Raw genomic sequence first — 56,566 nt, forward strand, 5'->3', positions numbered from 1 at the left:
TGCGCGATCTGGAGCTTGGTGCGCTCGCCGTTGATCACCGCACTGTCCTCGCTCCAGTCAAACTGAAAGGCGTCGCCTGGTGCGAACGTCAATGGCACGAACGTGCCCCGTCCTGAAGTCTGAGATCGTTCCTGTTGTTCCTGTCGCCATCGTCGCGCGAAAGCGGCAACACGGTCGTAAGAGCCCGTGTAGCCTAGAGCGCAGAGATCCTGGTGCAGCTGCAATAGCGAGCGTCGCTGCTTGCGTGTGCGGTTGGCCTCGGCCTTGAGCCATGCCGAGAGCTTCTCCGCATAGCCGTCTAGAACGGTAGGCCCAGCCGCACGGCTGTAGGTTGGTTCAATGGTGCCCGAGCGCAGATAGCGTCGCACCGTGTTGCGCGATATGCCAAGTCGCTTGGCAATCTCTCGTAAAGAGACATGATCACGCAAGTGCCAACGGCGAATAATGCTGAGAAGAGCCACGTCGATCACTCCTGTCTCCTGCACGGGTACCGAGCAGGATAGTGTTCACGAGGTGGGTCAGAATTAGATGCAAATCAAACGTAAAAGTGGGTCAACTCTGCCTGCAAATCAACACGGAGACGACCGCCTGCACCCAAAAGGACTTCCCACTGCCAGATTCGGCATACACGAGGCCGTTTGCATTACCGGGTGTAGCCAGCGGGTCTATCATCGCGGCTTCGCCACGTCGTGTTAGAACTAGGGTTCCTGACGAGGTCCGACTCCCCGTTCCGTCGCCATAGATCGGCAAAAATCGCACGGCTTGCGGAACTGACATGGAGCGCAGGCGGAAGGAACGGTGCAACCCGCCTTCACTCCCATTCAATGGGAGGGCCTGCTCGAATACGGTGCGCAGGATTCGCTTGTCCTCTCGGATATCGAACTTCTTTCCTTTACCGCCGATCGCACGGTAGTAAGTGCACAAGCTTTCGCTGTACGAGCGAAGTCGGTCCTTGCTCTTCGAATAGATGACAAGCGCCATGGACACTTGCACGCCAATTTCACCGCGGCCGTTCAACGCGTGGACGAGCGTGTCGATACGCTTTTTCTTATAGCCAATAACGGGCCAGAGCTTGATCGTCGGCCCGTACGCCTGGTTGTTGATCACCGTCGACATCAAGCCGACCTTACGCTTAAGCGCCTGCTGATCGGGGTAAAGCATGACGAAGGACAGGTAGAAGGGCTCCTGGATCTGATTGGTGAGCCCCTTGGCGTCGCCTATCACCTCATTCATGATCCATGAGTGCGCACGCTGGGGGAAGTTGTTCACGCTGAGCACCTTGGCGAAATGCTGCCCGTCATTGAACGATATCGACGCGTGATCTTGGGAATAGTCGACCGAGAACGAGTTGGGAAGAATCTGCTCGTTGAGTGGACGTTCTTCGTCCAACGGGGCCACACAATCATCGTCTGAAGCCCAGGGGTTGTGGACCTTCTTAACGATTCGCCGATACCCCGCCTCGTCGAGCAGACGAAAATGAAAGCCCGCGGTCTTCAGGCGGTCAAACAGCCCTGTGACGTGCTCGGTCGCGGGTGCGAGATCGTCGGCCGCGACGTCAGCCGCGGTCACTGGCACTTTAATTCCCACAAAAAGCCGTTTTTTGTGGACCCGAACTCCATTCGTCGGAATGAGCGGCTGCGTGGTCCCTGACGCTATGTATTCGGCATGCTCGCGAGCCATCGAGGCCAATATGCCGCCAGCACCGGCCTTCCCTGAGAGATAGCCCTCCACAATGGCATCGATGTCGGGATCGGCGAGGATACCCCAATGAATGATGGACCCCGCGGGAAGGTTCGCAGACAAGGATACTGAAAGGCGCTCAACGAACTGGTTGTCGGTTCCCACCACCGGCGAGGTGACACCCACCGCGCCAATGAAACGCTCCTTCAACCGTTTGGATTCGAAGTAGAGGATATTGGAGGAGTCATCCCACGCAGTGACCGTGATGTTCTCGGCGGGATGGTTTTTCTTGAGCTTGCTCATTATCTGGCGTCCGGGGTGGGGATGATTGCGATCGCGAGGCTGCCGACTAGCGGGCATGCCAAGCTCGGCGAAGGGTGCACAGTAAAACTAAGGCAGCGGGTCCGGGCATCGAGCCGGACGTCGCTGCCTTCCTGCATTTGCTACTTGGTAGAGCAGATAGAGGGATCAGTTCGCCTCTGCGCAGGCACCCCTAGAGGGTGAGGCCGGGAATCCCGGTAGTTACGACGTGCGCGACGACCTCGGGCAACCCGGACGCACGCGCCTTCACGACAGCATCGACGAACGGACCGATAAGGAACGCCACGCCCACGCCGATCGCGGCGGGCTTGAAAGTCATCATGACCGCCGTGGCCACAAGCCCGAACAGGACCGATACGAGGCCAATGGCCAGGCCAAGCGAGCCGTTGTACTCGTCTTCCAGGAAGTCGTTGAATTCGGTCAACGCGTCGCCGCCGCCACCAGCATGTGCTGATGCCAGCGACACAATGGCGATAATGATGAAGGCGGCGACCATGAGCAGCCATTTCGGAGGGTTCTGAATCGCACTCTCGCTGGAACCGGAAGCCATCGGCTTGAGGGAGATTTCCATGTTTTATTCCTTTAGTTTCTATCCTTGGTTGGTGAGATTTTCGTTCGCTACGGGTTGGTGATTTGTGGCATTCCTCCCATGTCCTTAATGCTGTTTTCCCTGGTGCTTGTTGCAGAGGATTCGGCGGGTTCCTGAGATCCGCCGGAGCGCGGCACACGCGGCGAACCGACAGCCTTCGCACCCGCCGGCCGCACCATCTTCGCCGGCGCCAGAATTCCTCGATTAACGAAACCAGCCGCCCCCATAGCCCAGCGGCGGGGCTGGACTTCGGTGAAGACGTACGACGGGTAATGCAGGTCGTCACGTGCGTCGATCCACGGTGCCACCCAAATGCGCATCACCACGGCGGGCTCGCGAACGGGCTTACCGTAGATGTCGCTTCCAGCGCCCGGGCCAGCCCCGGCACCGACGGCCGTGACCAGGTCATAGGAGCCTGCAACCGTAGCTCCTTGCGTCCGCTGCCGATCGCTCTTGCCAGCCGGAAAGCTTCCGATCTGCACATTGCCCGCGACCGCCCCGGATTCAACGTCCTTCATGGTCACCCCGAAGGGCAAATCGCTCTCCCTCAGAGGCATCGGTTGATCGGTCGACTTGATGACGGCCATCGGCGTTTTGCACGTAATTCCGTCTTGCAGCGAATCCGGATTGTTCGGATCCATGCACGTGAACGAAGAGCGGCCGCCCGCGGGATCCAAGATCGACGCGCAACCGCTGAGGGCCACGGTTAACGAACACACCAATAGGAGCTTCTTCATTTCAGTACAAATCCTTTCTTAAGTGCCACGGTCACCTTCCTGCCGGCGTCAACTTCGAGCACCGGCATCATTTGATCTGCCAACTTCAGGTAGTACTCGCTCACGCTCTTGGCGGCGTCGGAGAGGCCTGTTGCAAGCCCGGTCTTTCCGATCGTGCTGGCGTCGACGGACTGAGTCTGGACGCTTCCCGAAGGGTTGAGATCCAAGCCCTGTACGCGGGTCGGCTTTAACGCGTCGCCGAATCCGGACAGCACGCCGGCCATCAACGTCTTTGCGATCAGCTGCCCCTGCTTGGAAACGAGCCGTCCCCGCACACCCACGCGCCCGTCTTCGCCTAGCACAAACCCATCCAGCGGAGCCTCTACGACGCGAGGCTCTTTGGTCGGATCGTCATTGGGAATGATGCAAGCGATACTCTCGGTGCGCAGCTGGGCACGCTCGTCGGAAAGTCCCCCGTAGCCTGCGACCAGCACGCGGCAATCATTCAGCGACTGCGACGTATGTCCATTGGGCATTGACGAAATGCCCTTAACGCGGAGGATTCCGGGTACCGCGTTCACTTTTGCCTTGGCGGACTGGTCCGTCGGAGCGTCCATACCCGTGATGAGGTGCCCTTCAAACACCGTGGTCATCGGGACGTATTCACCAGGAGCCTCGGAATCTGTCCGTGGCTCTTCGGGCTTTGGCGTGACGTTCTCGGTAACCCGGATGCGAATGGCCTTCACCTCCGGACTGGCCGTGGGTGCGGCCATCGGAGCTCCGGAAGGCAAAGAAGAGGCTGGGGCATTCGGAAGCTGATATCCCGCACCCAACTCCCTCTTCCCTTCCAGCGAGTCCAGGCGTGTGCTCAGCTTCTGGACCTCAGAAAGAATGTCCTTGGACACGCCGTCCGCGCCTGGCGCCGATTTGATCTTGTCAATCGCGTCCTCCAAACGACCGAGGATTTGCTTCCGGGCCTCTCGCTCCTGCTTGATCTGGTCTCCAAGATCCTTCAACTGCTTTGATTGCGCCGTAAGGTCGCCAGCGAGCATCTCGACCGTGCGATCCTTCGGCTTTGGCAGCAGCATGTTTGCCGACACCGGGGGCTCGGGATTCTTCGGGACGCGCTTCTTGGGCGCGGGCTTCAGAAGAATGAAGAGCAGCACCACGACGACGATGAAGCTGACGCCGACGATCCCCAGACGAACACCCGAGCCTTGCTCGTTCCACCAGTCCTTCAGACCTTTCTTCTCGCTCATTGCGCTCCTCCCTGCCCCGTGGCGGACTTGTCCGCGACCACGAAGAGATCGGTCTCCGCTCCACCTCCCACGACGGAGGTTGGGAAGAATGCAACCCCGCGAACACCTTCCGCCCAGAAGGAGGGCTCTTGCAACTCCACCGTCCGATCAGCCGGTCCAGATACCCGGTACCGGTATATGTCGTAGTGCGCCCCAGAATGCCGCGACAGGGGCCGGATGCTCACCTCACCGATAGCTGCAACCGCAGAAGGCATGTATCCCTCAGCGTAGCCCTGCAATCGCCCTCCCGACGCAAGTGTCCGCAACGCGTAGACAAGTTGATCGGTGTACACATCAGACTTTGCACGCGCATCGAATCCGGACGTCGATGAACCACCAGCGTTAGACCCGCCGTTCAACTGAAGAGGAATCACCTGGTTGGGTATCGATTTCGGAATGAGGAGAAGCGAGATGACGGGATCCCCCGGCTGGTCGCCCGTGATGTAAATCGCCTGCGCATCAGTCGCACCATTGGCGTGCACGTACACAGACGAGCCGTTGGCCGTGATAACCATCTCCCCAAGTTGAGGCTTTTTGTCTTCCCCGCTCGTAGCGTCGATTACCTTCGCTCGCGCAAAAGGCGTCGCGATGCGGTTCATGTACGTGGCCGAGATGTCGACAGGCACGGTCTCCTCCCCCGTCACAGGGACCACGTTGCTCCGCTGGACGGCTTCGCCAGGCATGGTGCCGACACCAGGCATCGCCTGGCGTTGCACGGGAGTCTGTCCTGGGGGGGGCAACTTGTACTGGTCCACCGCGAAGGCGTTCGACGCGGCGCATGACGCCAGAAGTAGGCTATAAACGACTCGCTTCACTTACTCTCTCCTTGCTCATTGTTCTGACGCCGCTCGTCGCTCATCAGATCTCTGGTTTCGACGCTGCCGCCGGCCGCGCCGAAGCGAACAGCGTCGTCGAACCAAGGATCCTTTGCGGCGTCTTCCGCACGTTGATCCGCCGCGTGCTCAGCCGCCTCGCGCTCCAACGCGCGACGGTTTCTTGATTGCCAATGCTGGCTTTTCTCTTGCTTGCCTGGGTAGTGATCGAACTTGGAGATCTGCGGCCAGCCGTTCTCGATGGCGACTTGAATTTCGTAAACGTACGGAGTTCCTTTCCCGATCGGGCCGGCCGTAGTCGTAGACTGGAGCTCGCCCTTGATGAATACCGTCTTGGTGCGCGCCTCGTAGTCCATTCCGGTCGCAGTGAACGTCACGCTGCCTCCGCGGTCCTTGAACACAGGATCCATCGCAAGCGCGAAGAGTCGGCGCCTGACTTCCGGATAAATCGCCGGCGACGTGATGAGCCCCATCGCGTCTGCCACAAACGTCACGTTCTTGGGGCTCACGTTCCCCGTAAGGGTCGCCGCAGTTAATGCAACGCTGATCAGGTAGTCCTTGGACGCACTATCTGCACTGATCTCTGCCTCTACTGTCATGCGAGGCGGCACCAGGCGAGTCACGACGTCCTTCTTCAGCCAGCCGTACAGCGCTCCCAAGGTGACCACGCTCTCAATCAGAAGAATCACGAGCAGAAACTGGACGCTTCGCTCGGCGCTTCGCCAGGACTTCGTCAGAAAGTTGAGCTTCATGACCACAGCACCCCATGCTTCGCGTTCCGATACAGCTTGTTGATACCCGCCCAACCGGCTGCAAATACGATGTGTGGGATAGCTCCCATCATCTCGTTCTGCTTCCAGCGGCGCATCCGCGCCGTGAACCAAAGTCCGATGGCGGCGCCAACGAACGGCCACATGCCGCGAGCGATGTAGCCGCCCAGGAAGCACAGCATCAAGACCAGGAACTCGTCCATTTCCCATAGAAGAAATGAAGGCATGTCGTCCGTGTGCGCAGGAATATCAATTTCGTCGATCATTGGTTGCACTCCTTGTTGTTCGAAGCAGGAACAATCCTTCCGCCCACGACTTGCGCTCCAGGCACGTGGCATGCGGCAGATCCTGGCGAGACGGCCCCAGGGGATGGTTGTGGTTGACGGGCCGCGGATTCCGCGATGCCGGGATTGCTACGCGGCGTAGCTCCCACCGCCTTAGCTCCGCGCCTAAGTTGAGCCGGACGATCGCCGCTGACCAAGATCTCCACCCGGCGGTTCAGACTCTGATCCGCGAAGCTCACCGGTAGCCTCTTTCCGTACCAGCGCGCTTCGATTGATTTGGCGGGCACACCAGCGACCTCCAGCGCGCGTTTCACCCCCTCCGCTCTGCGCTTCGACAGGGCGAGGTTGTAGGCGTCGGTACCACGCTCGTCCGCATGCCCCACCACCAGATACGAGACGCCCTGCCCTGCAACTTGCGCGGCAACCAGCGCCGCAGCGTTCGTGGACGCCGACTCCGACAAATCAAAATCGAATCGAACGACTTGGCTCAATATGAGTTTCGGATCCTTCCGGTAACTCGTATCGATCCACGTTCCGGGACGGTACGTAGACGGCCCTTGAACCGACCACACCGGTTTGAGCTTCTCTGGTCCCACCCGTTTCGGTGTCGCGACCGCATGCTCAGAGTGCTCAGGGACGGTTACGAGGGCGGACGTCTCGGGCACGATCCACTCGCGCATATCGAACTGACCCTGGCCCTCAGGTGCTGCCGCCACGCTCGACGTCAGAACAAGAGCACTTCCTACCAAGCCAATAAAACGCCGCATTCGGACGCCTCCCACTATTTGCATTGCGTGGTATTTTAGCGACGAATGTTTATATCTCAACCTGTGAATGTTGATTTTTTGGGCGTCGGGCCACGCGCCCCAGGGAGCTAGGAGGAAATGAAAGGAATAGGCTTTTTTGGAAATCGCTTAGGCGGGGCGGCCGACACCCTAGCCTTAGCGGCAATTTCGTCGTCAGTGTTGACCACGTCCCCGTTCTTCAGCGGCCTGCCTACTGTGCCCTCATACGCTCTTGCTGGGCTAGGTGCTGCATGGGTGGCCGGACGCTGCATGCACGGCTTGGCTGGCATGCATCTATTCCGCTCAAAGCTCAATATCCGTTCCAGCGACCTGCTCTCAAACGATGGCATGCTGATCGGGTATACGACTGATCGCGGGCGTGCCGTTCGGCTCCCAGACGAAGCGCTGCCGTACCACGGCATGGTCGCGGGGCGAAGCGGCTATGGAAAAACGACTTTTGCCCGGCTGATGATGCTGCAACAGATCATCCGAGGTGGCGGGTTGCTCATGATCGACGCCAAGCTCGACAGCGACGACATGTCGTGGGTTGCGCAAGTCGCCCGCTGGGCCGGACGATACCAAGACATGCAGTTCATAAACCTCGGAGATCCCGCCAACAGCAACAGCTACAACTCCGTTCTTGAAGGCGACCCGGACGAGGTCGCCGACAGAATATTGACGAGCCTCCCCGCTCCAGAAGTGGCCCCGGCCGCGGAGCACTATCGTCAGTCCGCAAAGCAGGCACTCGGGGCGATCGTCGGAGGAGTCCAGGCGCTTGGACTGGCATACAACTGCATTGATCTCTCCATACTGCTACACAACGAGCGCGCACTATCCGAGCTAGAAGAGCGCCTTCGCTCCGTGCTGCCTCACCATCCTGCAACGAAGAATCTTTCGCTTTGGATTGAGCAGTACCGAGGTGGTTTCGGGAACGACACGGGACCGGCCTCAGCCAGGATCAACATGAAGCGTCTGAAAGAGACCCTAGGCGGCATCGCCGGGCGGTTGCATGCGTTCGGCACTGGGACCTTCGGCGAAGTCGGGTCGTCGTACAGCCCGGACGTACGTCTGTTCGACAGCATGATGTCGAACAAGATTACATACGTCTCTTTGCCAACGATGGGGAAGGACGAATCCGCCCGAAATTTTGCGAAGATGCTCCTGGCAGATCTTCGATCCGCTATCGCGCGGATACAGCAGCTACCGAAGTCGCACCGATCGCGCATCCCATATCTCGCCCTGCTGGACGAGTTCGGCGCCTACGCGCTGATGGCGATGAATCGAGTATTTGAGCAGGCAAGAAGTGCCGGAATTTCGGTGTGGGCGATGTTCCAAAGTATCGCCAACCTCGATGCCGTGTCACCAGATTTTCGCGACATGCTGGAAGAAAACACCGATACAAAGCTGTTCTTCAAGCTCGCGAGCCCGAAGACAACTGAGGAGGCAGCCAAGATGATCGGCAAAGGGACATTCTCCAAGACGACCATCAGCGCCACCAGCCGTGCGTCCGAGTCGACGCCAAAAATCACGCCCGCGCCGGAAGGCGGGCTCAGCACTGATGCGGGATACGCGATCGCAGAGTCAGAGGAGGAGCAGTACCGCGTCACTGAAGATGACCTGAAGAAGGTCGATCGTGGTGAGTGCATCATGCTCTATCAAGGGTGCGAGCTATTCAACCTGCGGATACCAAACATCACGATCTCGAAATGGCTATCGTCCAAGGCAGCTCCTATCCGCGTCAATCGCACCAAACGTAAACAAGTAAAAGGCTGCGACTATTTCAAGAATGCGGACCGGTATCTGACCGCAGCAAAGGCTGCCAGAGCTTGAAGTACGCCCGAACCTCTATCACCGCTATGCACGCTATGGACAACAAAGGTTATGGTCGAACAAATTCAATTTTGGGGCTTGATAGCTCTCGTGATAGTGCTTGGCCTACTTCTGGCGAGCTGGACGAGGGCGATTTTGATCTACCTGTTTACGGATCTGGTATCACCTGGCCTGACGGCGGTGGCGAAGCCAGTTCTACTTTGGATCGCCTACTTGCTCAAGACAATTTGGCTGGACCATTGGGTGATCATCCAGAATTTGCTGAAGCCACACTCCGCGATCTTCCCTTCCCTATCTGCAAGAAGGAAGCACCCAGTCGAGAAGTCATAGCCAAGCTGACGGTCGATGACTTTGAGGAAGGTCCGGAACGATGGGCGCTTCTGGCAATCAAAACGGCCGTACAGCTTCTGTTGAACAGTCGTGCGAAAGATCGGGACATCATGAACGCCGGCCGTTGGCTCCTGGGATTCGATGATGGTCCTCTCTCGTTCGAGAACTGCTGCCGCGTTCACGGGGCCCGACCGGGCGTCGTACAGCTACGTCTGCAATTCGAACTGTGGAAGCGGTGGCACGTATTTTCAGAGCCTATTCAACTTGGTCTATTTTCTTTGCCGGAGGAGGTTGCAGACTCCATTCGCATGCGCGGCGGCCGCGCCGCAGTGAACGTGGCTGAGCGGATATGGCAGCAGCCGGGCATTATGACGTTGGACGCCGTGCGAGATCAGGACGAGTGCGCCGCACTTGAAAGGCTCGATGAGGCTTCTCTCGCATCCCAACAGGGAGACAACTGGTATCTCACCGGACGCAACCCCTCGGCAAAAGGAAGGCGGGACAGCAGCTGGTCCGACCTATTCCCGTGGTGACGACTAGTTGTCGAACGATCGTCAGAGGTGGGCTGCGTGCCCGGCGGACGTGGTGCTACGGCGAGAGCGACGAAGAAAAGGCCCTGTACGGGCCTATTTTATTGAGCGCGAGAACCTCAGGCGGGAATGAGGTAGTCGTTTCGAGAGGCACCGCCGAGTTCGGCGGCGACGAGCCAGCGCGGAGCCCGCCCTCGCCCGGACCAGGTTTCACCAGTGTCAGGGTGGCGATACTTGGGCGCCACCATTCTTTTGCCCGGAGCCGACTTGGACTGTGACTTAATGCCGGCTGCGCGCGCTTCCTTCAGGTCCTTCAGGGTGATCCCGTTTTTTTCGAGTTGGGCCAGAATCTGGCGGATAACCACGGCCCGCTTCTGAGCTCGCAGATCGTCGAGCTGTCGGTTCACCCGCTTGATACGATCCTCCAAGGCGTGTTCGTTTCGCATAATTCTCTCCCTCAGTTCTGTATGTGAATGACAATCTTCTTTGCCGTCAGCGCTCCACTTGGCCGCGGCATCGGCGCTTTCCTTCGGGTGGATTCCGGTTCTCCAGCGAGCACCTCTTCCAGCGCCTTCTTGACCCTAGCGATGTACCACTGTTGGCCTTTCTCATTGGGGGACCCATAGTGGCCGACAGCCTTCCATGTGTTGCCATGGCGTGCAATTTCGTCTGCGTAGATCCACGCGCCAATGTGGATGTTCAAGCATGGCTCCCAAAGGTGCTCACGTGTGATTCCGTAGCGAGGCAGCCGTTTCTCGATCCACCAGCTGTTTATTTGCATCACCCCGACGTCTTCGCTGCCGTCTCGGTTCAAGGTGTCGTTCAAGGCGTTCGCTTTCCACCTTGACTCATGCCACGCTATCGCACGCAACATGATTTCACTGACCCCGTAGCGTTCCGCTGCCTCTCGAAAGCAAAGCGTGCCCTTCGCAATTGGGCTCGACATCGAGGCCGGCGAGACGACCATCAATGACAATAGCAATAGCGAGGCCGCGGTTCTCATGCGTGCCCCATCGCCCGCGACACCAGTCCGCTGCACAGTTGGAGAAACAAGGCTTCGTCGCCTTGCACTCCGTCAGGCGTCAGAACGAACTTCCCGGCGATAGCGACTGTTGGCGTTGCGTCCACGGCGTATGCGATCATCGACCGGGGAAGCTCTGCGACCTCCGACGGCGACAGACTCTCCCAGGCCTCCTCGAACGCCAGCACGCTCCCCCCCGCCGCGTTCACGATGCCACGCCAGGTCTCAGGAGCTCGCGGCGAGCGGCCTTCGCCTTGGATCGCGCGGTAGGCTGCATCTTCGAATCTCGCGACCGCAGACCCCAACGCCTTTTGCGCGGCCAAATACCCTGCGGCTTCATGAATTCCCGTGCCATCGGCAAGCAGAATCGGTACGAACTCATATCGCCAAGGGGCTGGGAGACTCTTGGCCCACTGACGCAGTGGCGTGTGGAATGTGCGGCAAAAGGGGCAGCTAAATGAGAAAAAGATGCGCACCACTCGCTGGTCCGCCTCAACCTCGGCAACCTCTCGGTATGGCATTGGCGGGGTATATGGCTGTCCCTTTCCGTCACCACCCATTGCCATGGAGGGTTGAGCCTTCGCCACCACGTGCAGGGCGCTAGTTGTGGCTAATGCCAGCACGGCGGTAATGCAGGAACGCCTCATCTTGAATTTGCTCATTGCTTAGTAGTCCTTGGTCAATGCACATAGCGAAAAGCGATTGCCGTCGCTCGCCTCGTTTCCACTCTTCGATCACGTGTTGTACTGGTTGTTCTGCCAGGATCCCGTTGTCTATGAAGTATCCGAGGAGGTCCACCGCTTCCTTTGTTCGGCCTAAGCATTCGATGACCTGGAGGCGCGTCGCCGCTCCAGTCGAAATGAGCGCTTCCCACAGTTCAAGGATGCGATGTTCTTCAATGGCCGCGCGAGCCATCGTCTCCACCGCTTGATACGCCTGCGCGGGAGTTATCACACCGGAAGCGATCAATCTCTTGTCGAGCCTCTGCCGCTCAAACGTAGGCCACAGCGCCGGGTTCAGGAGGGACTGAATGGCGCTGAGCGTGGTTTTCCCTTCCCGCGCGAGGCGGACGCCCGCCTCCGCGAGAGTTTCGAATTGAGGTTGATAGCTCGCCGCTTCGTACAGTTCTTTGGCGTCTCCGCCGGCCAGAATCACCCGTCGCACGCGATCATCGATCTGGATAACCTCAAAGATCGGCATCTTGGTTTCCGACATGTCGTGGTCGCTCACAATGACCGGGAACTTGTCGTCCGGGTGATAGGCTCCGACGGCCTTCAACCACGCTTTGCTGGATTCGTTGGGTGCAACCCATTCGACCGTCGCCTCGGCGGGGATGGTCCTGACGAGGCGAGGCGCAATAATGAGTCGCAGCGTCTTCGCAATCAAGTCCCGTGGCATCTTCAGCTCGAGCAAACGCTCAATCACCAGCGCACTCGTATCCGAATGCGTGGTTGTCCAGAGCTGGCACCCGGTGTTCGCGTTACGGCCCAACGCCTCAGCGGTCTCTTCGTCCCGAGTCTCACCGATCATGATGCGGTGGGCACGCTGTCGAAGGAATGCCCTGGCTAGCATGGGATACGTGACCTTTCCCGGCACCAGCTCACATTGGTCTATGCCAGGCGTAGGTATCTCCACAGGTTCTTCTGCCGTCTTGACGTTCTCTCCCCTGTCGCGCAACTCGACCATGTATGCCATGAGCTGCGTCGTTTTGCCGCTTCCCATGGGGCCCGACACCACTACCGTTCCCGCGCGTACCGCGAGTGCCTGGTCGATTACGCGTCGGACTGCTAAGGGCATGTATATGTCACGGTAGGCAAGCCGTTGTGCTTGTTCCCGAGCGAGCCGAAATACGGCTGTTGAGCCGACGATGGTGTGAAGGAAGCTGGCACGGAGACTCAGTTTGAGCCCATCTTCCGGATAGCGAAGATGAATCGCGCCATCCATCGGTATGAACTGTTCGGACAAGTCCATGCTTGCACGTGCGCGAAGCTTTTCCTCGACATGCTTGACAAGATCTCCTTCGTACTCCGGCTCAAGCCAGCTGATTAGACGAACCCCCGAGTCAGCAACTTCAACCGGGCGCATGGCGCCATGGACGAAGCGAAGTTGAATGTCGGTCATGCCCTCCAATGCCGCTCGACGAAAGAGTTCGTTCAGGAAGTCGGCGGCCGGCTTGTCTTCCGGGCCCATGTAGATAAATTGATCGCGCTGACGGCCGAGTCTACTCATCGCTTCGTCCGCCTTATAGGAAGTTCTTGCACGTAAGACTGGGCCCGTAGAGCACGGCGCTTGCGTAGGTTTGCGCGCCGGAATCCACCTTTATGCTCAGCTCCAGGAGCGATAGACGAAGCTCGGTGTGCTCCGGTCCAGCAAACAGGTTGCTGGCGATAAAGCGCGTCGCGTCCATCGTCAGCCGAATCGGTAGTGCTAGCCGGTCCATCCGCTCGCACGGCTCGGTCGCCACCAGCGAGTAGCCCAGCCAAGCGATTGTCCCGAGGAATACGGCGGTGCCGAAAAACGCCTTGAATAGCATGACATCTCCATTGTCTATGCTTCGATTATATTTATGGCGCTTTTTATTTCATACCTAACAATGTGTACTTTTTGGTTTGTGGTTGGCTTTTTTGCGTCCTATGTGTCTGCATGCCTGTGAGGCAGCCTGTCGAAGCCTTTCCGCGCACGCTGCCCGCGGGATTCAACGGCAGAATCTAGGGGCGGCGCACCGTGGTAATCGTGAAACTTCGTCGCCATCCCCTTGTAAGCCAGCAGCACCTTTGCCAGCTTTCCGCCTCTATGCTTCAGGATATGGAGCTCTGCACAACCCGGATACGGAGTATCCGGGTCATCTTGCTCGGGTCTGTATATCCCCATCACAACGTCAGCATCCGCCTCGATGGACCCTGAGTCCTTAAAGTCGGCGAGCAGTGGACGTTTGTTGGTTCTTCGATCGATTTCGCGGTTCAACTGGGACAGGAGCAAGATAGATATGCCAAGCTCCTTTGCGAGGCTCTTGAGACCGCGCGTGATAGTTTCAATCTGGCTGTGGCGCTTCTCTTCAGTCCCGACCATAAGCTGGAGGTAATCGACGATCAAGACGCGCAGGCCTGATTTGCGCTTCAAAGTTCTCGCCTTGGACGCTACATCGAGAAGCGTCAAGCCTGAGGTTTCGTCGATGAACAGCGTGGCTGTGGCCGCAAGTTGTCCCGCTGTGACGAGTCTCGCCCAGAAGTCACTTTGCACTGCTTCTGGATTGTCCGCCTGGAGCGCATCGATCGAAATATCGGACCATTGAGCCAAGGTACGCCCGGTGAGCTCCTCTTCGGGCATTTCTTGCGACAGATACGCCGTCGGGACTTGCTCGGCAGCCAGGTGACTTCCAACCGTGCCGGCCAATGCCGATTTCCCCATTGCCGGGCGACCGCCCAGGACGTACAACCGCCCCGGCAACAGTCCGCCGTGCAGCGCCTTGTCCAGATCGGTCAGCCCTGTAGAGACGACGTCTCGGGCTATGCCTCCCGAAATTCTCTGGTCCAGCTGTTCAATGAAGCGTGCCGCTGCGGCAGCGATGGGCACAGCGTCCCGCTTGACCGTTTGCTCCCCCAGACCGCCGATCAATTTCTGTGCATGGTCGAGGAGTTGGTGAACGTTCCGGCCAGCTGGTTCGGATACAGAAGCTTGGATCTCCGACGTCACGAAGATCAGCTGTCGGAGCAGGGCCTGTTCGACCACAATCTCGGCGTACCGAATTGCGTTTGTGGCGCTGGCGCACTCCGCGGCAAGCGAGTTGAGATAGGGTAGCCCGCCGGCGCGGGGTGCTTCGTTGCGCTCGCACAAGAGATCGTGCACGGTGATCACGTCAGCCAATTGCCCCCGACAAATCAGGGAAGCGATTGCACTGAAGATCAGGGCATTGCCATGGGCGCCAAAGTGCGAAGCGCCAATCCTCACCGGCGCGATGCGGTCGAAGGTGTCATTGTTAACAAGCAGGGCTCCGAGCAAAGCTCGCTCCGCCGTGCCAGCCCGAGCGTGCAGTGGGCTATCACCCTCCGGAATTGTGCGGCGCATTTCTTCTGGAACTACTCGAACGAAACAAACTTGCCGCCGTTCTCACGCAGCCGCGACGCAATACGATCGCCGACGGCACGCAAAAAAGTGGCTTTTCTAAGGTGAGTGGTGATGACTGTGGGCTTTACCTCTTCGAAGCGGCGTTCGATGAGTTCAAAGATCGCATGTCGACCCGCCTCATCCCAGGGGTGCGAGAGCAGCCCATCCAACACGAGTAGGTCGGGGTTGGCTAGCTCGGCGAGGGCATCCTCCCCGTACTCGACGACGGCAGCGATAGCCCGACGGGCGCGTATAAGCCGGCCGGTGCTACCGCTTGCGATAACCGCAAACAGCATCGCCGTCGCCAGGTGCGTTTTGCCCTTCTGAGGCCCCCCCAACACCATGGAAACGCCGTCGTAGCGCGCGACGTTGAAATGCTTGCTGTAACTCTCGCAAGCCAGTTTTCTCGCTTTATGTTCTTCGCTGTACGCGTGAAAGGTATCGAAGGTGCAAGACTTGTACCTTGTGGGTACGTGCGCCTTCGCCAGCACCTCGTCGCCGGATAGGCATGGAAGCGGCTCTGCATCGTGCTTCTGGCCACTTTCACCCTGAAACAACAGGCGCCGCAGCTCGTTAGACAACATCACTTGATCTCCTTTGCTGACCCGCTGCTTTATTGCAGAAGGTGACAAAGTTTCGTAATTATTTCTTACTATGTGTGTAACTTCGTGCCTAAACATTGCCGTCGTAACAAATTTGGCGCCGTTTTGTAAAATCTACTCGCGGTGATAGTGGTTTTCGACGCACTTCCGAAATCCGTCGGGGGAGATGAGAAAGTCCAGACTGGCGACGAATGGTGGTCGTCCCGGATCTGACGGTGGCGCCTGCCCCGTCAAGAAATCGGACTCGCTGCATATCTCGAAGAATGTGTGCCATGCGTCCAGGCCCTGCTGCATTGTGTGATAGCCAAACGGAGGCACGTCCAGCCTCGCAGCCTGCTTCCAGCGTGCTGCGAGGAGCTTTCGGCGACTGTCATCAAGCACTTTGATCCTGGGGTTGAGGGGCATTCGGTCGTGATAAATCTCTACGAGCCGCTCGTGGGGGCACGGCGGCAGTCCCTCAACCTGCGCAGATTCCAAGCCATCGCCCGGACGAGAGCCAGAACCTAGCGCTAACCCGCCAATAACCCGCTGGGTTTCGTCCGGGTTTCCCGTATCGGGTCTTCCGTCGCCTCCAGGTAGCTCCTGAGGCGGCACCGACTTTCGCGGACGGCCACCCTTTTTCCCGTTCTCGCGGGACTGCTGTCGCCGCTTATTGCCCGCGGCGATCTCTTCCTCGCAGCGCTTATGCCACCACCCGCTTTCCGTCTGAACGAAAAACTCCCTCAGCACCACACCCACGGCCTTGCGCTCGTCGTCACTCCGCGCGAGCAGTTTGCGGCAGAGGTCGGCCTCGTCTAAAGGCAGCGCCTTCTCGATGGTGTAGTAGTGGTCAAGCAAACGGCGGTACGCCCCTTCTTCCAAAAGAGTCAGGTGCCGCGTGTCCTTGACGTGGTCGCCGATGTTATGGGGGTAGAAGTGCATCGCAGTCTTGTCCGGTCAGACATTGAGCGGCACGGATTGCAGAAGATGGCATTTCATGGGCGAGCACGCAGCGCGTCGAGTAGCGCGGCTCGTCGCTCCGCGCCGGCGAACTCAGCCGGGTTTTGAATGTATCGGACGATGAGCGCGTCACGCTCTGAGATGAGGCCTTCCTGAATGAGCCCCTCCAAAGAAACGCGACTCTCGCTATTTATCTCCACTAAAATGCCTCGCCGAAGAGGCATCGCCGTGTCCCCCTTTAACCAAAGGCTGGATTGGGGCGGGGTTACCTCAGCAAGCCGCGCCAGCGCTGCGACTATGCCAGCCGTCCGCCCGCCGATAGCGACGGAAGAGTTGATTCGGTCGGCTTCGACTATTGTTGCTCTTGTCGAGGTCGCGAGCTTATTGGAAGTAGCCATGGGCGCGAATTCGGTTAAGTAAAGGTTTGCGAATATTAAGCGATACTTTATGGAAGGTAAACCCCGATGACACAAAAGACAAAGAGGCCTGAAGGCTCCACGTCTCCGCAGCTGTCACAGATGCAGCGCGACTTTGTCGCAAAGCTGGATTTTCAGATGCAGTCGAATGGCGTCTCAGCCGCCGCATTAGCCGAACGGCTAGGCGTCAGCACGCCTGCCGTCTACGGATGGAGAAACAATGGCCGGTTCGACCGCGAACATGCGGTGGCTCTAGCCCAAGTCTTTGGTACCTCCATCGCTTATTGGCTCTCTCCCGAGATTCCCGTCGCCGCCCCTACTGACCTTTCGGCCCTCGCGGGATCGGACGCAGAGACCATCGACATTCCTTTCCTTGGAGCGCGGCTGAATTACGGAGCTATGTTGCCGCCAACGGCATGCGCAATCCGACACCTGCGGGTTAGCCGGGCCTGGCTCAACGGTCGCCTTCCTCTGGACGCGAACCTAACTAATGTGGGGTTTGTGTACATAGAAGGGGCGTTCATGGAACCTACGTTCCGTCAGGGCGATATCGCGTTCGTGCAAAGCGATGTGAAGGAAATCAATGCGGACGGCCTGTATCTCATCCGGCAGGGAGAGCAGGTTGACCTTCGCTTCGTCCAACGTCTTCCAGGCGGGGGGCTTCGGCTATCTACCGAGAGCACAAAGGTCGCCCCGATCGATGTGCCAGTTCAGGACCTTGATGATTTCGTTCAGGTGGTCGCACGCGTTCCTTTCACCTGGGCCGAGCGACTCGTATGACCTCCGAAATTTAATCAACACTTGACACTTAATAAAGCACCACTTATCTTTATGCCAACCTACTAGCCGGGTCGACGCCACACGTCGCCGCGTCGGAGGCGACGAACTCGCCTCTCTTACCTCGGGCAGAAGCAAAGGACGGCATATGGATGCGCGCGAGATCGACACCAACGAATTCGCTCAGGAACCGAGCGAGCAACTTCTAGAATTGCCTGCGGTCATCAAGGCCACGGGCATCAAAAAGACCAAGATTTACGAGGGAATCAAGGACGGGACGTTCCCGGCGCCTGCGAAGGTGGGGCGCGCATCGCGATGGCCCGCATCGGAGGTCCAGGCGTGGGTCCGCAAACAAAAGAATGCCCGCACCACCGCCGCCCCCAGGGAACGACCCCTCAGCTACAACCGGAGTGTGCAGCACGCATAGTCCCGGCGTCTGGATGCGCGCATCAGCGGATCAGTAGGCACCCAGTATTTTCGAAGCCAGCCGACGTAGCTGCACCATTCTTCGAACAGCACAAAAAGCCGAGCACTATGCTCGGCTTTTTTTCGTCGAATTCCTTCTCCCTGCCCTTTCGCGCCCATCTCCAGCAACAAGCGAAACGCTTCGCCGCGCGAGTCTCCTAGGTGGCACAACGTCGCGCCTGGAGCGCGTCTGAATTGCGGCTCCACTCAACTTTGGCTTTGTTGTCCCATATGTTGTCCCATAAGCCAAGCAAAGAAAAAGGGTTAGCTCAACAACATTGAGCTAACCCTTTGATTTTATTGGTCGGGGCGGTGGGATTCGAACTCACGACCCTCTGCTCCCAAAGCAGATGCGCTACCAGGCTGCGCTACGCCCCGAAGGGTGGAGACTATACCAGAAACTGGTGTCTGGCGTCCGCGGCGCCCGACCCTGCGGTCAGCCGAAGCGGCCCGTGATGTAGTCCTCGGTTTCCTTGCGCGAGGGCTTAACAAAAATCTGGTCGGTCTGACCGAATTCCATCAGTTCGCCCAGGTACATATACGCCGTGTAGTCCGAGCAACGCGCGGCCTGCTGCATGTTGTGCGTCACGATCACGACGGTGTAGTCGTTCTTCAGTTCGGCGATGAGCTCTTCGATCTTGGCGGTGGAGATGGGATCCAGCGCCGAGCACGGCTCGTCGAGCAGCAGGACTTCGGGCTTGATCGCGACGCCGCGAGCGATGCACAGGCGCTGCTGCTGGCCGCCGGACAGACTGTTGCCGCTTTGGTGCAGCTTGTCCTTCACTTCGTTCCACAGCGCCGCCTTGCTCAGCGCCCATTCCACGCGCTCGTCCATCTCGCCCTTGGACAGGCGTTCGAACAGACGCACGCCGAAGGCGATGTTGTCGTAGATGCTCATGGGGAACGGCGTGGGCTTCTGGAAGACCATGCCGACCTTGGCGCGGATCAGCGAGATGTCGGTCTTGGCCGTCAGCAGGTTTTCGCCATCCAGAAGGATTTCGCCCTCGGCGCGCTGGCCGGGGTAGAGCTCGAACATGCGGTTGAACGTGCGCAGCAGGGTCGATTTGCCGCAGCCCGACGGGCCGATAAAGGCGGTGACCTTCTTCTCCTGAATTGACATGTTCACGTTGCGAATCGCGTGGAACTTGCCGTAGTAGAAGTTCAGGTCCTTGACCTCGAGCTTGTTCTTGACTGCGGTAGCGGTGTTTTCCATTGCATTTCCCTTGGCTCCGGCGCGGCTGGCGCGCCGGGATAGCGATCTTTACTTGCGGAACAAGTTGCGGGCGATGATGTTGATGCCCAACACCAGCAGCGTGATCAGCGTCGCGCCGGCCCAGGCCAGGTTGTTCCAGTCCTTGAAGGGGCTGGCGGCGTATTGGTAGATGACGACCGGCAGGTTGGCCATCGGCCCGTTCATGTTCAGCGACATGAACTGGTTCGACAGCGCGGTGAACAGCAGCGGCGCGGTTTCGCCGGAGATGCGGGCGATGGCGAGCAGCACGCCGGTGATGATGCCGGACTTGGCGGCGCGATAGCACACCATGGTGATCATGCGCCACTTCGGGCAGCCCAGGGCAGCGGTGGCTTCGCGCAGGCTGTTGGGCACCAGCAGCAGCATGTTGTCGGTGGTGCGGACCACGACGGGAATCACCAGGATGGACAGCGCCACCGCGCCGGCCCAACCGGAATAATGCCCCACCTGCGCCACATACACGGCGTAGATGAACAGACCGATGATGATCGACGGCGCGGACAGCAGCACGTCGTTCAGGAATCGCGTGGCGGGCGCCAGCCAGCCGCGCTGGCCGTATTCAGCCAGGTAGGTGCCGGCCAGGATGCCCACCGGCGTGCCGATCAGCGTGCCGACGCCCGCCATCATCACGCTGCCGAGAATGGCGTTGAGCAAGCCCCCCGCCTGGCCCGGCGGCGGCGTGATCTCGGTGAAGAGCGTGTACGACAGCGCGGGCGCGCCCTTCATCAACAGCGTCAGAATGATCCAGAACAGCCAGAACAGGCCAAACAGCAATGTCGTCATCGACACGGCGAGCATGATTCGATTGACCACGCGGCGCCGGCGATAGATGCCGTTCTGCATGTTGAGTACGGATTCAGCCATGGTTTTTCCTTGTGCTTCCGGGCGTCAGGTCTTCTTGCCTTCGCCGGCGGACAGGCGGACCAGCAGCGCCTTGGCCAGGGCCAGCACGATGGTCGTGATGAGGAACAGGATCAGGCCCAGTTCCAGCAACGCCGCCTTCTGGATGCCGCCCGCCTCGTTGAATTCGTTGGCGAGCGCCGAGGCGATGGAGTTGCCGGGCGAAAACAGCGAGCCGGACCACTTGAACGCATTGCCGATGACGAAGGTCACGGCCATGGTTTCGCCAAGCGCGCGGCCCAGGCCGAGCATGATGCCGCCGATGACGCCCGACTTGGTAAAGGGCAGGACAACGCGCCACATCACTTCCCAGGTCGTGCTGCCCAGGCCGTACGCCGATTCCTTGAGCATCGCGGGGACCAGCTCGAACACGTCGCGCATCACGGCGGCGATGAACGGGATGATCATGATCGAGAGGATCAGGCCGGCGGTGAAGATGCCGATGCCGAACGGCGGACCCGCGAACAGTCCGCCAATGATGGGAAGATTGCCCAACGTCGCGATCAGGAACGGCTGCACGTACTGCTGGAACACGGGCACGAAGACGAACAGGCCCCACATGCCGTAGATGATGGACGGGATGGCCGCCAGCATTTCGATGGCGGTGCCCAGCGGGCGGCGCAGCCAGGTCGGCGACAGTTCGGTCAGGAAGATGGCGATGCCGAAGGACACCGGCACGGCGATGATCAGCGCGATCGCGGAGGTCAGCAACGTACCGATGATCGGCACGACCGCACCGTAATTGGAATTGACCGGATCCCAGTCATTGAGCCACAGGAACGACAGGCCGTATTTGGCCAGCGATTCGCGGCTGCCATAGATGAGGGAGATAAGAATTGCCGCCAGCAGAATGAACACCAGGAAGGCGAACAGGCGGGTCAGATTCTTGAACAGCGCATCCATCAGCGCGTTTTTTGTTTGCTTCATAGGCGAAGGCGTGCCGGTAGTCACGGAATCCGCCACGCTGGGCGGAAGCGGCACACTATTATCCATTACCGCGCTCATGGATGGACTTTCCTTAGGAAACCTGGGGGGAACAGCAGGTAGGGCGATTTACAGGCGGCGGCCCCGCCCGCCGGGTGGCGTCGGGGCCGCGCATTACTGATTTACTTCCAGACAGCCTGGCCGTCGGCGGACTTCACTTCGCCCCAGGCGGCGCGGATTTCCTTGGTCACGGCTTCCGGCAGCGGCACGTAGTCCATGGCTTCAGCCGACTTGGCGCCGTTCTTGAAGGCCCAGTCGAAGAATTCCAGCACCGCCTTGCCCTGAGCCGGCTTGTCTTGCGACTTGTGGATCAGGATGAAGGTGGCGGCGGTGACGGGCCACGAATCGGCGCCCGGCTCGTCGGTCAGGACCACGCCCATGCCCGGCGCGCTCTTCCAGTCGGCGTTGGCGGCCGCGGCTGCGAACGCCTTTTGCTCGGGCTGGACGAACTTGCCGTCCTTGTTCTGCAGTTGCGTCCAGGCCAGCTTGTTCTGCTTGGCGTAGGCGTATTCAACGTAGCCGATCGAGTTCTTCAGCTGGCCGACGTAGGCGGCGACGCCTTCGTTGCCCTTGCCGCCCTGGCCGGTGGGCCACTTGACGGCCTTGCCTTCACCGACTTGCGACTTCCACTCCGGCGACACCTTGGACAGGTAGTTCGTCCAGCCGAAGGTGGTGCCCGAGCCGTCCGAACGGTGCACGACGATGATATCGGCCGAAGGCAGCTTCAGGTCGGGGTTCAGCGCCTTGATGGCGGCGTCGTCCCACTTCTTGACCTTGCCCAGGAAGATGTCGGCCAGGACCTTGCCCGACAGCTTCAGCTTGCCCGGCTCGACGCCGTCGACGTTCACGACGGCCACGGTGCCGCCGATCACGGCGGGGAATTGCAGCAGGCCGTGCTTTTCCAGGTCGGCAGCCTTCATCGGGTCATCCGAGGCGCCGAAGTCGACGGTCTTTGCAATGATCTGCTGCTGGCCGCCGCCCGAACCGATGGACTGGTAGTTGACCGCGTTGTTGGTCGCAGCCTTGTAGTCGGACGCCCACTTGGCGTAGATCGGGTACGGGAACGATGCGCCGGCGCCGGTCACGTTGGCGGCCTGGACGGCAAAAACGGCGGCGCTCAGCGCGACGCCCACGGAAACTTGCTTGAAGACACGTTTGAACATCTGGGTTCCTTCTGTGCTCGTTAAAGGAGTCTTGGCAGGCTTTTTAGCTGCCTGTCTTTCAGCGACCCTCGCATCTTAGGAGCCCAACGTGACAAGACCATGACAGTCATGATCCCCAGTGGCCGACCGGCAAAGCCAGATCCGTCCGGCTGCATTGGCAAGCCCGTCCCCAAATGAAAAAAACCCATTTCCACTGCGGAAATGGGCTGACCGGGGCCATGCTCAAGCTCGGGGACCGGCATGGCGCGGCGCTCGTCACCTGGTGAAATATCAGGGACGGTTTGCCGCCGTACCGGTGTTACACGCCCAGCTTCTGCATCAGGAACTGGTGCAGGTTGAAGGGCTCGCGGCGGCTTTTGACGCGCGCGTAGTCGCCGCTGGGTTGCTGCTGCCAGGCGAGCTGGTTGTCGCGCAGGGCGTAGGTGAATGCTTCGTCGATGACGCGCTTCTTGAGCGTCTTGTCATAGATCGGGAAAGCGATTTCCACGCGCCGGAAGAAATTGCGGTCCATCCAGTCGGCCGACGACAGGTACACCGTCTCTTCGCCCTCGGCATAGAAATAGAAGACGCGGGAGTGCTCCAGGAAGCGGCCCACGATGGAACGCACACGGATGTTCTCCGACAAGCCCGGCACCCCGGCGCGCAGGGCGCATACGCCGCGCACGATCAGGTCGATCTTCACGCCCGCCTGGCTGGCCTTGTAGAGCTCGGCGATGATCTGCTCTTCGAGCAGCGAATTCATCTTGGCCATGATGCGCGACCGCTTGCCCGCCTTGGCGGCGCGCGCCTCGGCGCGGATCAGCGACACCATGCCCTCGTGCAGGGTGAACGGCGACTGCATCAGCGACTTCAATGCCCGCCGCGCGCCCAGGCCGGTCAGCTGGGCGAAGACCTTGTCCATGTCCTCGCACAGCTTGGGATCGGCGGTCAGCAGTCCGAAATCGGTGTACAGCCGCGCCGTGCGGGGATGGTAGTTGCCGGTGCCCAGGTGGGCGTAGCGGCGCAGCCGCCCTTTTTCCCGGCGCAGCACGACCGCCATCTTGGCGTGCGTCTTGTGCGCCACCACGCCGTAGACGACATGCGCCCCCACCTCTTCGAGCTTGGAGGCCCAGTTGATGTTGGTCTGTTCGTCAAATCGCGCCATCAGCTCCACGACCACCGTCACTTCCTTGCCGGCGCGTGCGGCCGCCAGCAGGATCTTCATCAGCTCGGAGTCCTCGCCGGTACGGTAGATGGTCTGCTTGATGGCCATCACGTCGGGATCCAGCGCAGCAGCGGTCAGGAAATCGATGACGGGCTGGAACGACTGGTAGGGGTGGTGCAGCAGGCGGTCGCACTCGGCCACCGCTTCAAAGAGATCGGCCGGCTTGTCGCCGACCCGGTCAAAGGGCGCGGGCACCGGGGCGCGATAGTCGGGAAACAGCAGGTCCGGCCGCGCCGCAGAATTGCACAGCTGCATGAGGCGCGACAGGTTCACCGGCCCGGGCACACGATAGGTGTCGTCCGCCTTGAGCGAGAACTCGCGCTGCAGGAACGTTTCGAGCTCGACCGGCGTCAGCTTGTCGATCTCCAGCCGGACGGCCGCGCCGAAGTTGCGCTGCGACAGCTCGCCTTGCAACGCATGGCGCAGATTGGTGACTTCTTCCTCGTCCACGAAGAGGTCGCTGTTGCGGGTGACGCGCCACTGATAGCAGCCCAGCATTTCCAGGCCCGGAAACAGCTCGCCCACGAAGGCGCGCAGCAGCGAGGTCAGCAGGATGTAGCCTTCGGGCTGCCCCGACAGTTCCTGGGGCATCTTGATCAGACGCGGCAAAGCCCGGGGCGCCTGGACGATGGCGATCGATGCCTGACGGCCGAAGGCATCGGCGCCCGCCAGCGACACGATGAAATTCAAGCTCTTGTTGTAGACGCGCGGAAACGGATGCGCGGGATCCAGCCCGATGGGCGTCAAGAGCGGCATCACGTCGCGATGGAACACGTCGCGCGCCCATTCCTGCTGCGCGGCGTTCCATTCGGAAGCGTGATGCAGCGCGATGCCCTCGGCGTGCATCGCCGGCAGGATGTCGTCGTTGAGCAGGTTGTACTGGCGGCCCACCAATTCATGCACGGCCTGCTGCACGCAGTCGAAAGCCTCGTCCGGCGTCATGCCGTCCGGGCCGATCAGGTTGGGCGACTGGCGCTGCTGCTCTTTCAGACTGGAAATCCGGATCTCGAAGAACTCGTCCAGGTTGGAACTGACGATGCACACATAGCGCAGCCGCTCGAGCAGCGGCGTGTTGGGGTTCTCCGCCATCGCCAGCACCCGTTCATTGAACTTGAGCAGCGACAATTCGCGATTCATGAGCAGAGGCTCGCCTGGCGGACGTGTGGGCATACCGAATTCCATACGAAAAGAGAGCGTGAAGTTTTACTGCAAAAGAGTGACGGTTCTATGACAGCGCCCATTCGCTAAGGGTACGTCAAATACGGGACGTATGGCGCATCGGCCTGACGCTTGCAAGCGTCTGTTCCATAAGCAAAAACCCGAAGCCGAAGGCGTTGTCACATGGGGTCTCTATAATCGGTCCACCTCACAGCCAATATCACGAGCCGCATGGATCAACTTCTGGCCGCGGTGGACCTCGGGTCCAACAGCTTTCGCCTCTCCATCGGACGCATCGTTCAGCAGGACGGTACGCCCCAGATTTACCAGATCGACCGCCTCAAGGAAACCGTCCGGCTGGCCGCCGGCCTGGATGCCGATAAACGGCTTAGCGACGACGCCATCGACCGCGCCATCGCCGTGCTGGAACGCTTTGGCGAACGGCTACGCAGCTTTCACCCCAATCGGGTGCGCGCGGTTGCAACCAACACTTTTCGCGTCGCCCGCAACACGCGAGACTTCCTGCCCCGGGCCGAAGCCGCGCTGGGTTTTCCGATTGAAGTCATCGCCGGCCGCGAAGAGGCCCGCCTGATCTTCACGGGCGTGGTCAACACCCTGCCCCCCTCCCCCAACAAGCGCCTGGTTATCGACATTGGCGGCGGTTCCACCGAAGTCATCATCGGCAAGGGGCTCGAGCCCGGTCTGATGTCCTCGCTTTACATGGGGTGCGTCAGTTACAGCCGCCAGTTCTTCTCGGACGGCGTGGTGGACGCCCACCAGATGAAGCAGGCCGAACTGGCCGCGCGCCGCGAAATCGAAGTCATCGCCAAGCAGTACCGCAAGACGGGCTGGAAAGAAGTGTATGGCTCTTCCGGCACCGCCAAGGCGCTCTTTGCCATCCTGACCGAAGGCGGCTATTCCAACCGCGGCATCACGCGCGTCGGGCTGAACAAGCTGAAAGACCGCCTCGTGCGCTCGGGCCGCGTCATTCCGTCCGAGCTGCCCGGCATCAAGATCGAGCGCGCCGACGTGCTCCCGGGTGGCCTGGCCATCATGAGCGCGTTGTTCGACGAACTGGGCATCGACGTCATGCACACCGGCGACGGCGCGCTGCGGCTGGGCGTGCTGTACGACCTGCTGGGCCGCGACGACGAACACGACAAGCGCGATGAATCGGTGCGCCAGTTCATGAAGCGCTATCACGTCGATGTGAACCAGGCGCGCCGCGTGCGCCACGCCGCCCTCACCCTGTTCGATGCGATGTTCCCGGAAGGCCAGGAGCGCGCCGAACTGCGGCCCGCGCTCGGCTGGGCGGCAGACCTGCACGAAGTGGGCCTGTCGATCGCGCACAACGCGTATCACAAGCACACCGCCTACGTGCTCGAAAACGCGGACATGCCCGGCTTCTCGCGCGCGGACCAGCAACTGCTGGCCCTGCTGGCGCTGGGTCACCAGGGCAAGCTCGTCAAGCTGGAACCCCTGGTGCGGTCGCGCCCGCAGTGGAAAGCCATTCTGGCCCTGCGTCTGGCCGTGCTGCTGTTCCGCCGCCGCGGCGAGATCGAGCCCCTGCCGCTGACCGCCTCGGTCCGCGACAACTCCATCGTGGTGCGCGTCAACCGCGAATGGCTGGCCGAACATCCGCTCAGCGACTTCACGCTGCGCGCGGAAGAAGCCGAGTGGAACAAGGTCGGGTTTTCGTTCGAGTTGCTGGAGTTCTGAAGCGGCCTCGCGGGGCGGCCTGGCCGCCCCGGCGCTTCAAAATGGCGACAGATCGGTTTCGCGATCGAGCCGCCTGAGTTCCATGCGCAGCGGCCGGGTGGCCCGCCGTATCAGTCTGATAGTCATTCGGCGGAGCAGGCGGCGCATGGGAGTGGCGTCTAGCGCTGAGTATTGAGGACGGCCGGCTGATCCAGGCCGAAGTGGCGGCGGTAGCGCTCGTCCATGCGCTCCATCTTCAACAGGACCGGAAAGTCGGCGGCGTTGAAATCCGGATCCCAGGCGGGTTCGCCGCAAACCTTGGCGCCCAGCTTCAGGTAACCCTTGATCAGCGGCGGCACGCGGGCCGGCAGGGTGCTGTTGAGCTTTTCGACCGGGTAGCGGTGCAGCGGCGTGACGCGCGGCTCGTTGCCCTGGGGCATCTGCTTGGCAACCGTGCGCCAGACTTCGGCGGCGGTGACGCCGTCGTCGCGCAGGCTGACGCTGGCGCAACCCAGCACGTATTCGTAACCGCCGCGGCGCAGGTATTCGGCCAGGCCGGACCACAGCAGCATGATGACCGCCCCGCCCCGGTAATCCGCGTGGGTGCACGAGCGGCCGACCTCGACGACTTCGTCGCGGATGGCGCCCAGACCCGACAGGTCGAACTCCGATTGCGAGTAATAGCCGCCGGCTTCGAGGGCTTTTTCGGGGGTCAGTATCCGATAGGTGCCGACGACCCGGTCCGTGTCGAGCTCACGCACCATCAGGTGTTCACAGAACGGATCGAAGCGGTCTTGTTCGATGCCATCTTGCGCATCTGGAAAGACGGCGCCCATGTCTTCCGTGAAGACGTCATAGCGCAGGCGTTGAATCTGCTCTATTTCTTCGGCGGTACGCGCCAGGCCGACCGCCAGGACTTTGGGGGCGGCGCCCGTCCAGGGTTCTGCGGTACTGCGGCTCGGGTTGATGCGTGCTAATTCCAGCATTGCGCGAAGCTCCTAGAGAGTCCAGCCAGTGTGGACGCCCTGTATGTCAATGACTTGACCAATATGTTACGTGACTATGACGATTAGGCCGGTACAGAAAATGCACATAAACAAAGGCCACGCGCCGATTTTCGACGCGTGGCCCACATATTAAAACGAAAACTCCGGGTTTACCCCAAGCTTTGCGCAAGCTTCTCGGCGGAATTGGTCGCCAGCGCCTCGTCTTCGGCCTCGACCATCAGACGCAGCTTGGGTTCCGTCCCCGAAGCGCGGATCAGGATCCGGCCGCGGCCGTCCAGTTCGGCCTCGACCGCCTGGCGCGCAGCCGTCAGACCAGGGTGCGTCTTCCAGTCCATGCCGGGCGTGAGCGGCACATTGATCATTTTCTGCGGATACATGCGCAGATCGCTGACCCAATCGCCCAGCGCAGCCGAATTGCGGCGCAGCGCCGTCAGGACCTGCAAGGCGGCCACGATGCCATCGCCGGTTGAGTGGCAGTCCAGGCACAGCAGGTGGCCGGAGCTTTCGCCGCCGTACAGCCAGCCGCGCGACTGCATCTGTTCCAGGACATAGCGGTCGCCGACGTTGGCGCGGTCAAAGCCCACGCCCAGTCGCTTCATTTCGCGCTCGAAGCCGAAATTGGTCATCAGCGTGCCCACGACGCCTTCGACCTTGCCGCGCTGCATGCGCTCGCGCACGATGGCGTACATGAGTTCGTCGCCGTTGTAGATGCGGCCCTCGCCGTCGACCATCTGCAGGCGGTCGGCGTCGCCGTCCAGCGCAATGCCAAGCTGGGCGCCGCGCGCCTTGACTTCCTTGGCCAGCAGCTCGGGGTGCAGCGCGCCCACGCCCTTGTTGATGTTGAAACCGTCCGGGTTCACGCCGATCGCGTGGACTTCGGCGCCCAGCTCACGGAAAACGTGCGGGGCGATGTTGTAGGCGGCGCCGTGCGCGGCGTCGACCACGATGGTCATGCCGTTCAGGTCCAGATCGTTTGGAAACGTGCTCTTGCAGAACTCGATATAGCGGCCCTGGGCATCGCCCATGCGGCGCGCGCGCCCCAGGCCTTCGGAGCTGACGCAGCCCAGCGGCTCGTCCAGCGCGGCCTCGATATCGGCTTCGATGTCGTCGGGCAGCTTCATGCCCTGCGCCGAGAAGAACTTGATGCCGTTGTCCTGGTACGGATTGTGCGATGCGCTGATGACGATGCCGGCAACCAGGCGCAGGGCACGGGTCAGGTAGGCCACGGCGGGCGTGGGGATCGGGCCGGCCAGCAGCACGTCGATGCCGGCGGCGGACAGCCCCGCCTCCAGCGCGGATTCCAGCATGTAGCCGGAAATCCGGGTGTCCTTGCCGATGACGACCTGCGGGCGCGTCGCGCCGCGCACCGCGTGCTCGCGCGCCAGCACGCGGCCAGCCGCGTAGCCCAGCCGCAGCGCGAATTCGGCGTTGATCACCGGACCGCCGACTTCACCGCGTACGCCATCGGTACCGAAATATTTGCGTCGAATCATGAACTGATAGCTCCTTGTTCAGCCGCCTGCCATACCTTAAGCGCATCCACGGTGGCCGCAACATCGTGCACGCGCACGATGGAGGCGCCACGCGCGACGCAGGCAAGCGCGGCGGCAATGCTGCCGGGCAGCCGGTCGCCGACCGGCCGGCCTGTGGCCTGGCCGATCATGTTCTTGCGCGACAGGCCGATCAGCAATGGATAACCGGTGCTGCGCAGGCTGGACAGCCGGCGCAGCAGTTGAAAGTTCTGGTCGGCCGTCTTGCCAAACCCAAAACCCGGGTCGAGCACGATGCGCCGAGGATCGATCCAGGCCGCGCGCAGCTTTTGCGCGCGTGCCCCCAGGAAGAGGCCAATTTCACCGATCAGGTCGGTGTACTCGGGCGGCGCCGCCTGCATGGTGCGCGGCTCGCCTTTCATGTGCATGACGCACAGGCCGCAGCGCGATTGCGAGACGGCCTCGATCGCGCCCGGCTGCCTGAAACCATAGATGTCGTTGATCATGTCCGCACCCGCGTCCAGCGTGGCGCGCATGACTTCCGGCTTGAAGGTGTCGATGGACAGCGGCACACCGCAGTCGCGCAGCGCCTCGACCACCGGCAGCAGCCGGTCCAATTCGTCGGACACGGACACGGGGTCTGCGCCGGGCCGCGTGGACTCGCCGCCCAGATCCAGGATCTGCGCGCCTTCGGCGATCAGCCGGCGCGCATGCGCCACCGCGGAATCGGTATCGTCGTGCTGGCCGCCGTCGGAAAACGAGTCCGGCGTGACATTGACGATGCCCATGACAAGCGGGCGCTCGAGATCAAACTCGAAGCGCCCGCAAAGGAAGTTATTTGCCATAACCCAGAACGAAGGACCTCAGACCGCAGCTGCCGTGTTGCCGCCTGCAGCCAGGCCGGTCGGCGGCGTATCGGACGTATCCGACGGGCCTTGCGGCGTCTTCGGGGGACGCGGGGGGCGGCCCTCCATGATGTCGTTGATCTGGTCGGCGTCGATGGTTTCCCATTCGAGCAGCGCGGCGGTCATCACTTCGACCTTGTCGCGGTTGTCTTCCAGGATCTTGCGCGCAACGCCGTACTGCTCGTCGATGATGCGGCGGATCTCGGTGTCCACCTTCTGCATGGTGGCTTCGGACATGTGCGTGGTCTTGGTGACGCTGCGGCCCAGGAAGACTTCGCCTTCGTTCTCGGCGTAGACCATGGGGCCCAGTTCGTCGGTCATGCCGTAGCGCGTGACGATGTCGCGGGCGATGGCGGTGGCGCGTTCGAAGTCGTTCGAGGCGCCCGTCGTCATCTGGTCCATGAAGATCTCTTCCGCGATGCGGCCGCCAAACAGCACGGCGATCGTGGACAGCAGGCGGCCCTTATCCATGCTGTAGCGGTCGGTTTCCGGAAGCTGCATGGTCACGCCCAGCGCACGGCCGCGCGGGATGATGGTGACCTTGTGGACGGGGTCGGTCTTGGGCAGCATGCGCGCGACGATCGCGTGGCCGGACTCGTGGTACGCGGTGTTCTTGCGTTCCTCTTCGGGCATCACGATGGAGCGGCGCTCGGCGCCCATGATGATCTTGTCCTTGGCCTTTTCAAAGTCGGACATATCCACCGTGCGGCCGTTGCGGCGGGCGGCGAACAGCGCGGCTTCGTTGACCAGGTTGGCCAGGTCGGCGCCGGAGAAGCCCGGGCAGCCGCGCGCCAGGATGGTCGCGTCGACGTTGGGCGACAGCGGAACCTTGCGCATGTGAACCTTCAGGATCTGCTCGCGGCCACGGATATCGGGCAGCGGCACGACAACCTGGCGGTCGAAACGGCCCGGACGCAGCAGCGCCGGATCCAGCACGTCGGGACGGTTGGTCGCGGCGATCACGATGACGCCCTGGCCGGATTCGAAGCCGTCCATTTCAACCAGCATCTGGTTCAGCGTCTGTTCGCGCTCGTCGTTGCCGCCACCCAGACCGGCGCCACGCTGGCGGCCGACCGCATCGATTTCGTCGATGAAGATGATGCAAGGCGCGTGCTTCTTGGCGTTTTCGAACATGTCGCGGACACGGGCCGCGCCCACGCCGACGAACATTTCAACGAAGTCAGAGCCGGAGATGCTGAAGAACGGCACCTTGGCTTCGCCGGCGATGGCCTTGGCCAGCAGCGTCTTGCCAGTACCGGGCGAGCCCACCATCAGCACGCCGCGCGGAATGCGGCCGCCCAGCTTCTGGAACTTGCTGGGGTCGCGCAGGAAGTCGACCAGCTCCTGGACGTCTTCCTTGGCTTCGTCGCAGCCGGCAACGTCGGCGAAGGTGATCTGGTTGGTGTTCTCGTCGAGCATCCGGGCGCGCGATTTGCCGAAGCTGAACGCGCCGCCCCTGCCACCGCCCTGCATCTGCCGCATGAAGAACACCCAGACGCCGATCAGCAACAGCATGGGGAACCACGACACGAAGATGCTCATCAGGAGCGACTGCTCTTCACGCGGCTTGCCCGACACCTGCACGCCGTACTTCAGCAGGTCGGAGACCATCCAGAGATCGCCGGGCGAAGTCAGCGTATAGGCGCGGCCCGCGTCCGGGGTGACGTACAGCACGTCGCCTTGAACGTCGACCTTGCGGATGCGTCCCGCCTTGGCGTCGTCCATGAACTGCGTGTAGGTCACGCCGTCCTGGGTCTGAGCGCGTCCGTCGAACTGTTTGAAGACGGTGAACAGCACCAGGGCTATCACCATCCAGACAGCGACTTTGGAAAATGAATTGTTCAAGGTCGATCTCCTGCTTTCGATTCCGACCGGCGACTGTGCACCCGCGTATGGCACAGTCACAAGTATGTCAATAGCCCATTCTAACCTGTAGGACGGAGTTGCGTCCCGGCAGCCGTGGGGCCCATTTAATTACATTTGATTCTTGAGTTTTCTGGTCGTTGTCTCGGCGGGACGGGGTTTTCTTGGCCAGGGCACCTTGCCCCGGATGGATACGGAAGGGTTACTTCAGATCGCGCGCCACCAGAAAGGTTTCAGAGGACTTGTCCCGTGACGCCTTCGGTTTGCGTTCAACCACCCGGCGAAAGCGCTTTTTGAAGGATTCGACGATCTGCGAAAAGCCAGTGCCGTGGAATGCCTTGACGATCAGCGCCCCGTTGGGCTTGAGGTGGGCGCAGGAAAATTCCATCGCCAATTCGCACACATGCTGGATGCGCGCGGCATCGGCAATACCCACCCCGGACAAGTTGGGGGCCATGTCGGAAATAACAAGGTCCACCGCGCGGGTTCCGACCATGTCTTCCAATTGTTTCAAGACTTCGTCTTCGCGGAAGTCGCCCTGGATGAATTCCACGCCTGCCACGGGTTCCATGGGCAGGATGTCCAGCGCGATAATGCGGCCGTCCACGACGCCGCCCGGCCCCGCGAGCCGTTCGCGCGCCACCTGTGACCAGCTGCCGGGCGCCGAGCCCAGGTCGACGACCAGATCGCCGCGGCGCAGCAGCTTTTCGGTGTCGAGAATCTCGATCAGCTTGAAGGCGGCGCGGGCGCGATAGCCCTTCTGTTGCGCCAGCTTCACATAGGGATCGTTGATGTGCTGGTGAATCCAGTCTTTAGAGAATTTATTCTTGGCCATTACCGTACAATTCCACGCATGCCTATATTAGAACTTACCTCTCGTGAGCGCAGCGACCTGCGGTCCGCCGCTCACCCTCTGCGCCCTGTCGTCCTGATTGGCGACAACGGCCTGACCGACGCCGTGCTGAAGGAAATCGACCGGGCGCTGACGTCGCATGGCCTCATCAAGGTTCGCGCCGGCGGCGACGACCGCGAGGCCCGTGACGCCATGCTTGCCACGATCTGCGACACGCTATCGTGCGCGCCCGTGCATCACCTGGGCAAGACCCTGATCCTGTTCCGCCCGCTGCCCGGCAACATCAAGCCCGCCGCGCTGGCCGCCCAGGAGCCCGAAGCCCCCGCCAAGCGCCGCGCCTCGGAGCCGTACACGCCCAAGAAACTGGCCGCCGAAGGCCGGACCCTTGCCAAGCGCCCGCGCCGCAGCGAGTCCGAAGAGCCCGCGCCCGCCAAGAAGCGTTACGTCCCCCAGGACGAACTCAACAAGAAGGGCAAACCCATGCGGCCGTCCAACAAACGCGCCACCACCAGCGGCCACGGCATTCCGCGCCGCGCCGGCAGCGCGCTGAGCCTGCGCGCCGGAGCCCGCAGCGGCACCAGCCGCAAGACTGCAAAACGGTAAGTCCAGGCACAAAAACGGGCGCTTTACGCGCCCGGTCCACCATAGCGATCCGCAATGTACCGCGGAATTCAGACGAACGTTGCGTCAGGGCCAGGGTGGTTTGACATTTTTACTGCTTGACGGGTTTGCGTCAGATGTAACGCACACCCAGGACTTCATACTCGCGAACGCCAGCCGGGGCCATGACCTCGACCACGTCGCCTTCGCTCTTGCCGATCAGCGCGCGAGCCACGGGGCTGGACACGGAAATCAGGTTTGACTTGATATCAGCTTCGACGTCGCCGACGATCTGATAGGTGACGCGATCGCCCGAATCCAGGTCTTCGATGTCGACGGTGGCGCCAAACACGGCGCGGCCTTCGGCCTCGAGCGAGGACGGATCGATGATGTGGGCATTGGAAAGCGTGCCTTCAAGCTCGGCAATCCGGCCCTCGATGAAACCCTGGCGCTCGCGAGCGGCATCGTACTCGGCATTTTCCGACAGATCACCCTGCGCGCGAGCCTCGGCGATCGCGTTGATCACAGCAGGACGTTCGACGGTTTTCAGCCGTTGGAGCTCTTCTTGCAAGCGCTCGGCCCCGCGCACGGTCAAAGGAATGGCAGACATGTCGTTTCCCAAACAAAAAGTAGAAAAACGCCCCGAAGGAGCGTTCTCGGTGAAGGCCGCTGGACCGGCGCGCTTGCCATCTGATGCTTGAAAAAACCTGGCGAGCGGCGCGGGCGACCAAAACAAAACCCCGGCTCGGGTCGGAACCGGGGCAATCAAGTTCATATTGTGGTCAAACTTGATGGGAAATGCAAGCCGCCGGAGAAAACGGCCTTTTCGGCGCATTTCGCCGCTGTAACCCGCTAAAACCGGCGATTTCGCGCCAAGAACGCGGGCGATGCCGACCATAGCGGCGAACTGGGATGCAGACTACGGGTTTTCCGGGATCGGCTGTCGCTGAGAAACACCTGAAAGATTGCCTGTGCGGCATGAAACGGGGCGCCAGGGCGCCCCGGCCCGCAGCGTTTACTTGGTGCGGCGCAACAGCGCATACAGGATGATGGCGCCGAAGGTGGCGGTACCGATGCCGCCCAGCGTGAAGTCACCCAGCTTGATGGTGAAGTCGCCCGCGCCCAACACCAGCGTGACAGCGGCCACGATGAGATTGCGGTTGTCGGTGAAATCCACCTGATTGACCACCCAGATGCGGGCGCCGGCAATGGCGATCAGGCCGAAGACGACTACCGACATCCCGCCCAGCACGGGTCCCGGGATCGTCTGGATCAGTGCGCCGAACTTGGGCGAGAAGCCCAGGACGATCGCAATCAAGGCAGCGATCACGAACACCAGCGTGGAATAGATGCGCGTGACCGCCATGACGCCGATGTTCTCGGCGTAGGTGGTGACGCCCGTGCCGCCGACGGCGCCCGATACCATTGTCGCCACGCCGTCGCCCACGAATGCCCGACCGAGGTAGCGGTCGAGGTCGCGCCCCGTCATGGCGCTGACGGCCTTCACGTGCCCCAGGTTTTCGGCCACCAGGATGATGGCGACCGGAACAATCAGGCCCATGGCCTCGGCCTTGAAGACCGGCGCCGAGAACTGCGGCAGGCCGAACCACGCGGCGGCCGACACTGCGGAGAAATCGATGGGCTTGCCCAGGCCCAGGCCGTTGGCCAGCACCGCGTACACCACGCAGGCAAGGATCAGGCCGACCAGGATGAGCAGGCGCTGCACCATGCCGCGGGTATAGACGGCGATGCCGCCGACGCAGACGATCGTGACGATGGCCATGGCGCTATCGAAGCCCGACGCCCCCATCGCGCCCTTGGCGGCGATGGGCGCGAGATTCAAGCCGATCACCGCCACCACCGCGCCCGTGACGACGGGGGGCATAAGCGTATCGATCCAATTGGCCCCGCCGCCTGCCCGGGCATTGACGATCCAGACGATGACGCCGATCAGCGTGTAAGCCAGGCCGCAGGCAATGATGGCGCCCAGCGCGACGCCGATGTTGGCGTTGGCCCCGCCGCCGGCATAGCCGGTCACCGCGATGACGCCGCCGATGAACGCGAAGCTGGAACCGAGGTAGCTGGGCACCCGGCCGCCCACGAACAGAAAGAAGATCAGCGTGCCGATGCCCGACATCAGGATGGCGACGTTGGGATCGAACCCCATGAGCAACGGCGCCAGGACGGTCGAGCCGAACATCGCGACGACGTGCTGTGCGCCCATGGCGACGTTCTTAGGCCAGGACAGCCGTTCGTCGGGCGCGATGATGACGCCGGGCTCGGCGTCGTCCGCCAGGCGCCAGCGCGGAAAGTAGGAGTTGGACATGGATTCCCCGGGGTGGTACGAGAGGGTTTCAAACTGCGAGCGGGCGCCAGTGTAAAGGGGGCCATCAAGCGGGGGCAACGTTTAAGTTTTGCCGGCTGATTGCCGTATTAGTGGAAACCCCGAAATCCCAGGCAAAGGAACAGTCATGGCGATCAACAGCATCAGCGGCACCTCCCGGATCAGCAGCCTTGCAGATCTGTGGGCCGAGAAGATCCAGGCCAACAAGGAAGCGAAGAACGCTTCGGGGCAGGATGCGGTGTCGGTGACCGCGGAAGGCAAGATCCGCGTCAACAATCCGGGCGCCACCAAGGTGGGCAATGCGCAGGCCACCGAAGAAACCGACAACGACGACGAATACACCCGCCAGATCAAGGAGTTGCAAAAGCAGCTCAAGCGCATCATGGATCAGATCGCCAAAGTGAAGGCGAGCGGCATGTCGGCCGAAATGAAGGCGCAGCAGATCATGGCGCTCAATGCCCAGGCCGTGCAGATCCAGGGCCAGATTTCCCAACTCCTGGCGAAACAGGCGCAGGCTGCCAAACAGGCCGGCGTGTCGGCCCAGGCCTGATTCGGGGCAAGCGATGTGGCGCCGTCGCTGATGGCGCGCATCAAAATTTCTGATTGGACGCTCCTCGGGCGTGCCGGTACTGTCTCCAGACAAATCTAAAATCACGGAGACAAACCATGCACGCTATGCGCACAGCCCTGGCCGGGGCGTTGCTGGCCGTTTGCGCGGCACCGGCGCTCGCCGGCACCGTTACGGTGATCACGTCATTCCCCAAGGACCTGACCCAGGCCTACAAGACCGCGTTCGAAAAAGCGAACCCAGGCATCACCCTGGAAATCCTGAACAAGAACACCGTGTCGGGCATCGCCTTCGTGCGCGAGACGCCGGCAGGCCAACGCCCCGAAGTCTTCTGGGCGAGTGCGCCCGATGCGTTCGAGGTGCTGGGACGCGACAAGCTGCTGGCCAAGTCGGCCGACATCGCCAACAAGGACGTGCCCGACAAGATCGGCAGCTACCCCATCAACGATCCGGGCGGCATGTATCTGGGCCAGGCGCTGGCGGGCTACGGCATCATCTACAACACCCGGTACATCGCGGCGCACAAGATCCCGGCTCCCGTGGAATGGAAGGACCTGCTGTCGCCTAAATGGTTCGGCCACGTGGGCATCACCTCGCCGTCGCGCTCGGGCACGATGCACCTGACGGTGGAGACCATCCTGCAGGGCGAAGGCTGGGATGACGGCTGGAGCACGCTGCTTCGCATGTCGGGCAACAGCAGCGCCGTGACCGAGCGCTCGTTCGGCGTGCCGGACGGCGTGAACAATGGCCAGTTCGGCGCGGGCCCGGTCATCGACTTCTTCGGGCTGTCGAGCAAGTATTCCAAGTTCCCGGTCGAGTTCGTCTACCCCTCCGAGACGGCCATCGTTCCGGCCAACATCGCGCTGATCGAGGGCGCAAAGAACACCGAGGAAGGCAAGAAGTTCATCGCCTTCACGCTGAGCCAGGCAGGCCAGGAGCTGCTGCTGGAGCCGAAGATCTCGCGGTTGCCGGTGCTGCCCTACTCCGCCCTGGCCGGAAAGATTCCGCCGGGCTATCCCGATCCGGCGGAAATCGCCAAGCGCAGCAAGGTGCATTTCGATGCGGACCTGTCGCAGACGCGCTACTACGTCGTGCAATCGCTGTACGACCAGACCGTGACGTTCCGGCTGAAAGAGCTGCAAGCGGCCACCAAGGCCATCTACGACGCCGAAGCCAAGCTGGGCGACAAGGCCAAGAGCGGCAAGGCGGCCGAATTGCTGGACCAGGCGCGCAAGCTGGCGTGGGCGCCGTTGGTGGACAGCAAGAAGGCGGCCGATCCTGCCTTCCTGGCTATCTTCGCGGGCAACAAGAAGGACGCGGCCGTCAATCAGCAGATCACGCAGCTCGAGGGCGAGTGGAACGGCCGCGCACGCGCCAACTACGAAGAAGCCGTCAAGCTGGCGCGGCAAGCCGCCGCGCTCTGATACGCAGGACGCACTGAACGCGGCGAGCGGGCCTGACCTGCCCGCCGCGGGCAACGCTTGTCTTCTGGCAACGATTTTCGGGAATCTCGATGAATCATACGGGCCATTTGCGCCTGCCCCCCGGCCCCGTCCTGGCGGCGCTGCTGGTGTTGGGCTTTCTGCTGCTGTTCCTGATCGTGCCGGTGGGCACGGTCTTTCACAGCGCCTTCGTCAACGCCGACGGCAGCTTCACGACCGGGCACTTCGGCGCCTTCTTCAACCAGCCGTTGATGCGGGAGGCGTTCTTCAACAGCCTGTACGTGGCGGGCTGGTCGGCGCTGCTGGCCTCGCTGATCGCGGTGCCGCTGGCGTACTTCACGGTGCGCTTCGATTTCCGGGGCGCCCTGCTGATCCAGACCCTGGGGGTGCTGCCGCTCATCATGCCGCCCTTCGTGGGCGCGGTGGCCATGCAGCTGATCTTCGGCCGCTCGGGCAGCGTGAACCTGCTACTGAACGATTGGTTCGGCTTCACGATTCCGTTCATGGAGGGGCTGAACGGCGTGATCTTCGTGGAGGCCATCCATTATTTCCCCTTCATCCTGATGAACCTGGTCGTGGCGCTGCGCAACATTGACGGGGCCATGGAGGAAGCGGCCTTCAACCTGGGCTCGCGGGGCTTCCGGCTGTTTCGCCGCGTGATCTTTCCGCTTGCCCTGCCCGGCTACGTGGCCGGCGCGTCGCTGGTGTTCGTGAAGGTGTTCGACGACCTGGGCACGCCGCTGGTGCTGGGCACCACCAACATGCTGGCGCCGCAGGCTTATTTGCGCATCACGCAGGTCGGATTGGAAGACCCGCTGGGCTACGTGATCAGCGTCATCATGGTGGGCTTCTCGATCCTGGCGCTGTGGCTGTCGGCGCGGGTGCTCAAGGGGCGCGACTACTCCACGCTGCAGAAGGGCGGCAATTCGATCCAGAAGCGCAAGCTGGGACCGGTGGAAAGCGTGCTGGCATATGGCTGGATCGTGCTGGTGCTGCTGCTGGTGCTGTCGCCGCACATCGGCGTGTTGCTGCTGTCGCTGGCCAGTGTCTGGAGCTACGCGCCGCTGCCGGACGGGTACACGCTGGCGCATTATTCCGCGGTGTTCTCCGAGTCGCAGGGCATGATCGCCAACACGTTGCTGTACTGCGGACTGGCTGCCGGCATCGACGTGATCCTGGGTACCGCGATCGCATACCTGATGCTGCGCACCCGGCTGCCCGCGCGCCAATGGCTGGATTTTCTTGCTTCCGCGGCGCTGGCGATTCCGGGCATCGTGCTGGCGATCGGCTTTCTGCGCACGTTCCGCGGCATCGAGCTGCCGGGCACGGGCACGCTGCTGACCTCGTCGTGGATCATCATCATGCTGGCGTATTCCGTGCGGCGGTTGCCGTATGCGCTGCGCTCGTGCGTGGCGGCGCTGCAGCAGATCCACGTGTCGCTGGAAGAAGCCGCCCAGTCCCTGGGCGCCACGCGCATGAGCACGATCCGCCGCGTGGTGGTGCCGCTGATGGCGGGCGGCATGCTGGCGGGCTTTGTGACCAGCTTCGTCACCGCGGCCGTGGAACTGTCGGCCACCATCATGCTGGTGACCAAGGACAGCCAGGCGCCCATGAGCTATGGCATCTATCTCTACATGCAAAGCGCGGCGGGCCGGGGCCCGGGCGCCGCGCTGGGCGTCCTGGCGGTGGTCGCCGTGGGCATCGGCACATACATCTCGCACCTGCTGGTGGACCGCGCGTCCAAACGCCAGCAGCCGGCGCGCAATGAAGGGGAATCCGCATGAAGAAAGTCAGCGTCGAATGCCGCAACATTCAGCTTTCCTACGGCAACACCGAAGTGCTCAAGGACGTCAGCATCAGCATCGAGCCGGGCGAGTTCTTCGCGCTGCTCGGGCCGTCGGGGTCCGGCAAGTCCACGTTGCTGCGGCTGATCGCGGGGTTCAACCGGCATAGCGCCGGCCAGTTGCTGGTGGACGGCAAGGACATCAGCGGCACCCCGCCCTGGCACCGCAACATCGGCATGGTGTTCCAGAACTACGCGCTGTGGCCGCACATGACGGTGTGGGACAACGTGGCGTTCGGGCTGGTCGAGCGCAAGCTGCCGCGCGCCGAGATCCGCACCAAGGTCGAAGCCGCGCTCGATCTGGTCGGCCTGTCCCAATATGCCAAGCGGCGTCCAAACCAACTGTCCGGCGGCCAGCAGCAGCGGGTGGCGCTGGCGCGCACCATCGTGATCGAACCGCAGGTGCTGCTGCTGGATGAACCCCTGTCCAACCTGGACAAGAAGCTGCGCGTACAGATGCGCCAGGACCTCCTGAGCCTGCAGCGCCGCCTGGGGATCACGACGATCTTCGTCACGCACGACCAGGAAGAAGCGATGACGACCGCCGACCGCATGGCGGTGCTGGACCACGGCGTGGTGCAGCAGATCGGTGCGCCCAGCACGCTGTTTGACTATCCGGTGAACCGCTTCGTGGCGAACTTCGTGGGCACGATGAATGTACTGGAAGGCAATGTGCGCGAGCGCACCAGCAGCAGCGTGACGCTGGCGGTGGACGGCGTGGGCGACCTGCATCTGCCGCTGGCGGGCGACGCGCCCGCGGCCACGCGGCTGGCGGCAAGTTTCCGGCCCCACACGGTGCAGATCGAGATGGCGGACGGCCTGGGCGATGCGCGCTACGTCTGGCTGCCCGGCATTGTGGAAAGCAGCGAATTCCTGGGCGAATTCACGCGCTATCAGGTGCAGGTCGGCGAACAGCGTCTGACCGCGGACCAGGCGCATCTGGCCGGGCTATCGCCGTTTCCGGCGGGCGCGCCGGTGTCCGTGGGGCTGGAGCCGACACAGGTGCGGTTGCTGGCGGCCTGACCTACACTCGCGGCCATGGAAATCTACCAGATCCGCGCCTTCGTCACGGTCGCCCGGCTGGGCAACCTGACGAAGGCGGCCGAGGCGCTGTCGCTGACGCAGCCCGCAGTGACGGCACAGATCAAGGCGCTGGAGCAGAGCCTGGGCGTGGCGCTGTTCGATCGCAGCGGCGGCCGCCTGGCCCTGGCCAAGGCAGGCGAAGTATTGCTGCCAACGGCGGAATCGCTGCTGGTGCTGGGCGCGCAGTTCAAGTCCGAGGCGCAGCAGCTGCAGGGCAATCTGCACGGCATCGTCGAGCTGGGCGTACCCAGCGAAAAGCCCGATTTCCTGCGCCTGGGCGAGCTGGCGTCGGCCGTCACGCAGCGCTTGCCGCTGGTTGAGTTAAAGACGCAGACGCAGCCCGCGGCGGCGCTGGCCGAACAGGTGAGCACGGGCCGTCTGCCTGCCGCATTGACCATCGCGGCAAACGCGCCGCGCGGCGTGCTGTGGCAACCGCTGCGCAGTGTGCGGTACCGCATCGCCATGCCGGGCGAGCACGCGGCGGTGCTCAAACGCGGCGGCTGGCGCGAAGTGGCGCAACTGCCGTGGCTGGATGGGCAGTCCGGCAGTCACACGCATCTGCTGCTGCGCGATATGTTCGAACGGCACGGCCTGTCGCCGCGCATCGTGATGCAGAACGACGACCAGGCCAACATGGACGCGCTGGTGCGGGCGGGTGCGGGCTGCGCGCTGCTGCGCGAGGAAACCGCGCTGGCGGGCGCGGCGTCCAACGACTTCATCGTGTGGGGCCAGGCGCGCGTGGACGCCGTGCTGGGCTTCATGCTGCCTTACGAACGCGCTAGCGAGCCCGCGCTGGTCGCGTTAAGCTCGATCATTCAAGCCATCTGGAAACCGCGCGCGCCCATCGCGCCCGCCCAGGCGTAAGGCTCAATCCCCGCAACAAGACTGCAATGACTGAAATCTGGTTCATCCGCCACGGCGAAACCGACTGGAATCGCCAGCGGCGCCTGCAAGGCTGGCAAGACATCCCCCTGAACGAATTTGGCGTCAACCAGGCCAGCCTGCTGGCCTCGCGCCTGCACGACGAGGCCAGGCACACGCCCATCCACGCGATCTACAGCAGCGATCTGCAGCGCGCGCACGCGACCGCCGTGCCGGTTTCGGAGCAGCTTGGTCTGCGCGTGCGTGTGGAGCCCGGCATCCGCGAGCGGGGTTTCGGTGTGCTGGAAGGCCTGGACCATGAGCGCATCGACGTGCTGGCGCCCGAGGCCGCGGCCGCCTGGAAGAGCCGCGATCCGCTGCGCCCGCTGGACGGCGGCGAAACACTGGGCCAGTTCCAGTCGCGCGTCATCAGCACGGTCGACGATATCGCCAGCCGCCATGAAGGCGAGCGCATCCTGCTGTTCACCCACGGCGGCGTGCTGGACATCATCTGGCGCCATGCTTCGGGCGTGCCGCTGAACGCGCCGCGCGACGCCGCGCTGCTCAATGTCAGCATCAACCGCGTCGGCGTTGATGGCCGCAAATGGGAAGTGTTGGACTGGGGCGATGTCAGCCACGTGGCCGCCGAGGTGGGCGACGACGTGGTGCCTTGAATCGGACCCGGGAGTCCGTGGGTGTCCGACACCCCTGAAACAGGTGCGGCAGTTGAAGGTCGTTACCGCCGGGTGTCGGACACCGGAGAACAACGCAGCCAGACTCAGGCCGTCTTGCGCGGTTTGCGGGGGGCGTTGCGGGCCAGTCTGTCGTAGACGGCGTTGGGCAGCAGGCGCATCAGCTTGGCCACCACACCCATCTGCCACGGAATCACCGTGTAGCTCGTGCCCTTGTCGATTGCCGCGCGGGCGCGCGATGCGAAGGCGTCGGCTTCCATCAGGAAGGGCATCGAGTACGGGTTGTGCGCCGTCATGGCGGTTTTGATGTAGCCGGGCGCGATCGTCACCACGCCAATGCCCTGGGCGGCCAGTTCAAGCCGCAGGCTCTCGCAATACGTCACCACCGCCGACTTGGACGCGCTGTAAGCGCCCGCCCCGGGCAGGCCGCGCACACCGGCCACGCTGGCGATGCCGACCAGCCGCCCCGCCCCCGCCGCGCGCATTGGTCCGATGAAGGGCTCGAAGGTGGAGACCGTGGCCAGCAGGTTGGTGTCCACGATGGCCTTGAACACGTCGAAATCCTCGCCATGGTCGGTCAGCGTGCCTGCACTGATGCCCGCGCTGGCGATGACCACGTCCACCCTACCCTGGCAGAACGCGATGAAGTCCTGCGCCGCGGCATGCAGCGCCTGGCGGTCGCGCACGTCGACGGCATAGCAGCGGTGGACGCCAGGCAGACTGCCGGCCAGTTCCTGCAGCGCGTCCTCGCGCCGGCCCAGCAGGCCCAGCGTGGCGCCCGATGCGGCGTATTGCTGCGCCAGCGCGCGGCCCAGCCCGCTGCTGGCGCCGGTAATGAAGACGTTGACCATGTGTGCCCGTCGCTGTGTTGGCGTTGCAAAGAATTAGGGCACGCTCTCGCGTGCCCTAACGTTGACTACCGGCTTAGCCGTGCAGGGAAGCGTGAAGCTCTTGCAGCGGGTACACCTGCAGGCCGAGGCCCTGGCGCAGATACTGCATGCCTTCGACCGCGGCGCGGGCGCCGGCGATGGTCGTGAAGAAGGTCACGCGGGCGGCCAGCGCCTGGGTGCGGATGGTGCGCGAGTCGGCGATGGCGTTGCGGCGTTCTTCGACGGTGTTGATGACCAGCGAGATTTCGCCGTTCTTGACCATGTCGACGATGTGCGGACGGCCTTCGTTGACCTTGTTCACCACTTGCACCGGAATGCCGGCGGCTTCGATCTCGGCGGCCGTACCGCGCGTGGCGACCAGCTTGAAGCCCAGGGTGTGCAGGCCGCGCGCCACTTCGACGGCGCGGGGCTTGTCCTGGTTCTTCACGCTGATGAACACCGTGCCGGATTCCGGCAGGCGCACGCTGGCAGCCAGCTGCGACTTCACGAAGGCTTCGCCGAAGCTCATGCCCACGCCCATCACTTCGCCGGTCGACTTCATTTCCGGTCCAAGGATGGTGTCCACGCCCGGGAACTTCACGAACGGGAAGACGGCTTCCTTGACGGAGAAGTAAGGCGGCACGACTTCCTTCGTGATGCCTTGCGCGGCGAGGGTCTGGCCGGCCATGGCGCGCGCGGCGATCTTGGCAAGCTGCAGGCCCGTGGCCTTGGAGACGTAAGGCACCGTGCGCGAGGCGCGCGGGTTCACTTCCAGCACGTAGACGTCGCCGCCCTGGATGGCGAACTGCACGTTCATCAGGCCGCTGACGTTCAGGGCCTTGGCCATCATGGTGGTCTGGCGCTTGATTTCGGCGATGACTTCCGCCGACAGCGAGTACGGCGGCAGGCTGCACGCCGAGTCGCCCGAGTGCACGCCGGCCTGCTCGATGTGTTCCATGACGCCGCCGATGAAGACGGTTTCGCCGTCGGCCAGGCAGTCCACGTCGACTTCGGTGGCGTTGTTCAGGAAGCGGTCCAGCAGCACGGGCGAGTCATTGCTGACCTTCACGGCTTCGCGCATGTAGCGCTCGAGGTCCTGCTGCTCGTGCACGATTTCCATCGCGCGGCCGCCCAGCACGTAGCTGGGACGCACGACGAGCGGATAACCGATTTCGGCGGCGTGGGCCAGGGCTTCGCCTTCGGTGCGCGCGGTGCGGTTGGGCGGCTGACGCAGGCCGAGCTTGTTGAGCAGCTTCTGGAAGCGCTCGCGGTCTTCGGCGACGTCGATGGATTCGGGGCTGGTGCCGATGATGGGCACGCCATTGGCTTCCAGGGCGCGCGCCAGCTTCAGCGGGGTCTGGCCGCCGTACTGGACGATCATGCCGACCGGGTTTTCCTTGTGGACGATTTCCAGCACGTCTTCCAGCGTCAACGGCTCGAAGTACAGACGGTCGGAGGTGTCGTAGTCGGTGGACACGGTTTCCGGGTTGCAGTTGACCATGATGGTCTCGTACCCGTCATCGCGCAGCGCCAGCGCGGCATGCACGCAGCAGTAGTCGAACTCGATGCCCTGGCCGATCCGGTTCGGGCCGCCGCCCAGCACCACGATTTTCTTGCGATCGGTGGGGGCGGATTCGCACTCTTCCTCGTACGTGGAGTACATGTAGGCAGTGCGGGTGGCGAATTCGGCGGCGCAGGTGTCGACGCGCTTGTAGACCGGGCGCACGTTGAGCTGGTGGCGCAGCTTGCGCACTTCGGATTCCGAGGAGTCCAGCAGGAACGCGAGGCGGCGGTCCGAGAAACCGCGGCGCTTCAGTTCGAACAGCGTGGCGTAGTCCAGGTCGGCCAGCGTCTTTTGCTCGAGCGCCAGCTCGATGTCGACGATTTCCTTGATCTGCGAAAGGAACCACGGGTCGATGTGCGTGATGTTGTGCACTTCGTCCAGCGTGAAGCCTTGCGCGAAGGCGTCGCCCACGTACCAGATGCGTTCCGGACCGGGTTCGCCCAGCTCGACCTGCAGCTTTTCGCGGTCGGTGGTCTTCTGGTTCAGGCCGTCGACGCCCACTTCCAGGCCACGCAGCGCCTTCTGGAACGATTCCTGGAAGGTGCGGCCGATGGCCATGACTTCACCCACGGACTTCATCTGGGTGGTCAGGCGCGCGTCGGCGGTGGGGAATTTTTCGAAGGCGAAACGCGGCACCTTGGTGACCACGTAGTCGATCGTCGGTTCGAACGAAGCCGGCGTTGCGCCGCCGGTGATTTCGTTGCGCAGCTCGTCGAGCGTGTAGCCGACGGCCAGGCGCGCGGCGACCTTGGCGATGGGGAAACCCGTGGCCTTGGAGGCCAGCGCCGACGAACGCGACACGCGCGGGTTCATCTCGATGACGATCATGCGGCCGTTCTTGGGATTGACGGCGAACTGCACGTTCGAGCCGCCCGTATCCACGCCGATCTCGCGCAACACCGCGATCGATGCGTTACGCATGATCTGGTATTCCTTGTCGGTCAGCGTCTGGGCCGGCGCGACGGTGATGGAGTCGCCCGTGTGGACGCCCATCGGATCCAGGTTTTCGATGGAGCAGACGATGATGCAGTTGTCCGCCTTGTCGCGGACCACTTCCATCTCGAATTCCTTCCAGCCGAGCAGCGATTCTTCGATCAGGAGTTCGCTGGTGGGCGAGGCTTCCAGGCCGCGGCGGCAGATCGTTTCGAATTCTTCGGCGTTGTAGGCGATACCGCCGCCCGAGCCGCCCATCGTGAAGCTGGGGCGAATGACGGCGGGAAAGCCGGAGGTGCCGACTTCGGCCGCGATGCGGCGCTGCACCTCCCAGGCTTCGTCCATGCTGTGGGCCACGCCCGACTTGGCCGATTCCAGGCCGATGTCGGTCATGGCCTGCTTGAACTTCTGGCGGTCCTCGGCCTTTTCGATGGCGTGTTCGTTGGCGCCGATGAGCTCGACGTTGTGCTTCTTGAGCACGCCGTGGTGGGCCAGGTCCAGCGCGCAGTTCAGCGCGGTCTGGCCGCCCATCGTGGGCAGGAGCGCATCGGGCTTTTCACGCTCGATGATCTTTTCGACGGCTTGCCAGGTGATGGGCTCGATGTAGGTGACGTCGGCCGTTTCCGGGTCCGTCATGATCGTGGCCGGGTTGCTGTTCACCAGGATGGTGCGGTAGCCCTCGGCCTTGAGCGCCTTGCAAGCTTGCGCGCCGGAGTAGTCGAATTCGCAGGCCTGCCCGATGATGATGGGGCCGGCGCCGATGATGAGAATGCTTTTTAGGTCTGTACGCTTGGGCATGATGCAATCTTTACTTTTGGCCGGACATCAGGCTGATGAACTTATCGAACAGCTCGAGGATGTCGTGCGGACCCGGGCTGGCTTCGGGGTGACCCTGGAAGCAGAAGGCCGGGCGGTCGGTGAGCTCGAAGCCTTGCAGCGTGCCGTCGAACAGCGACACGTGCGTCACGCGCGCGTTGGCGGGCAGGCTGGCCGCGTCGACGCCGAAACCGTGGTTCTGGCTGGTGATGAACACGCGCTTGGACGCCAGGTCCTGCACGGGGTGGTTGGCGCCGTGATGGCCCGTCTTCATCTTGACGGTCTTGCCGCCCACCGCCAGGCCCATGATCTGGTGGCCAAGGCAGATGCCGAACACGGGCAGCTTCTTGTCCAGGAAGGCACGCGTGGCTTCGATGGCGTAGTCGCAGGGCTCGGGGTCGCCGGGGCCGTTGGACAGGAACACGCCATCGGGATTGAGCTTGAAGACCTCTTCGGCAGAGGTCTGGGCGGGCACCAGCGTGATGCGGCAGCCGCGGTCGGCCAGCAGGCGCAGGATGTTGCTCTTCACGCCGTAGTCATAGGCGACCACGTGGAACTTGGACTGGTCGGGCGACGTGTATCCGCCTTCGAGCTGCCAGGTGCCTTGCGTCCAGCCGGTGCTTTCCTTGATGGACACGACCTTGGCCAGATCCTGGCCGGCCATGCCGGGAAAGCCGCGGGCGAGTTCAACGGCGCGCTCGGCGTCGGAACCCACGAGGATGCACGCGCCCTGGGCGCCCTTTTCGCGCAGGATGCGCGTGAGCTTGCGGGTGTCGATGCCGGAAATGGCAACGATGCCCTGCTCGTTCAGGTAGTCAGGCAAGGATTGCGTGGAACGGAAGTTCGACACGCGCGCGGGGCAGTCGCGTACCACCAGGCCGGCGGCATAGACGCGATTGGATTCCACGTCTTCGGCGTTGACGCCGGTGTTGCCGATGTGCGGATAGGTCAGCGTGACGATCTGGCCGCTATAGCTGGGATCGGTGAGAATTTCCTGGTACCCGGTCATCGCGGTGTTGAACACCACTTCGGCGACGGTATGGCCAGGCGCACCGATCGACACGCCTCGAAAAATGGTACCGTCCGCCAGAGCCAGAATTGCAGGAGGGAAGCGGTTGATCCCCTCGGGAAAGAGTTGCGGCAGCACAGTAAACCCCGGTTTTAGAATCGATAATCAAACCTTCGGATTATACCTTGACCGGCCGTTTTTCCCGGAGAACCGCGCCAAATAAGGCCGAAATCGGTGTTTTCGGCTGTTTTGCCGCGCCGTTGCGCGGCATTCCATGACCGCCCTCGGCCTTGCGGCGGACAGCGGCGTGGCGGCGTCGGTGATACGCTAGCAGCACCTTCAACCCTAGCCTGCTGCGAGTCGTATAAGTCCATGCCCAGCCAACTTGACGCCCTGCGTGATCACACCACCGTTGTCGCCGATACCGGCGATTTCGAAGCCATGAAGGCGTTGCGCCCCACCGACGCGACCACCAACCCGTCCCTGATTCTGAAGGCCGTGCAGCAGGACGCCTACCGCCCGCTGCTGGAAAAGACCGCGCGCGAACACCGCGGCGCCTCGACTGCCGAGCTCATGGATCGCCTGCTGGTCGCCTTCGGCCGCGCGATTCTGGACATCGTGCCGGGCCGTGTCTCCACCGAAGTGGACGCCCGCCTGTCGTTCGACACCCGTGCCACCATCGAGCGCGCGCGCGGCCTGATCGCCCTGTACGAGGCCGCCGGCATCCCGCGCGAGCGTGTGCTGATCAAGATTGCCTCCACCTGGGAAGGCATCCAGGCCGCCCGCGTCCTGCAGTCCGAAGGCATCCGCTGCAACCTGACCCTGCTGTTCTCGCTGCCCCAGGCCGTCGCCTGCGCCGATGCGCACGTGCAGCTCATCTCCCCGTTCGTGGGCCGCATCTACGACTGGCACAAGAAATCGGCCGGGGCGTCGTGGGTCGAAGCGGACAATACCGGCGCGCGCGATCCTGGCGTCCAGTCCGTCACCAATATCTACCGTTACTACAAGCACTTCGGGATTCCCACGGAGATCATGGGCGCGAGCTTTCGCAACGTGGGGCAGATCCTTGCCTTGTCCGGCTGCGACCTGCTGACGATCAGCCCGGACCTGCTGAACAAGCTGGCCTCCACCGAGGGCGACGCCCCGGCGCAGCTTCGCGCCGGCGACGCGCGCGGCGGCATCGAACGCATCGGCGCGGATGAAGTCACGTTCCGCACTCTGCTCAATGAAGACGCGATGGCCAGCGAAAAACTGTCCGAGGGGATCCGCCTGTTTGTGGCCGATGCCATCAAGCTGGACGCCCTGATCGACGCGCAGCGAGGCTGAGCCAGCGTGGCGCGCGGCACCCGTCCGCGCGCCCCTTTCCTACCGGTGATCGTGGGAGTGCACCTGCAGCGCTTCCAGGAACCGCGATACCATGTTGTACGCGGCGACTGTCGCCGTCAGCTCGACCACCAGTTTTTCCGACCCCATGGCCGCCCGGACGGCGTCGAACACCGCTTCGGGAACCTGCACGTGACGCGTCATGGCGTCCGTGTAGGCCAGCACCGCCCGTTCGCGTTCGCTGAACAGACCCGAGGTTTCCCACGCATCCAGCGCATCGAGCTGCGCCTGGGACACGCCTTCCTTCAATGCGATCGGCGCATGCTGGTCGGCCTCGTAGGGCGCACCGTTGATGGCCGCCACCCGCATGATGACGAGCTCGCGCAGATCGCCCGGCAACGTGCTGAGCTGCCGGATCGACGTCAGGTAGTTCAGCCAGCCGTCGGCCACGGCAGGACTGTGCAGCAGCATCTGATACAGATGCAGCACACTGCCTCGCTGCGCGACGATGCGTTCCACCAGGGACCGCGCTTCGGGATGAGTCAAATCAGCGTAGGGCAAACGGGCCATGCGAACTCCGGAAGGTAGGGGGCAGCAAATGCACACATTCTCACAATATCTTTGACATAATGGCACTACATCCGCGCGTCCACGGTAACTCACTCGCATGAATGCGCCTACAGAATCCTACCCTCAACTCACTCTCGCCAATTGCGATAGCGAACCGATACATATTCCGGGCGCCATCCAGCCGCTGGGGGCGCTGCTCGCGTTCGACATCGACGGCACGCTGCGCTACGCCAGCGAAAATGCCGCCCAGTTGCTCGACACGTGTCTCACGCTGGACCAGCCCTGCGCGCCCGAGGCGCTGCCGCCCGGCCTGGCGTACTGCCTGTCCACGTGGATCGGCAACCCTGACCCCATTTTCGATCCGCTGACCATCACGCTGGATCGCGCCACGTATGACGTCATTGGCCATCGCAATACCGATGGACTGACCATCGTCGAACTCGAGCGCCGCGCCGACGGCGTCGGCATTGCCGCGCCCGAGCGCATCTATCGCAGCATCGAGCGCGTGCGCCGGCAGCGGGACATTCCCTCGCTTCTGGACAGCATGGTGCGCGAAGTGCAGCGCGCCACGGGCTTTGACCGGGTCATGGCGTATCGCTTCCATCCCGACGACAGCGGCGAGATCGTGGCCGAACAGCGCCGCGCCGACCTGGACGACTGGGTGGGCCGCCGCTACCCCGCCGGCGACATCCCGGCGCAGGCGCGCCGGCTCTATACGGTAAACACCCTGCGCCTGATCGCCGACGCGACCTACCACCCCGTGCGCGTGCTGAGCGGCCCGTCGCCGGAGCCCCGCGCGCTGGACATGAGCTTTTCGGTCTTGCGCAGCGTGTCGCCCATCCATCTGGAATACATGGCGAACATGGGCGTGCGGGCGTCGATGAGCCTGTCGCTGGTGATCGGCGGCCGCCTGTGGGGCATGATCGCGTGTCACCACCACACGCCGCGGGCCTTGCCGTACCCTGCCCGCCTGGCGTGCGAAGCCATGGCGCAGGTCGTTGCCGCCACCGTGTCTGGCATCGAGGCGAACGAGCGGGCTGAACAATCCCGCCAGAACGCCGCGCTGGTCAGCAAGCTGGTCGAGCGCGTGTCGGCCTCTGAAAACGTGCATCAGGCGCTGTCGCAGGGCGGCGAAACGCCCGCCTCGCTGGTCCCGAATGACGCCGCGCTCTGCCTCTGGAGCAACAGCGTCACCGTGTTTGGCGGCATTGCGCCGCGCGGCGAGCTGGCGGGCATTCTGAACGCGCTGGACCAGAGCGGGCAGCGCGTGGTGCACACCACCAACATCGCACGCGATTTCCCTGAATTGCAGACCGAAATCGTCCCGTACGCGGGGCTGCTTGCCTGCAAGTTCGACCCCATGAACAACGGCTGGCTGATCTGGCTGCGCAAGGAACAGATCGAGACCCTTGTATGGGGCGGCAAGCCGGAAAAGCAGTACGCCGTCGGCAGCCTCGGCCCGCGCCTGACTCCGCGCGGCTCGTTCGAGGCATGGCGCGAGGTCGTCCGCGGGGTCTGTCTGCCCTGGATGCCGTCCGAGCTGGAAGCCGTGGACAATCTGCGCGACGAGCTCTCGCACATTTCGACCAGCCGCGCCGCGGACGTCGACCGTGCTCGCACCGCGCTGCTGGCCATGCTGGGCCACGATCTGCGCGACCCGCTGCAATCGATCTCCATGGCCGCAACGCTCTTGTCGCGCACCGATACCGGGGCGCGCATGGGCGAGCGCATCCGCTATTCCAGCGGCCGGATGCAGCGCCTGATTTCGCAGGTGCTGGACCTGTCGCGCCTGCAGGGCGGGCTGGGATTAGGCATCGAAAAGCGGCTGTGCGACCTGTCGGCATTGGTCAACGGCCTCATCGAGGAAAAGCGCCAGGCCTACCCTGGCCTGCGCATTGAAACCGACGTGCCGGACGGCCTGACGCTCATGGCCGATACCGACCGCATCGCGCAGGTGGTGACCAACCTGATGAGCAACGCGCGCCAGCACGGCGCGCCGCGCCAGCCCATTGTGGTGAACGCGGCGGCTTCCGGCGACGGCGTCACGCTCAGCGTCATCAACCATGGCGAACCGATCGCCGATGACGTGCTTGCGCATCTGTTCTCGCCCTTCAAGCCGGAGTCCGTGGGCCAGTCGCGCAACCGCACCGGCCTCGGCCTTGGCCTGTACATCGCCGAGCAGGTCGTGCGCGATCACGGTGGCGACATCTCGGTCCAATGCCGCGACGGGCTCGTCATCTTCACGGTCTCGTTGCCCCGCGCCTTGCCGGAATCAACCCCCTCTTGAACCTGGGAGACATAACTTGAACGAAGTGCGCGCCATGCGCGTCCTGCTGGTGGACGACAACGAAATGGGATCGGAACTGCTGGCCGAGTTCCTGGCGCTTTCGAACCTGGAGACGCGGTGCGCCGCCACCGGCGCCGAAGCCCTGGAGCTGGTCGGCACGTTTGCGCCGGATGCCGTGCTGCTGGATATCCTGCTGCCCGACATGGACGGCTACGAGCTCGCCAAGCGCCTGCGCGAACGCGCCAATCCGCCGCGCATCTACGCGCTGAGCGGCCTGGCGCGGCACGAACGACGCGATGCCATCAATGGCATCTTCACCGGATGGATCGAAAAGCCGGCGGACCCCGACGCGCTCCTGGCCATTCTGCACGAGGCCAACTGACGGTTCTTCCATGATGCAATCCGACACCCTTGGCCGACTGGCCGTGAAGGGCGTGCAGCTCAAGGTGCTCAGCCAGATCTTTCCGGTGCTGCGCCACGAAGTCCTGGGCCCGCTGTCCAGCGCCTCTCTCGCGGCCGCCATGCTGCGCCAGGCCCCTGAAGGCGCCAGCGACGAAGCCGTGCAACAACGCTGCGAACGCCTCGCCGGCGATCTTTCCGACATGCTGGACGAAAGCGTGAACGTGGTGCGCGACCTGGAAGGATGGCTGAGCGACGGCGGCGCCAACGTGGCGTGCGGCGACCTGCTGCAGGACTGCCGCAAGCTGATGTTTTCGCATCTGCTGTTGTCGCACCACGGCATTCGCTGGCCGGAGCAAGTCGCCCACGCCGACGTGCCGCTGTTCAGCACCCGTTACCTGGTGCTGGCGTGGCTGTTGTGCCTGTTGCCGCTGGTGCCGGCCGACACCCACCTTGAACTGGATGCCTCCGAACCCGGCGTCTGGCGCGCCCGCGTCCCCGACGGCGAAGCGGCCTCCGAACGGCCGCCCGCGTTCGACGCCCAGGAAGTCGAGCTGCTTGCGACGGCGGCGGGCTGGCGGCTGGAACGCCAGGACCGCTGCTGGTCGCTGCATCTGCCCGCTTAACCGATTCCATCGAGACTCGTCTCGTCAAGACCCTTCACTTCAAGAACGCCATGATTTCTCCCGTCCACCAGGTGCTGCGCGAAGGCACCCGCGACCGTCACGAAACGCTGGATCATGGCCTGGCGCTGGCCGACGGCGATGTGGACCGGGGCAACTATCTGGCTTACCTGCGTGCGCTTCTGGGATGGCTGGAACCGTTGGAAGAGCGGCTCTGGCAACTGGAATGGCCGCGGGAACTGCGTGCGCCGGAACGCGCCGGCAAGACCACCTGGCTGTACGAAGACCTGCAGGCGGCCGGCGATACCGCGCCCATCGTGCATTGCGCGCATCCGCCGCAGGTGGCAGCGCCCGACGCCTACGCTTTGGGCGTCGCGTACGTCGTGGAAGGTTCGCAGTTGGGCGGCCGGTTCCTGGCCAAGCGGCTGCAGGCGGCGGCGCCCGAACTGCCCCAGCGGTACCTGCGCGGCTATGAAGAAGAAGTGGGACCGCTGTGGAAGGCGTTCTTGCTGTATCTGGACAGCGAGGCTGGCGCGCGGGACCGCGAGGCGCAAGCGCTGCAAGGCGCCCGTGACGCGTTCGACAGCCTGACCGGCTGGCTGCGCAGCCAGGGTGCGCTGCGGGCCTGAGCCCGGCAGCGCACCGGCAAGGCATCTATAGCTTTTCGGTTTCGCCCGACTTGGGCTGCCACTTCATCAAGCGCTTTTCGCCGACCCCGACGATAGTGTCCAGGATCAGTGCAAAGGCCGTCAGCACGATGATGCCGGCAAACACGGTGTTCACGTCGAACGTGCCCTCGGCTTGCAGAATCAGGTAGCCCACGCCGCTTGCCGACCCGAGGTATTCGCCCACGACCGCGCCCACGAAAGCAAGCCCCACCGACGTATGCAGGCTGGAGAACACCCAGCTTGTGGCCGACGGCAGATATACATGGCGCAGCAACTGGCGCTTGCGCGCGCCCAGCATGCGGGCGTTGTCCAGCAAGGTGGGGCTGACTTCGCGCACGCCCTGGTAGACGTTGAAGAACACGATGAAGAACACCAGCGTCACGGCCAGCGCCACCTTGGACCAGATGCCCAGGCCGAACCACATGCCGAAGATGGGCGCCAGGATGACGCGCGGCATCGAGTTGGCCGCCTTGATGTACGGGTCGAGGATGGCACTGGCGCGCGGCGATAGCCCCAGCCACAGACCAAAGCCCAGACCCGCGATCGTGCCGATGAAAAATGCCAGCACGGTCTCGGTCAGCGTGACGGCCAAGTGGGTGTAGATGTCGGCATTGGTGACGAACCACGCCCAGATCCGCCCCCAGACCTTCAGCGGCTCGCCAAAGAAGAAGGCGACCTTGGGATCGCGCGACGCGAAATGCCAGACGGCCAGGATGATGACCAGAAGCAGCAATTGCCAGATGCGCAGGCTGCCGGAACCGGATTTATTCAGTTTGGGCATGGTTCAGGCTCGCTTCTGTTGGGCATAGCCCTTGAGCACTTCCTCGCGCAGCACACCCCAGATGGCGGCATGCAGCTCGACGAAACGCGGGTCGATGCGCACTTCGGCCACATCGCGAGGACGCGGCAGATCGATGGCAAATTCTCCGATGGGATGGGTGCCCGGACCGGCCGACAGCACGATCACGCGATCGCTCATCGCGATGGCTTCGTCCAGGTCATGGGTGATGAACAGCACCGCCTTGCGCTTGGCCATCCACAGATCCAGGACCTCGTTCTCCATGAGCTGGCGCGTCTGGATGTCCAGCGCGGAGAACGGTTCATCCATGAGGATGATGTCCGGGTCGCGGATCAGCGTCTGCGCCAGCATGGCGCGCTTGCGCATGCCGCCCGACATCTGGTGCGGGTAACGGCCCTCGAAGCCGCCCAGGCCGACGCGGCGCATCCATTCGCGTCCGCGATCCAGCGCTTCGGATCGGGCCACGCCGGCGAACTCCAGGCCGGCGATGACGTTGTCCAGCGCGCTGCGCCAGGGCAAGAGCGCCTCGCCCTGGAACATGTAGCCGGCGCGTTCGTTGATGCCGGCAAGGGGCTGGCCGAATACCTTCACCTGCCCCGACGACGGCGCCAACAAACCGGCGCTGACGTTGAGCAGCGTGGACTTGCCGCAACCGGTCGGGCCCACCACGGACACGAACTCACCTGGCGCAATGGCCAGGGTCGTGTCGCTGACCGCGGTGTAGCGCTGCGACCGGTCGTCACGCGAGACAAAGGTGCAACTTATGTTTTCCAGCGACAGTGCAGCTTCAGCCATTGGCATACTTCTCGTTGGCGCGGCGCGCGAAATCGTTGGTCCATACCTTCGACGGATCGACCTTCGCGCTGTCGAAGTCAGTCTGATAGGCGGCCAGCGCCTTGAGCGCGGTGGCCGCGCCATCTTCCGGAATCATGCCGTCAGGCGACAGGCCTTCCATGCTCTTGCCGAGCGCGGCCTTGTACACGGCCGGATCGCCGAGCAGATAGGTTTCCGGCACGACCTTGGCGATTTCGTCGGGGCCGGCCTTCTGGATCCACTTGTCGGCGCGGACAATTGCATTGGTCAGCGCCTGGACAGTGTTGGGGTTGGCGTCGATGAACGCCTGCGGCGCGTACAGGCAACCGGCCGGCATGTTGCCGCCGAAAATCTCCTGCGTGTCCTTGAGCGTGCGCGTGTCGACGATGATCTGGATCTCGCCGGGCATTTCCAGCATCGAGACCACCGGGTCCGTGTTGGAGATGGCGTCGATCTGGCCGCTGCGAACGGCGGTCACGGCGCCCGCGCCGGCGCCCACGCCGATGAAGGAAACGTCCGAGGCCTTAAGTCCATGCTTGGCCAGGAAGAAGCTGACGACCATGTTGGTGGACGAACCCGGCGCGGTCACGCCGATCTTCTTGCCCTTCAGGTCGGCCGGGCCCTTGTAGCCCGGGATGTTCTTCTTGGACACGCCCACGCCGATCATCGGCGCGCGGCCTTGCAGCACGAAGGCGCGATAGGCCTGGCCCTTGGAATGCATGGACAGCGTGTGCTCGAAGGCGCCCGAGACCACGTCGGCGCTGCCGCCCACCACGGCCTGCAAGGCCTTGGAGCCGCCGGCGAAGTCGGCGATGCTGACGTCCAGCCCTTCGTCCTTGAAGTAGCCGCGCACCTCGGCAATCGTCAGCGGGAGGTAGTAGATCAGCGGCTTGCCGCCGACTGCGATCTGAACCTTGGTCTTTTCGAGTTTCTGCGCGCGCACGATGGCAGGGGCCATGCCCATGACGCCGGCAGCGCCGGCCATCTTGAGCAGTTCACGGCGGGTGACTGTCATTGGTTTGTCTCCTGGTTGTCGGATTTTCCGATAGCGCCGGTCTTCGCCAGCTCGTCGATAGCCGCTGAATCATACCCCAGCGATTTCAGGACTTCCTCGGTATGTTCCCCTAATTTCGGGCCTACCCAGCGCGTCTGGCCGGGCGTTTCCGAGAGCTTGGGAACCACGCCGGGCAGCTTGACGGGGCTGCCGTCGGCGAGGCGATGCTGCTCGATCATGCGGCGCGCAAGGAACTGCGGATCGCTGAACATATCGGCCACGCTGTAGATCTTGCCGACCGGCACGTCGGCGCGCTTGAGCGTCTCAAGTGCCGATTCGATGCCGCGTCCGTCGCACCATTGCTGGATGGCGCCGTCGATCTCCTGGACACGCCGCGCGCGGCCGTCGTTGCGCACCAGGTCCGGATCCTCGGCCAGATCGTCGCGGCCGATGGCCCGCATCAGGCGATGAAAGATCGCGTCGCCATTGCCGGCGATCACGATGTTCTGGCCGTCGCGGGTGGTGTAGGTGTTGGACGGCACGATGCCGGGCAGCGCGCCGCCCGTACGCTCGCGCACCACGCCGGCCACGTCGTATTCGGGAACCAGGCTTTCCATCATGTTGAACACGGCTTCGTACAGGGCCACGTCAACCATCTGGCCCTGCCCTGCCCGGCATTCATCGCCCGTCTTGCCATTC

Annotated in this window: 54 protein-coding genes and 1 tRNA gene (2 of these 55 cut by a window edge); 17 read left to right on the forward strand and 38 right to left on the reverse strand. The window is 62.7% G+C overall.

Going from position 1 to position 56,566, the window contains the following annotated elements:
- The 9 genes from istA to LN047_RS21300 form a co-directional block, all read right to left on the reverse strand.
- Positions 1-470, reverse strand: the 5' end (the start) of a protein-coding gene (gene istA, locus LN047_RS21260; RefSeq protein WP_108627539.1) for an IS21 family transposase. 1,057 nt of this gene lie to the left of the window's left edge; only the first 470 of its 1,527 coding nucleotides appear in the window; it begins with the start codon at positions 468-470; the stop codon falls past the left edge of the window.
- Between the two features lie 82 nt (positions 471-552).
- A complete protein-coding gene (locus tag LN047_RS21265; RefSeq protein WP_373980118.1) occupies positions 553-1,983 on the reverse strand; it encodes a TraC family protein in 1,431 nt (476 codons plus the stop codon).
- Positions 1,984-2,173: 190 nt separating this feature from the next.
- Positions 2,174-2,572, reverse strand: coding sequence for a hypothetical protein (locus tag LN047_RS21270; RefSeq protein WP_054470931.1), 399 nt, complete (start codon positions 2,570-2,572; stop codon positions 2,174-2,176).
- A 47-nt stretch (positions 2,573-2,619) separates the two neighbouring features.
- The gene (locus tag LN047_RS21275) at positions 2,620-3,327 is read right to left on the reverse strand and encodes a TraV family lipoprotein (RefSeq protein WP_054470930.1); all 708 of its coding nucleotides are present in this window, start codon (positions 3,325-3,327) and stop codon (positions 2,620-2,622) included.
- A complete protein-coding gene (locus tag LN047_RS21280) occupies positions 3,324-4,565 on the reverse strand; it encodes a TraB/VirB10 family protein (protein ID WP_373980119.1) in 1,242 nt (413 codons plus the stop codon). Before LN047_RS21280 ends, LN047_RS21275 begins: the two co-directional genes overlap by 4 nt.
- Positions 4,562-5,305, reverse strand: a complete 744-nt coding sequence (locus tag LN047_RS21285; protein WP_373982169.1) for a type-F conjugative transfer system secretin TraK — start codon at positions 5,303-5,305, stop codon at positions 4,562-4,564. The genes LN047_RS21280 and LN047_RS21285 overlap by 4 nt, the downstream gene beginning before the upstream one ends.
- A gap of 110 nt (positions 5,306-5,415) precedes the next feature.
- Positions 5,416-6,189, reverse strand: coding sequence for a TraE/TraK family type IV conjugative transfer system protein (locus LN047_RS21290; protein ID WP_054470927.1), 774 nt, complete (start codon positions 6,187-6,189; stop codon positions 5,416-5,418).
- On the reverse strand, positions 6,186-6,473 hold the full coding sequence (traL, locus tag LN047_RS21295) for a type IV conjugative transfer system protein TraL (protein ID WP_054470926.1): 288 nt from the start codon (positions 6,471-6,473) through the stop codon (positions 6,186-6,188). Before traL ends, LN047_RS21290 begins: the two co-directional genes overlap by 4 nt.
- The gene (locus tag LN047_RS21300; protein WP_373980120.1) at positions 6,470-7,282 is read right to left on the reverse strand and encodes an OmpA family protein; all 813 of its coding nucleotides are present in this window, start codon (positions 7,280-7,282) and stop codon (positions 6,470-6,472) included. Before LN047_RS21300 ends, traL begins: the two co-directional genes overlap by 4 nt.
- Before the next feature lie 264 nt (positions 7,283-7,546).
- Between LN047_RS21300 and LN047_RS21305 the strand changes: the two genes are divergently transcribed.
- Both LN047_RS21305 and LN047_RS21310 read left to right on the forward strand, forming a co-directional pair.
- Positions 7,547-9,106: a type IV secretory system conjugative DNA transfer family protein gene (locus LN047_RS21305; protein WP_175493132.1), complete on the forward strand. Its 1,560-nt coding sequence runs from the start codon at positions 7,547-7,549 to the stop codon at positions 9,104-9,106.
- Positions 9,103-9,969 (forward strand): hypothetical protein, encoded by an 867-nt coding sequence (locus LN047_RS21310; RefSeq protein ID WP_373980121.1) that lies wholly within the window; start codon positions 9,103-9,105, stop codon positions 9,967-9,969. The genes LN047_RS21305 and LN047_RS21310 overlap by 4 nt, the downstream gene beginning before the upstream one ends.
- Positions 9,970-10,085: 116 nt before the next feature.
- On the opposite strand, the gene LN047_RS21315 is transcribed toward LN047_RS21310, so the two are convergent.
- From LN047_RS21315 to LN047_RS21350, 8 genes are all read right to left on the reverse strand, one after another.
- Positions 10,086-10,412: an H-NS family nucleoid-associated regulatory protein gene (locus LN047_RS21315; protein ID WP_054470923.1), complete on the reverse strand. Its 327-nt coding sequence runs from the start codon at positions 10,410-10,412 to the stop codon at positions 10,086-10,088.
- Between the two features lie 11 nt (positions 10,413-10,423).
- Complete coding sequence (locus LN047_RS21320; RefSeq protein WP_373980122.1) at positions 10,424-10,969, reverse strand: lytic transglycosylase domain-containing protein; 546 nt, start codon at positions 10,967-10,969, stop codon at positions 10,424-10,426.
- Positions 10,966-11,649, reverse strand: coding sequence for a hypothetical protein (locus tag LN047_RS21325; RefSeq protein WP_373980123.1), 684 nt, complete (start codon positions 11,647-11,649; stop codon positions 10,966-10,968). Before LN047_RS21325 ends, LN047_RS21320 begins: the two co-directional genes overlap by 4 nt.
- Positions 11,588-13,216 (reverse strand): ATPase, T2SS/T4P/T4SS family, encoded by a 1,629-nt coding sequence (locus LN047_RS21330; RefSeq protein ID WP_092578860.1) that lies wholly within the window; start codon positions 13,214-13,216, stop codon positions 11,588-11,590. The genes LN047_RS21325 and LN047_RS21330 overlap by 62 nt, the downstream gene beginning before the upstream one ends.
- A gap of 13 nt (positions 13,217-13,229) precedes the next feature.
- On the reverse strand, positions 13,230-13,520 hold the full coding sequence (locus LN047_RS21335; protein ID WP_054470919.1) for a hypothetical protein: 291 nt from the start codon (positions 13,518-13,520) through the stop codon (positions 13,230-13,232).
- A 98-nt stretch (positions 13,521-13,618) separates the two neighbouring features.
- Complete coding sequence (locus LN047_RS21340; RefSeq protein ID WP_373980124.1) at positions 13,619-14,986, reverse strand: replicative DNA helicase; 1,368 nt, start codon at positions 14,984-14,986, stop codon at positions 13,619-13,621.
- 77 nt (positions 14,987-15,063) lie between these two features.
- Positions 15,064-15,675, reverse strand: coding sequence for an ATP-binding protein (locus tag LN047_RS21345; protein ID WP_054470917.1), 612 nt, complete (start codon positions 15,673-15,675; stop codon positions 15,064-15,066).
- Positions 15,676-15,807: 132 nt separating this feature from the next.
- Entirely contained in the window at positions 15,808-16,614 is an 807-nt protein-coding gene (locus LN047_RS21350; RefSeq protein WP_076515825.1) for a YdaU family protein, read from the reverse strand.
- A 536-nt stretch (positions 16,615-17,150) separates the two neighbouring features.
- On the opposite strand from LN047_RS21350, the gene LN047_RS21355 reads away from it, so the two are divergent.
- Entirely contained in the window at positions 17,151-17,828 is a 678-nt protein-coding gene (locus LN047_RS21355) for a S24 family peptidase (protein WP_373980125.1), read from the forward strand.
- 145 nt (positions 17,829-17,973) lie between these two features.
- Entirely contained in the window at positions 17,974-18,252 is a 279-nt protein-coding gene (locus LN047_RS21360; protein WP_373980126.1) for a helix-turn-helix transcriptional regulator, read from the forward strand.
- Positions 18,253-18,591: 339 nt separating this feature from the next.
- Here LN047_RS21360 and LN047_RS21365 read toward each other — a convergent pair.
- The 6 genes from LN047_RS21365 to ppk1 all read right to left on the reverse strand — a co-directional run bounded on the left by LN047_RS21365 (position 18,592) and on the right by ppk1 (position 24,963).
- Positions 18,592-18,668: transfer RNA gene (locus tag LN047_RS21365), tRNA-Pro, on the reverse strand.
- Between the two features lie 58 nt (positions 18,669-18,726).
- On the reverse strand, positions 18,727-19,503 hold the full coding sequence (gene pstB / locus LN047_RS21370; protein ID WP_056326853.1) for a phosphate ABC transporter ATP-binding protein PstB: 777 nt from the start codon (positions 19,501-19,503) through the stop codon (positions 18,727-18,729).
- Between the two features lie 48 nt (positions 19,504-19,551).
- Positions 19,552-20,406, reverse strand: a complete 855-nt coding sequence (gene pstA / locus LN047_RS21375) for a phosphate ABC transporter permease PstA (RefSeq protein ID WP_081259763.1) — start codon at positions 20,404-20,406, stop codon at positions 19,552-19,554.
- Positions 20,407-20,430: 24 nt separating this feature from the next.
- Positions 20,431-21,447 carry a phosphate ABC transporter permease subunit PstC gene (pstC, locus tag LN047_RS21380; RefSeq protein ID WP_056326851.1) on the reverse strand — a complete coding sequence of 339 codons (1,017 nt, stop codon included), beginning with the start codon at positions 21,445-21,447 and terminating at the stop codon, positions 20,431-20,433.
- A gap of 101 nt (positions 21,448-21,548) precedes the next feature.
- Positions 21,549-22,589, reverse strand: coding sequence for a phosphate ABC transporter substrate-binding protein PstS (gene pstS / locus LN047_RS21385; protein ID WP_056326850.1), 1,041 nt, complete (start codon positions 22,587-22,589; stop codon positions 21,549-21,551).
- 298 nt (positions 22,590-22,887) lie between these two features.
- Positions 22,888-24,963: a polyphosphate kinase 1 gene (gene ppk1, locus LN047_RS21390; RefSeq protein ID WP_226846655.1), complete on the reverse strand. Its 2,076-nt coding sequence runs from the start codon at positions 24,961-24,963 to the stop codon at positions 22,888-22,890.
- Positions 24,964-25,182: 219 nt separating this feature from the next.
- Between ppk1 and ppx the strand changes: the two genes are divergently transcribed.
- Positions 25,183-26,670, forward strand: a complete 1,488-nt coding sequence (ppx, locus tag LN047_RS21395; RefSeq protein WP_062841742.1) for an exopolyphosphatase — start codon at positions 25,183-25,185, stop codon at positions 26,668-26,670.
- A gap of 158 nt (positions 26,671-26,828) precedes the next feature.
- Here ppx and LN047_RS21400 read toward each other — a convergent pair whose 3' ends face one another.
- The 5 genes from LN047_RS21400 to LN047_RS21420 form a co-directional block, all read right to left on the reverse strand.
- Positions 26,829-27,635, reverse strand: a complete 807-nt coding sequence (locus LN047_RS21400; RefSeq protein WP_062841741.1) for a GNAT family N-acetyltransferase — start codon at positions 27,633-27,635, stop codon at positions 26,829-26,831.
- A 170-nt stretch (positions 27,636-27,805) separates the two neighbouring features.
- Positions 27,806-29,149: a phosphoglucosamine mutase gene (gene glmM, locus LN047_RS21405; RefSeq protein WP_056326842.1), complete on the reverse strand. Its 1,344-nt coding sequence runs from the start codon at positions 29,147-29,149 to the stop codon at positions 27,806-27,808.
- Positions 29,146-29,991, reverse strand: coding sequence for a dihydropteroate synthase (gene folP, locus LN047_RS21410; RefSeq protein WP_373980127.1), 846 nt, complete (start codon positions 29,989-29,991; stop codon positions 29,146-29,148). Before folP ends, glmM begins: the two co-directional genes overlap by 4 nt.
- Before the next feature lie 18 nt (positions 29,992-30,009).
- On the reverse strand, positions 30,010-31,896 hold the full coding sequence (gene ftsH, locus LN047_RS21415; protein ID WP_062841739.1) for an ATP-dependent zinc metalloprotease FtsH: 1,887 nt from the start codon (positions 31,894-31,896) through the stop codon (positions 30,010-30,012).
- Between the two features lie 220 nt (positions 31,897-32,116).
- Positions 32,117-32,749, reverse strand: coding sequence for an RlmE family RNA methyltransferase (locus tag LN047_RS21420; protein ID WP_056326836.1), 633 nt, complete (start codon positions 32,747-32,749; stop codon positions 32,117-32,119).
- Between the two features lie 18 nt (positions 32,750-32,767).
- Here LN047_RS21420 and LN047_RS21425 point away from each other — a divergent pair, with 18 nt between their 5' ends.
- The gene (locus tag LN047_RS21425) at positions 32,768-33,370 is read left to right on the forward strand and encodes a YhbY family RNA-binding protein (protein WP_056326834.1); all 603 of its coding nucleotides are present in this window, start codon (positions 32,768-32,770) and stop codon (positions 33,368-33,370) included.
- A 130-nt stretch (positions 33,371-33,500) separates the two neighbouring features.
- Here the strand turns inward: LN047_RS21425 and greA are convergent, their stop codons facing one another.
- Complete coding sequence (greA, locus tag LN047_RS21430; RefSeq protein ID WP_008158056.1) at positions 33,501-33,977, reverse strand: transcription elongation factor GreA; 477 nt, start codon at positions 33,975-33,977, stop codon at positions 33,501-33,503.
- Between the two features lie 405 nt (positions 33,978-34,382).
- On the reverse strand, positions 34,383-35,693 hold the full coding sequence (locus tag LN047_RS21435; protein ID WP_062841738.1) for a solute carrier family 23 protein: 1,311 nt from the start codon (positions 35,691-35,693) through the stop codon (positions 34,383-34,385).
- A 145-nt stretch (positions 35,694-35,838) separates the two neighbouring features.
- Here LN047_RS21435 and LN047_RS21440 point away from each other — a divergent pair, with 145 nt between their 5' ends.
- From LN047_RS21440 to LN047_RS21465, 6 genes are all read left to right on the forward strand, one after another.
- Positions 35,839-36,261, forward strand: a complete 423-nt coding sequence (locus tag LN047_RS21440) for a FlxA-like family protein (RefSeq protein WP_062841737.1) — start codon at positions 35,839-35,841, stop codon at positions 36,259-36,261.
- A 116-nt stretch (positions 36,262-36,377) separates the two neighbouring features.
- Entirely contained in the window at positions 36,378-37,703 is a 1,326-nt protein-coding gene (locus LN047_RS21445) for an ABC transporter substrate-binding protein (RefSeq protein ID WP_152385284.1), read from the forward strand.
- An 89-nt stretch (positions 37,704-37,792) separates the two neighbouring features.
- The gene (locus LN047_RS21450) at positions 37,793-39,505 is read left to right on the forward strand and encodes an ABC transporter permease (RefSeq protein ID WP_373980128.1); all 1,713 of its coding nucleotides are present in this window, start codon (positions 37,793-37,795) and stop codon (positions 39,503-39,505) included.
- Entirely contained in the window at positions 39,502-40,587 is a 1,086-nt protein-coding gene (locus tag LN047_RS21455) for an ABC transporter ATP-binding protein (RefSeq protein WP_062841735.1), read from the forward strand. Before LN047_RS21450 ends, LN047_RS21455 begins: the two co-directional genes overlap by 4 nt.
- A 15-nt stretch (positions 40,588-40,602) precedes the next feature.
- The gene (locus LN047_RS21460) at positions 40,603-41,511 is read left to right on the forward strand and encodes a LysR family transcriptional regulator (protein ID WP_056326823.1); all 909 of its coding nucleotides are present in this window, start codon (positions 40,603-40,605) and stop codon (positions 41,509-41,511) included.
- A 26-nt stretch (positions 41,512-41,537) separates the two neighbouring features.
- Positions 41,538-42,182, forward strand: coding sequence for a histidine phosphatase family protein (locus tag LN047_RS21465; protein WP_180098129.1), 645 nt, complete (start codon positions 41,538-41,540; stop codon positions 42,180-42,182).
- 104 nt (positions 42,183-42,286) lie between these two features.
- Here the strand turns inward: LN047_RS21465 and LN047_RS21470 are convergent, their stop codons facing one another.
- The 3 genes from LN047_RS21470 to carA form a co-directional block, all read right to left on the reverse strand.
- Entirely contained in the window at positions 42,287-43,051 is a 765-nt protein-coding gene (locus LN047_RS21470) for an SDR family oxidoreductase (protein WP_056326819.1), read from the reverse strand.
- 73 nt (positions 43,052-43,124) lie between these two features.
- Entirely contained in the window at positions 43,125-46,364 is a 3,240-nt protein-coding gene (carB, locus tag LN047_RS21475; RefSeq protein WP_056326817.1) for a carbamoyl-phosphate synthase large subunit, read from the reverse strand.
- 10 nt (positions 46,365-46,374) lie between these two features.
- On the reverse strand, positions 46,375-47,529 hold the full coding sequence (gene carA / locus LN047_RS21480) for a glutamine-hydrolyzing carbamoyl-phosphate synthase small subunit (RefSeq protein WP_062841732.1): 1,155 nt from the start codon (positions 47,527-47,529) through the stop codon (positions 46,375-46,377).
- Positions 47,530-47,763: 234 nt separating this feature from the next.
- Between carA and tal the strand changes: the two genes are divergently transcribed.
- Positions 47,764-48,717: a transaldolase gene (tal, locus tag LN047_RS21485; protein WP_373980129.1), complete on the forward strand. Its 954-nt coding sequence runs from the start codon at positions 47,764-47,766 to the stop codon at positions 48,715-48,717.
- Positions 48,718-48,756: 39 nt separating this feature from the next.
- Here the strand turns inward: tal and LN047_RS21490 are convergent, their stop codons facing one another.
- Positions 48,757-49,284, reverse strand: a complete 528-nt coding sequence (locus tag LN047_RS21490; RefSeq protein WP_373980130.1) for a carboxymuconolactone decarboxylase family protein — start codon at positions 49,282-49,284, stop codon at positions 48,757-48,759.
- 97 nt (positions 49,285-49,381) lie between these two features.
- On the opposite strand from LN047_RS21490, the gene LN047_RS21495 reads away from it, so the two are divergent.
- The 4 genes from LN047_RS21495 to LN047_RS21510 are packed head-to-tail and all read left to right on the forward strand — an operon-like array spanning position 49,382 to position 53,222.
- Positions 49,382-51,571, forward strand: a complete 2,190-nt coding sequence (locus tag LN047_RS21495) for an ATP-binding protein (protein ID WP_373980131.1) — start codon at positions 49,382-49,384, stop codon at positions 51,569-51,571.
- 25 nt (positions 51,572-51,596) lie between these two features.
- Entirely contained in the window at positions 51,597-51,953 is a 357-nt protein-coding gene (locus LN047_RS21500; RefSeq protein WP_227741394.1) for a response regulator, read from the forward strand.
- Positions 51,954-51,963: 10 nt separating this feature from the next.
- Positions 51,964-52,596: a hypothetical protein gene (locus LN047_RS21505; RefSeq protein WP_373980132.1), complete on the forward strand. Its 633-nt coding sequence runs from the start codon at positions 51,964-51,966 to the stop codon at positions 52,594-52,596.
- Between the two features lie 50 nt (positions 52,597-52,646).
- The gene (locus tag LN047_RS21510; protein ID WP_373980133.1) at positions 52,647-53,222 is read left to right on the forward strand and encodes a biliverdin-producing heme oxygenase; all 576 of its coding nucleotides are present in this window, start codon (positions 52,647-52,649) and stop codon (positions 53,220-53,222) included.
- 25 nt (positions 53,223-53,247) lie between these two features.
- On the opposite strand, the gene LN047_RS21515 is transcribed toward LN047_RS21510, so the two are convergent.
- The 4 genes in view from LN047_RS21515 to LN047_RS21530 are tightly spaced (at most 3 nt apart) and all read right to left on the reverse strand, a layout consistent with a single transcriptional unit that may run on beyond the window.
- Positions 53,248-54,042 carry an ABC transporter permease gene (locus tag LN047_RS21515; RefSeq protein ID WP_056326801.1) on the reverse strand — a complete coding sequence of 265 codons (795 nt, stop codon included), beginning with the start codon at positions 54,040-54,042 and terminating at the stop codon, positions 53,248-53,250.
- Positions 54,043-54,045: 3 nt separating this feature from the next.
- Complete coding sequence (locus LN047_RS21520) at positions 54,046-54,855, reverse strand: ABC transporter ATP-binding protein (protein WP_056326799.1); 810 nt, start codon at positions 54,853-54,855, stop codon at positions 54,046-54,048.
- A complete protein-coding gene (locus LN047_RS21525; protein ID WP_056326796.1) occupies positions 54,848-55,888 on the reverse strand; it encodes an ABC transporter substrate-binding protein in 1,041 nt (346 codons plus the stop codon). The genes LN047_RS21520 and LN047_RS21525 overlap by 8 nt, the downstream gene beginning before the upstream one ends.
- Positions 55,885-56,566: the 3' portion of a CaiB/BaiF CoA-transferase family protein gene (locus LN047_RS21530; RefSeq protein ID WP_223572363.1), read on the reverse strand. Its footprint extends 593 nt past the window's final position; only the last 682 of its 1,275 coding nucleotides appear in the window; its start codon lies off the right edge, out of view; its stop codon occupies positions 55,885-55,887. The genes LN047_RS21525 and LN047_RS21530 overlap by 4 nt, the downstream gene beginning before the upstream one ends.

The organism is Achromobacter sp. JD417 (assembly GCF_041879325.1).
Classification (GTDB): Bacteria; Pseudomonadota; Gammaproteobacteria; order Burkholderiales; family Burkholderiaceae_B; genus Achromobacter; species Achromobacter mucicolens.

Excerpts from the sequence above, each read along its gene's own strand:
- LN047_RS21510 (WP_373980133.1), top strand. The coding sequence starts at position 52,647 with ATGATTTCTCCCGTCCACCAGGTGCTGCGCGAAGGCACCCGCGACCGT.
- LN047_RS21300 (WP_373980120.1), bottom strand. The coding sequence starts at position 7,282 with ATGCAAATAGTGGGAGGCGTCCGAATGCGGCGTTTTATTGGCTTGGTA.
- LN047_RS21320 (WP_373980122.1), bottom strand. The coding sequence starts at position 10,969 with ATGAGAACCGCGGCCTCGCTATTGCTATTGTCATTGATGGTCGTCTCG.
- LN047_RS21315 (WP_054470923.1), bottom strand. The coding sequence starts at position 10,412 with ATGCGAAACGAACACGCCTTGGAGGATCGTATCAAGCGGGTGAACCGA.
- LN047_RS21495 (WP_373980131.1), top strand. The coding sequence starts at position 49,382 with ATGAATGCGCCTACAGAATCCTACCCTCAACTCACTCTCGCCAATTGC.
- LN047_RS21455 (WP_062841735.1), top strand. The coding sequence starts at position 39,502 with ATGAAGAAAGTCAGCGTCGAATGCCGCAACATTCAGCTTTCCTACGGC.
- tal (WP_373980129.1), top strand. The coding sequence starts at position 47,764 with ATGCCCAGCCAACTTGACGCCCTGCGTGATCACACCACCGTTGTCGCC.
- LN047_RS21285 (WP_373982169.1), bottom strand. The coding sequence starts at position 5,305 with ATGCCTGGTGTCGGCACCATGCCTGGCGAAGCCGTCCAGCGGAGCAAC.
- LN047_RS21425 (WP_056326834.1), top strand. The coding sequence starts at position 32,768 with ATGCCTATATTAGAACTTACCTCTCGTGAGCGCAGCGACCTGCGGTCC.
- LN047_RS21350 (WP_076515825.1), bottom strand. The coding sequence starts at position 16,614 with ATGCACTTCTACCCCCATAACATCGGCGACCACGTCAAGGACACGCGG.
- LN047_RS21440 (WP_062841737.1), top strand. The coding sequence starts at position 35,839 with ATGGCGATCAACAGCATCAGCGGCACCTCCCGGATCAGCAGCCTTGCA.
- LN047_RS21400 (WP_062841741.1), bottom strand. The coding sequence starts at position 27,635 with ATGCTGGAATTAGCACGCATCAACCCGAGCCGCAGTACCGCAGAACCC.
- LN047_RS21335 (WP_054470919.1), bottom strand. The coding sequence starts at position 13,520 with ATGCTATTCAAGGCGTTTTTCGGCACCGCCGTATTCCTCGGGACAATC.
- LN047_RS21490 (WP_373980130.1), bottom strand. The coding sequence starts at position 49,284 with ATGGCCCGTTTGCCCTACGCTGATTTGACTCATCCCGAAGCGCGGTCC.
- LN047_RS21505 (WP_373980132.1), top strand. The coding sequence starts at position 51,964 with ATGATGCAATCCGACACCCTTGGCCGACTGGCCGTGAAGGGCGTGCAG.
- pstS (WP_056326850.1), bottom strand. The coding sequence starts at position 22,589 with ATGTTCAAACGTGTCTTCAAGCAAGTTTCCGTGGGCGTCGCGCTGAGC.
- LN047_RS21460 (WP_056326823.1), top strand. The coding sequence starts at position 40,603 with ATGGAAATCTACCAGATCCGCGCCTTCGTCACGGTCGCCCGGCTGGGC.
- LN047_RS21450 (WP_373980128.1), top strand. The coding sequence starts at position 37,793 with ATGAATCATACGGGCCATTTGCGCCTGCCCCCCGGCCCCGTCCTGGCG.
- LN047_RS21290 (WP_054470927.1), bottom strand. The coding sequence starts at position 6,189 with ATGAAGCTCAACTTTCTGACGAAGTCCTGGCGAAGCGCCGAGCGAAGC.
- LN047_RS21275 (WP_054470930.1), bottom strand. The coding sequence starts at position 3,327 with ATGAAGAAGCTCCTATTGGTGTGTTCGTTAACCGTGGCCCTCAGCGGT.
- ppx (WP_062841742.1), top strand. The coding sequence starts at position 25,183 with ATGGATCAACTTCTGGCCGCGGTGGACCTCGGGTCCAACAGCTTTCGC.
- greA (WP_008158056.1), bottom strand. The coding sequence starts at position 33,977 with ATGTCTGCCATTCCTTTGACCGTGCGCGGGGCCGAGCGCTTGCAAGAA.
- traL (WP_054470926.1), bottom strand. The coding sequence starts at position 6,473 with ATGATCGACGAAATTGATATTCCTGCGCACACGGACGACATGCCTTCA.
- pstB (WP_056326853.1), bottom strand. The coding sequence starts at position 19,503 with ATGGAAAACACCGCTACCGCAGTCAAGAACAAGCTCGAGGTCAAGGAC.
- LN047_RS21520 (WP_056326799.1), bottom strand. The coding sequence starts at position 54,855 with ATGGCTGAAGCTGCACTGTCGCTGGAAAACATAAGTTGCACCTTTGTC.
- carB (WP_056326817.1), bottom strand. The coding sequence starts at position 46,364 with ATGCCCAAGCGTACAGACCTAAAAAGCATTCTCATCATCGGCGCCGGC.
- LN047_RS21470 (WP_056326819.1), bottom strand. The coding sequence starts at position 43,051 with ATGGTCAACGTCTTCATTACCGGCGCCAGCAGCGGGCTGGGCCGCGCG.
- LN047_RS21265 (WP_373980118.1), bottom strand. The coding sequence starts at position 1,983 with ATGAGCAAGCTCAAGAAAAACCATCCCGCCGAGAACATCACGGTCACT.
- LN047_RS21515 (WP_056326801.1), bottom strand. The coding sequence starts at position 54,042 with ATGCCCAAACTGAATAAATCCGGTTCCGGCAGCCTGCGCATCTGGCAA.
- LN047_RS21435 (WP_062841738.1), bottom strand. The coding sequence starts at position 35,693 with ATGTCCAACTCCTACTTTCCGCGCTGGCGCCTGGCGGACGACGCCGAG.
- folP (WP_373980127.1), bottom strand. The coding sequence starts at position 29,991 with ATGGCAAATAACTTCCTTTGCGGGCGCTTCGAGTTTGATCTCGAGCGC.
- pstA (WP_081259763.1), bottom strand. The coding sequence starts at position 20,406 with ATGGCTGAATCCGTACTCAACATGCAGAACGGCATCTATCGCCGGCGC.
- LN047_RS21345 (WP_054470917.1), bottom strand. The coding sequence starts at position 15,675 with ATGTTGTCTAACGAGCTGCGGCGCCTGTTGTTTCAGGGTGAAAGTGGC.
- LN047_RS21325 (WP_373980123.1), bottom strand. The coding sequence starts at position 11,649 with ATGAGCAAATTCAAGATGAGGCGTTCCTGCATTACCGCCGTGCTGGCA.
- LN047_RS21355 (WP_373980125.1), top strand. The coding sequence starts at position 17,151 with ATGCAGCGCGACTTTGTCGCAAAGCTGGATTTTCAGATGCAGTCGAAT.
- LN047_RS21465 (WP_180098129.1), top strand. The coding sequence starts at position 41,538 with ATGACTGAAATCTGGTTCATCCGCCACGGCGAAACCGACTGGAATCGC.
- LN047_RS21420 (WP_056326836.1), bottom strand. The coding sequence starts at position 32,749 with ATGGCCAAGAATAAATTCTCTAAAGACTGGATTCACCAGCACATCAAC.
- LN047_RS21305 (WP_175493132.1), top strand. The coding sequence starts at position 7,547 with ATGCACGGCTTGGCTGGCATGCATCTATTCCGCTCAAAGCTCAATATC.
- LN047_RS21270 (WP_054470931.1), bottom strand. The coding sequence starts at position 2,572 with ATGGAAATCTCCCTCAAGCCGATGGCTTCCGGTTCCAGCGAGAGTGCG.
- LN047_RS21280 (WP_373980119.1), bottom strand. The coding sequence starts at position 4,565 with ATGAGCGAGAAGAAAGGTCTGAAGGACTGGTGGAACGAGCAAGGCTCG.
- glmM (WP_056326842.1), bottom strand. The coding sequence starts at position 29,149 with ATGATTCGACGCAAATATTTCGGTACCGATGGCGTACGCGGTGAAGTC.
- LN047_RS21330 (WP_092578860.1), bottom strand. The coding sequence starts at position 13,216 with ATGAGTAGACTCGGCCGTCAGCGCGATCAATTTATCTACATGGGCCCG.
- LN047_RS21525 (WP_056326796.1), bottom strand. The coding sequence starts at position 55,888 with ATGACAGTCACCCGCCGTGAACTGCTCAAGATGGCCGGCGCTGCCGGC.
- LN047_RS21445 (WP_152385284.1), top strand. The coding sequence starts at position 36,378 with ATGCACGCTATGCGCACAGCCCTGGCCGGGGCGTTGCTGGCCGTTTGC.
- ppk1 (WP_226846655.1), bottom strand. The coding sequence starts at position 24,963 with ATGCCCACACGTCCGCCAGGCGAGCCTCTGCTCATGAATCGCGAATTG.
- pstC (WP_056326851.1), bottom strand. The coding sequence starts at position 21,447 with ATGAGCGCGGTAATGGATAATAGTGTGCCGCTTCCGCCCAGCGTGGCG.
- LN047_RS21360 (WP_373980126.1), top strand. The coding sequence starts at position 17,974 with ATGGATGCGCGCGAGATCGACACCAACGAATTCGCTCAGGAACCGAGC.